At 70.1% G+C, this 57,671-nt stretch carries 51 protein-coding genes, 1 tRNA gene and 2 pseudogenes (1 of these 54 running past the window's edge); 23 read left to right on the top strand and 31 right to left on the bottom strand.

What is annotated here, in order from left to right:
• Positions 1-521: 521 nt before the first annotated feature.
• Positions 522-1,847: pseudogene (locus E1292_RS07455) on the top strand (Zn-binding domain-containing protein); the annotation flags it as partial.
• Between the two features lie 217 nt (positions 1,848-2,064).
• Here E1292_RS07455 and E1292_RS07460 read toward each other — a convergent pair.
• From E1292_RS07460 to E1292_RS07500, 9 genes are all read right to left on the bottom strand, one after another.
• Positions 2,065-3,765 (bottom strand): hypothetical protein, encoded by a 1,701-nt coding sequence (locus E1292_RS07460; RefSeq protein WP_132593395.1) that lies wholly within the window; start codon positions 3,763-3,765, stop codon positions 2,065-2,067.
• A gap of 585 nt (positions 3,766-4,350) precedes the next feature.
• Positions 4,351-4,740 carry an Rv3654c family TadE-like protein gene (locus E1292_RS07465; protein ID WP_342775625.1) on the bottom strand — a complete coding sequence of 130 codons (390 nt, stop codon included), beginning with the start codon at positions 4,738-4,740 and terminating at the stop codon, positions 4,351-4,353.
• Positions 4,741-4,878: 138 nt separating this feature from the next.
• Entirely contained in the window at positions 4,879-5,199 is a 321-nt protein-coding gene (locus tag E1292_RS07470) for a TadE family type IV pilus minor pilin (RefSeq protein ID WP_246089979.1), read from the bottom strand.
• Positions 5,200-5,255: 56 nt separating this feature from the next.
• On the bottom strand, positions 5,256-5,681 hold the full coding sequence (locus tag E1292_RS54815; RefSeq protein ID WP_132593399.1) for a DUF4244 domain-containing protein: 426 nt from the start codon (positions 5,679-5,681) through the stop codon (positions 5,256-5,258).
• A gap of 316 nt (positions 5,682-5,997) precedes the next feature.
• Complete coding sequence (locus E1292_RS07480; RefSeq protein ID WP_246089980.1) at positions 5,998-6,792, bottom strand: type II secretion system F family protein; 795 nt, start codon at positions 6,790-6,792, stop codon at positions 5,998-6,000.
• A gap of 235 nt (positions 6,793-7,027) precedes the next feature.
• Entirely contained in the window at positions 7,028-7,738 is a 711-nt protein-coding gene (locus tag E1292_RS07485; protein WP_132593401.1) for a type II secretion system F family protein, read from the bottom strand.
• Positions 7,735-8,895 (bottom strand): TadA family conjugal transfer-associated ATPase, encoded by a 1,161-nt coding sequence (locus E1292_RS07490; protein ID WP_132593403.1) that lies wholly within the window; start codon positions 8,893-8,895, stop codon positions 7,735-7,737. Before E1292_RS07490 ends, E1292_RS07485 begins: the two co-directional genes overlap by 4 nt.
• Positions 8,892-9,932: a septum site-determining protein Ssd gene (gene ssd / locus E1292_RS07495; RefSeq protein WP_132593405.1), complete on the bottom strand. Its 1,041-nt coding sequence runs from the start codon at positions 9,930-9,932 to the stop codon at positions 8,892-8,894. The genes E1292_RS07490 and ssd overlap by 4 nt, the downstream gene beginning before the upstream one ends.
• A gap of 875 nt (positions 9,933-10,807) precedes the next feature.
• Positions 10,808-11,587, bottom strand: a complete 780-nt coding sequence (locus tag E1292_RS07500; RefSeq protein ID WP_132593407.1) for a Fic family protein — start codon at positions 11,585-11,587, stop codon at positions 10,808-10,810.
• A gap of 355 nt (positions 11,588-11,942) precedes the next feature.
• Here E1292_RS07500 and acs point away from each other — a divergent pair, with 355 nt between their 5' ends.
• The 4 genes from acs to E1292_RS07520 all read left to right on the top strand — a co-directional run bounded on the left by acs (position 11,943) and on the right by E1292_RS07520 (position 15,937).
• Positions 11,943-13,916: an acetate--CoA ligase gene (gene acs, locus E1292_RS07505; RefSeq protein WP_132593409.1), complete on the top strand. Its 1,974-nt coding sequence runs from the start codon at positions 11,943-11,945 to the stop codon at positions 13,914-13,916.
• Positions 13,917-14,146: 230 nt separating this feature from the next.
• Positions 14,147-14,587 carry a phage holin family protein gene (locus tag E1292_RS07510; RefSeq protein WP_132593411.1) on the top strand — a complete coding sequence of 147 codons (441 nt, stop codon included), beginning with the start codon at positions 14,147-14,149 and terminating at the stop codon, positions 14,585-14,587.
• The gene (locus tag E1292_RS07515) at positions 14,577-15,497 is read left to right on the top strand and encodes an alpha/beta fold hydrolase (protein WP_132593413.1); all 921 of its coding nucleotides are present in this window, start codon (positions 14,577-14,579) and stop codon (positions 15,495-15,497) included. The genes E1292_RS07510 and E1292_RS07515 overlap by 11 nt, the downstream gene beginning before the upstream one ends.
• Entirely contained in the window at positions 15,494-15,937 is a 444-nt protein-coding gene (locus tag E1292_RS07520) for a DUF309 domain-containing protein (protein WP_132593415.1), read from the top strand. The genes E1292_RS07515 and E1292_RS07520 overlap by 4 nt, the downstream gene beginning before the upstream one ends.
• 16 nt (positions 15,938-15,953) lie before the next feature.
• Here the strand turns inward: E1292_RS07520 and E1292_RS07525 are convergent, their stop codons facing one another.
• Positions 15,954-17,147 carry a MarP family serine protease gene (locus E1292_RS07525; RefSeq protein ID WP_132593417.1) on the bottom strand — a complete coding sequence of 398 codons (1,194 nt, stop codon included), beginning with the start codon at positions 17,145-17,147 and terminating at the stop codon, positions 15,954-15,956.
• 82 nt (positions 17,148-17,229) lie between these two features.
• On the opposite strand from E1292_RS07525, the gene E1292_RS07530 reads away from it, so the two are divergent.
• The gene (locus tag E1292_RS07530; RefSeq protein WP_132593419.1) at positions 17,230-17,742 is read left to right on the top strand and encodes a HEAT repeat domain-containing protein; all 513 of its coding nucleotides are present in this window, start codon (positions 17,230-17,232) and stop codon (positions 17,740-17,742) included.
• A gap of 7 nt (positions 17,743-17,749) precedes the next feature.
• Here the strand turns inward: E1292_RS07530 and E1292_RS07535 are convergent, their stop codons facing one another.
• Positions 17,750-18,385 (bottom strand): NUDIX hydrolase, encoded by a 636-nt coding sequence (locus tag E1292_RS07535; protein WP_132593421.1) that lies wholly within the window; start codon positions 18,383-18,385, stop codon positions 17,750-17,752.
• Between the two features lie 40 nt (positions 18,386-18,425).
• The gene (nth, locus tag E1292_RS07540) at positions 18,426-19,148 is read right to left on the bottom strand and encodes an endonuclease III (RefSeq protein WP_132593423.1); all 723 of its coding nucleotides are present in this window, start codon (positions 19,146-19,148) and stop codon (positions 18,426-18,428) included.
• Between the two features lie 213 nt (positions 19,149-19,361).
• Here nth and E1292_RS07545 point away from each other — a divergent pair, with 213 nt between their 5' ends.
• Positions 19,362-20,042 (top strand): Crp/Fnr family transcriptional regulator, encoded by a 681-nt coding sequence (locus E1292_RS07545; protein WP_132593425.1) that lies wholly within the window; start codon positions 19,362-19,364, stop codon positions 20,040-20,042.
• Between the two features lie 9 nt (positions 20,043-20,051).
• On the opposite strand, the gene E1292_RS07550 is transcribed toward E1292_RS07545, so the two are convergent.
• Genes E1292_RS07550 through sp36 form a run of 4 tightly spaced genes read right to left on the bottom strand, consistent with a single transcriptional unit; the run spans position 20,052 to position 22,311 of the window.
• Positions 20,052-20,843, bottom strand: a complete 792-nt coding sequence (locus tag E1292_RS07550) for an MBL fold metallo-hydrolase (protein ID WP_132593427.1) — start codon at positions 20,841-20,843, stop codon at positions 20,052-20,054.
• Positions 20,840-21,646 carry an NUDIX hydrolase gene (locus tag E1292_RS07555; protein WP_132593569.1) on the bottom strand — a complete coding sequence of 269 codons (807 nt, stop codon included), beginning with the start codon at positions 21,644-21,646 and terminating at the stop codon, positions 20,840-20,842. Before E1292_RS07555 ends, E1292_RS07550 begins: the two co-directional genes overlap by 4 nt.
• A gap of 54 nt (positions 21,647-21,700) precedes the next feature.
• Positions 21,701-22,159 (bottom strand): RidA family protein, encoded by a 459-nt coding sequence (locus E1292_RS07560; protein ID WP_181958199.1) that lies wholly within the window; start codon positions 22,157-22,159, stop codon positions 21,701-21,703.
• Positions 22,156-22,311 (bottom strand): Sp36 family protein, encoded by a 156-nt coding sequence (gene sp36 / locus E1292_RS52200; RefSeq protein WP_165959776.1) that lies wholly within the window; start codon positions 22,309-22,311, stop codon positions 22,156-22,158. The genes E1292_RS07560 and sp36 overlap by 4 nt, the downstream gene beginning before the upstream one ends.
• Positions 22,312-22,430: 119 nt before the next feature.
• Between sp36 and bagA the strand changes: the two genes are divergently transcribed.
• Entirely contained in the window at positions 22,431-23,432 is a 1,002-nt protein-coding gene (gene bagA, locus E1292_RS07565; protein WP_246089981.1) for an ATPase BagA, read from the top strand.
• Complete coding sequence (bagB, locus tag E1292_RS07570; protein WP_132514715.1) at positions 23,429-24,556, top strand: ATPase BagB; 1,128 nt, start codon at positions 23,429-23,431, stop codon at positions 24,554-24,556. Before bagA ends, bagB begins: the two co-directional genes overlap by 4 nt.
• Positions 24,557-24,611: 55 nt before the next feature.
• On the opposite strand, the gene E1292_RS07575 is transcribed toward bagB, so the two are convergent.
• Positions 24,612-24,908: a WhiB family transcriptional regulator gene (locus tag E1292_RS07575; protein ID WP_090771382.1), complete on the bottom strand. Its 297-nt coding sequence runs from the start codon at positions 24,906-24,908 to the stop codon at positions 24,612-24,614.
• A gap of 242 nt (positions 24,909-25,150) precedes the next feature.
• Between E1292_RS07575 and E1292_RS07580 the strand changes: the two genes are divergently transcribed.
• Positions 25,151-27,403 carry a transglycosylase domain-containing protein gene (locus E1292_RS07580; RefSeq protein WP_132593432.1) on the top strand — a complete coding sequence of 751 codons (2,253 nt, stop codon included), beginning with the start codon at positions 25,151-25,153 and terminating at the stop codon, positions 27,401-27,403.
• A 233-nt stretch (positions 27,404-27,636) separates the two neighbouring features.
• Here the strand turns inward: E1292_RS07580 and E1292_RS07585 are convergent, their stop codons facing one another.
• Positions 27,637-28,095, bottom strand: coding sequence for a GatB/YqeY domain-containing protein (locus tag E1292_RS07585; RefSeq protein ID WP_132593434.1), 459 nt, complete (start codon positions 28,093-28,095; stop codon positions 27,637-27,639).
• 89 nt (positions 28,096-28,184) lie between these two features.
• Between E1292_RS07585 and E1292_RS07590 the strand changes: the two genes are divergently transcribed.
• Together E1292_RS07590 and E1292_RS07595 are read left to right on the top strand one after the other, a co-directional pair.
• Positions 28,185-29,048: a metallophosphoesterase gene (locus E1292_RS07590; RefSeq protein ID WP_132593573.1), complete on the top strand. Its 864-nt coding sequence runs from the start codon at positions 28,185-28,187 to the stop codon at positions 29,046-29,048.
• 65 nt (positions 29,049-29,113) lie between these two features.
• A tRNA-Pro gene (locus E1292_RS07595) sits at positions 29,114-29,187 on the top strand.
• A gap of 203 nt (positions 29,188-29,390) precedes the next feature.
• Here the strand turns inward: E1292_RS07595 and E1292_RS07600 are convergent.
• Complete coding sequence (locus E1292_RS07600) at positions 29,391-29,678, bottom strand: hypothetical protein (RefSeq protein WP_132593436.1); 288 nt, start codon at positions 29,676-29,678, stop codon at positions 29,391-29,393.
• Positions 29,623-30,084, bottom strand: a complete 462-nt coding sequence (locus E1292_RS52580) for a transposase (protein WP_220446716.1) — start codon at positions 30,082-30,084, stop codon at positions 29,623-29,625. Before E1292_RS52580 ends, E1292_RS07600 begins: the two co-directional genes overlap by 56 nt.
• A 297-nt stretch (positions 30,085-30,381) precedes the next feature.
• Between E1292_RS52580 and E1292_RS07610 the strand changes: the two genes are divergently transcribed.
• Positions 30,382-30,726, top strand: coding sequence for a hypothetical protein (locus E1292_RS07610; RefSeq protein ID WP_132593438.1), 345 nt, complete (start codon positions 30,382-30,384; stop codon positions 30,724-30,726).
• Positions 30,727-31,020: 294 nt separating this feature from the next.
• On the opposite strand, the gene E1292_RS07615 is transcribed toward E1292_RS07610, so the two are convergent.
• From E1292_RS07615 to E1292_RS07640, 7 genes are all read right to left on the bottom strand, one after another.
• On the bottom strand, positions 31,021-34,503 hold the full coding sequence (locus E1292_RS07615) for a ThuA domain-containing protein (RefSeq protein WP_132593440.1): 3,483 nt from the start codon (positions 34,501-34,503) through the stop codon (positions 31,021-31,023).
• A gap of 254 nt (positions 34,504-34,757) precedes the next feature.
• Positions 34,758-35,591 (bottom strand): sugar phosphate isomerase/epimerase family protein, encoded by an 834-nt coding sequence (locus E1292_RS07620; protein WP_132593442.1) that lies wholly within the window; start codon positions 35,589-35,591, stop codon positions 34,758-34,760.
• 38 nt (positions 35,592-35,629) lie between these two features.
• On the bottom strand, positions 35,630-36,826 hold the full coding sequence (locus E1292_RS07625) for a substrate-binding domain-containing protein (RefSeq protein ID WP_132593444.1): 1,197 nt from the start codon (positions 36,824-36,826) through the stop codon (positions 35,630-35,632).
• Positions 36,813-37,763, bottom strand: coding sequence for an ABC transporter permease (locus E1292_RS07630; protein ID WP_132593446.1), 951 nt, complete (start codon positions 37,761-37,763; stop codon positions 36,813-36,815). The genes E1292_RS07625 and E1292_RS07630 overlap by 14 nt, the downstream gene beginning before the upstream one ends.
• A complete protein-coding gene (locus tag E1292_RS07635; RefSeq protein ID WP_246089982.1) occupies positions 37,760-38,560 on the bottom strand; it encodes an ABC transporter permease in 801 nt (266 codons plus the stop codon). Before E1292_RS07635 ends, E1292_RS07630 begins: the two co-directional genes overlap by 4 nt.
• Positions 38,497-38,760, bottom strand: a complete 264-nt coding sequence (locus E1292_RS53545) for a hypothetical protein (RefSeq protein WP_246089983.1) — start codon at positions 38,758-38,760, stop codon at positions 38,497-38,499. The genes E1292_RS07635 and E1292_RS53545 overlap by 64 nt, the downstream gene beginning before the upstream one ends.
• On the bottom strand, positions 38,761-40,200 hold the full coding sequence (locus E1292_RS07640; protein WP_132593448.1) for a sugar ABC transporter ATP-binding protein: 1,440 nt from the start codon (positions 40,198-40,200) through the stop codon (positions 38,761-38,763). It abuts the gene before it with no gap.
• A 392-nt stretch (positions 40,201-40,592) separates the two neighbouring features.
• On the opposite strand from E1292_RS07640, the gene E1292_RS07645 reads away from it, so the two are divergent.
• The 7 genes from E1292_RS07645 to E1292_RS07675 are packed head-to-tail and all read left to right on the top strand — an operon-like array spanning position 40,593 to position 47,177.
• Entirely contained in the window at positions 40,593-41,726 is a 1,134-nt protein-coding gene (locus E1292_RS07645) for an inositol-3-phosphate synthase (RefSeq protein WP_132593450.1), read from the top strand.
• Positions 41,723-42,568 (top strand): SCO3242 family prenyltransferase, encoded by an 846-nt coding sequence (locus E1292_RS07650; RefSeq protein ID WP_132593452.1) that lies wholly within the window; start codon positions 41,723-41,725, stop codon positions 42,566-42,568. The genes E1292_RS07645 and E1292_RS07650 overlap by 4 nt, the downstream gene beginning before the upstream one ends.
• Positions 42,565-43,431: a sugar phosphate isomerase/epimerase family protein gene (locus E1292_RS07655; protein ID WP_132593454.1), complete on the top strand. Its 867-nt coding sequence runs from the start codon at positions 42,565-42,567 to the stop codon at positions 43,429-43,431. Before E1292_RS07650 ends, E1292_RS07655 begins: the two co-directional genes overlap by 4 nt.
• Positions 43,376-43,882, top strand: coding sequence for an EboA domain-containing protein (locus E1292_RS07660; protein ID WP_132593456.1), 507 nt, complete (start codon positions 43,376-43,378; stop codon positions 43,880-43,882). Before E1292_RS07655 ends, E1292_RS07660 begins: the two co-directional genes overlap by 56 nt.
• Positions 43,883-44,728 (top strand): TatD family hydrolase, encoded by an 846-nt coding sequence (locus E1292_RS07665; protein WP_132593458.1) that lies wholly within the window; start codon positions 43,883-43,885, stop codon positions 44,726-44,728.
• A gap of 2 nt (positions 44,729-44,730) precedes the next feature.
• Positions 44,731-45,843 carry a metabolite traffic protein EboE gene (eboE, locus tag E1292_RS07670; RefSeq protein WP_132593460.1) on the top strand — a complete coding sequence of 371 codons (1,113 nt, stop codon included), beginning with the start codon at positions 44,731-44,733 and terminating at the stop codon, positions 45,841-45,843.
• A complete protein-coding gene (locus tag E1292_RS07675; protein WP_132593462.1) occupies positions 45,843-47,177 on the top strand; it encodes an alkaline phosphatase family protein in 1,335 nt (444 codons plus the stop codon). The genes eboE and E1292_RS07675 overlap by 1 nt, the downstream gene beginning before the upstream one ends.
• Before the next feature lie 88 nt (positions 47,178-47,265).
• Here the strand turns inward: E1292_RS07675 and E1292_RS55675 are convergent, their stop codons facing one another.
• From E1292_RS55675 to E1292_RS53550, 4 genes and pseudogenes are all read right to left on the bottom strand, one after another.
• Positions 47,266-47,694 carry an RICIN domain-containing protein gene (locus E1292_RS55675; protein ID WP_369334334.1) on the bottom strand — a complete coding sequence of 143 codons (429 nt, stop codon included), beginning with the start codon at positions 47,692-47,694 and terminating at the stop codon, positions 47,266-47,268.
• Positions 47,680-49,013, bottom strand: a pseudogene (locus tag E1292_RS55680) (ThuA domain-containing protein); the annotation flags it as partial. The gene E1292_RS55675 and the pseudogene E1292_RS55680, both read right to left, overlap by 15 nt.
• 11 nt (positions 49,014-49,024) lie before the next feature.
• Entirely contained in the window at positions 49,025-51,844 is a 2,820-nt protein-coding gene (locus tag E1292_RS07685; protein ID WP_132593464.1) for a PQQ-dependent sugar dehydrogenase, read from the bottom strand.
• A gap of 121 nt (positions 51,845-51,965) precedes the next feature.
• Positions 51,966-54,323 carry an RICIN domain-containing protein gene (locus E1292_RS53550; protein ID WP_132593466.1) on the bottom strand — a complete coding sequence of 786 codons (2,358 nt, stop codon included), beginning with the start codon at positions 54,321-54,323 and terminating at the stop codon, positions 51,966-51,968.
• A 379-nt stretch (positions 54,324-54,702) separates the two neighbouring features.
• On the opposite strand from E1292_RS53550, the gene E1292_RS07695 reads away from it, so the two are divergent.
• The 3 genes from E1292_RS07695 to E1292_RS07705 all read left to right on the top strand — a co-directional run.
• Positions 54,703-55,443, top strand: coding sequence for a FadR/GntR family transcriptional regulator (locus E1292_RS07695; RefSeq protein ID WP_132593468.1), 741 nt, complete (start codon positions 54,703-54,705; stop codon positions 55,441-55,443).
• A gap of 543 nt (positions 55,444-55,986) precedes the next feature.
• Entirely contained in the window at positions 55,987-57,318 is a 1,332-nt protein-coding gene (locus E1292_RS07700; RefSeq protein ID WP_132593470.1) for a ricin-type beta-trefoil lectin domain protein, read from the top strand.
• A 125-nt stretch (positions 57,319-57,443) separates the two neighbouring features.
• Positions 57,444-57,671, top strand: partial view of a DJ-1/PfpI family protein gene (locus tag E1292_RS07705; protein WP_220446720.1) — the start only. The gene runs 327 nt beyond the window's last position; 228 of the gene's 555 nt are visible here — the first part of the coding sequence; its start codon is at positions 57,444-57,446; its stop codon lies beyond the right edge, outside the window.

Raw genomic sequence — 57,671 nt, forward strand, 5'->3', positions numbered from 1 at the left:
GGCCCTCGCATCCGGTACGTCCAACGAACCTGACCACCGAACCCCCGCGTCCGGCACGTCCTACGAACCCGACCACCACACCCCCACACCCAGTTCATCCAGCTCATCCAGCCAACAAACTCGACGACCACACCCACGCGCCCCCTACGTCCGGCATAACCGACCGCCACGCTCCCGCGCCCCCTACGTCCAGCAAACCCGACCACCAGGCCCTCGCATCCGGTACGTCCAACGAACCTGACCACCGAACCCCCGCGTCCGGCACGTCCTACGAACCCGACCACCACACCCCCACACCCAGTTCATCCAGCTCATCCAGCTCATCCAGCTCATCCAGCGGAGCCGGCCGCCATACCCCCGTGCCCGCTAGGCCCAGCGAAACCGGCCACCACACCACCAGCCGGCCGGCGAGCCTGGCCACTACCGGAGAGCCTGTGGACGCCGGTGGGGCGGATGAGGGCGATGTGCCCGAAAAGGGTTCGCTCGGCTGGTCGATCCCGGACACCTCCGACTGGGCCAGCCTCCCCGACAGGATCGCCGCCTACCGGGCCGGCTATCTCGCCGAAGACCGCAGGCTCCTCGAGAAGGCGCTCCGCGCGGGCACGATCATGGGCCTGGCCACCACGAACGCCCTCGAACTCGGCGTGGACGTCTCCGGTCTCGACGCCGTGCTGATCGCCGGCTGGCCGGGCACCCGGGCTTCCCTCTGGCAGCAGGCGGGCCGGGCGGGCCGGGACGGCCGGGACGCACTCGCCGTACTGATCGCCCGGGACGACCCCCTCGACACCTACCTGGTGCACCACCCCGATGCCCTGTTCGGCCAGCCCGTGGAGGCGATCGTCCTCGACCCGGACAACCCGTACGTGCTGGGCCCGCACCTGTGCGCCGCGGCGGCCGAGATCCCGCTGGCCGAGGACGACCTGCCCGTTTTCGGCGACACCACCCCGGCCGTCCTCGAAGACCTGGTCGCCCAGGGGCTGCTCAGGAAGCGTCCGGCGGGATGGTTCTGGACCAGGCGCGAGCGCGCCACCGACCTCGCGGACATCCGTGGCGGCGGAGGCGCCCCCATCCAGGTCGTGGAGTCGTCGACCGGCCGTCTCCTGGGCAGCGTGGACGAGCCCTCCGCCCACACCGCGGTGCACACCGGCGCGGTCTACCTCCACCAGGGCGAGACCTTCCTGGTGGAGGTGCTCGATCTGGAGGCCGGCGTCGCTCTGGTCTGCAGCGCAAGCCCCGACTACACCACGTTCGCCCGGGACATCACCGACATCTCCATCCTTGGTACCCAACGCTCCCATGCCCTGGGCCCGGGCACGCTGCACTTCGGCGAGGTGGAGGTGACCCGGCAGGTCGTCTCATACCTCAAGAGACGCCTGCAGTCGGGCGAGATGCTCGGCGACGAGCCCCTGGACCTGCCCCCTCGTACCCTTCGCACCCGTGCGGTCTGGTGGACGCTGCCCGCGTCCGCGGTGGCCCCGCTCGCCGAAGCCGGCATCGACCTCGGCGGAGCCGCCCACGCCGCCGAGCACGCCTCGATCGGCCTGCTCCCCCTGTTCGCCACCTGCGACCGCTGGGACATCGGCGGCGTCTCCACCGAACTCCACGCCGACACGGGCCTGCTCACGGTCTTCGTGTACGACGGCCACGAGGGCGGAGCGGGCTTCGCCGAACGCGGCTACGCCCGAGCGACGGACTGGCTGACGGCGACGCGCGAAGCCATCACCTCATGCGAATGCGACCGTGGCTGCCCCTCCTGCATCCAGTCCCCGAAGTGCGGCAACGGCAACGAACCCTTGGACAAACGAGGCGCGATCCACCTCCTCGACACCCTGCTGACCCAGCAATAAAGCAACACACCGGCCCCACCACCGCCAAACCCGGCAGGGCCATGCGCCGACCCGCAGTACCCGCCGGAACCCGGCGCGGCCATGCGCCGGCTCGTGGTGCGGGCGCTCGACGGGTCCGGCACCCGGCTACGACGGGAGGCGGCGGGCCCCGGCCGGCTATCCGCGGCGCCTTCGCGATGTCCAGGCGGGCCACCCCGACGAGCTTGATCGGGTGAGCTTAACTGTCGCCGCCCCTGTGCCTGCGGCCGGCGAAAGCGCGCTCATTCTCATCGTCGCCGTCGCCTTCGTCGGCGGCCCAGAAATCGGCTGACCCCGGCTGCGGGCGTTCCCAGAACCCGCTGTCCTCCATGGCTCTGGGCGACGGTGGAAGGTAGTCGTCCCAGTGTTCTTCGATACGGACGGCGGGCGGGGTGATGGTGGCCGAGCCCTCGGGCACGTCTGTCACGGCCGAGCTAGGCAAGGCGATCCGCATGGGCCCCTGCCGGGTGCTTTCCGCGTCCCGAACTCCCCGGACGTCGTCCACCTCGATCTGGACGGATATCTCCTTACGCGCCGGATCGGATTTGGGGAACGCGGCGGCCCTTTCCCGGGACGCGTCCCGAGACCGTTCCGACTTCGCCGCCTGCTGGTGCTCTGCGGGCTGCTCGGTCCGGGCATGATCGGGTACGCGCGTCTTCGCCACGGCCAGGATCACCGTGGGCCGCCGCCGGAGCGGTGTGGCGGCAGGCTGGATGGTGTCATCGCTCTCCGCGGCCTGCGTACCGCCTCCGGCGAAAGCAGGGCCGACGCGCGTGGCCGCGGTCACCGGCGCGGGCGTGGCACCGGCCGCGTCACCGGCGAGCGCCCGCCGCCGCGCCCACGCGCCCGCGTGCGCGCCGAGCAGCAGCAGAAGGAGGCCCGCCGCCACGTAGAGGCCGTACTGTCCGATGTTCCCCAGAGGCGACTCGCTCGACTGCGCCCTCACGTCACCGGTCGTTACGGGCGCTGTGTCCGTGCCGTCCCTGGCGCCGGACGGGACGAGCCCGCCCGAATCGTCGGCTGTCGGGATGGGCAGGTTGCCGTCAGCGTCGGTATCGGGAATGTCGGGCAGCTTGGAGGTCGTCGGGTTACGGGTCGTCGGCTCGTCCGTGGGCAGTGGCTGTCTCTTGGCGGGCAGGGTCGGCAACGCGTCGACGTTCTTGCCATCTCGGTTCTTCGGTGTCTGCTTAGTGGTCTTTTTCGGCTTGGCTGTGGGCTTGGCGGGGAAAGCGAGGTAGGCGGAGGCTGACGGTTCCGATCCGATCGAGCCTCCTTCGCCGTCGCCCCTGAAGGCCTTGACGGTGAACCCCACCCGCTGCCCTTCCGTCTTGGCGGGCACCGCGAGCACCGCTCTGCAGGAGGTGCCCGCGCACGCGCTGTCGGCGGGCAGCCTTCCGACGATTCCCGTCAGCGTGTTGGAGACCTCGTAGGACTGCAGATCGGGCTCGGGGCCCTTGGACCAGGTGACAAGAACCTTGTCGGCGCCCTGCCGTGCCACGTTCACGTTGCCCGGAGTCCCGGCCGGCCGTCGCAGCCTGAACGTGCTGGTGGCGTACTCCCTTCCGGTGAGCTCTCCTTTGAGAGTCACGGTGAAGGGGCCGTTGGGGGCGTCTCCGGCGTCGAACGTCCCGGAGAGCGTCTGGTTGGCGCCGCCTCCGGCGACCTTCTGACGTGGAGTGGCCGGACCTTCGACGTACAGGCCCATGTTGAGCTGGATCATCCCCGTAAGGGCGGAAACAGTGACGGACGAGCTGGAGACCACCTGACCGTCGGTGGGCGACGTGATCTGTCCGGACGTGTCGGCCTGCCAGGTCACGGAGGTGGCCCGCGCGGAACCGCCCAGCGCGACGGACACCGCCACGATCGCTCCTGCGGCCACCACTTTGCCGACTACCGTCACGACGCTTCCCTCCACCGAGAGCCTCGCGTCGCCCGACCGCCCCTGGGGGCGTTCGCGCGACGACCGGAAGTGCAGTCCGCCCGGCCGATACGGTCACCGACCGCCCCCGGACCGCACCCTAGCGACTTCGCCAGAGCCGTCACAGCTCTCTGTCGCATATGGCATGAACCGAGGGTAAGCGGGACCTTACGGGAAATACCCAGCTCTTGGACACCGCGTCTAAGGAGTCGTAACGGGATTGCGACATAGCCCCGCAAGCACCACTCGCCACATTGCGCGACGTCATCCCTTTTCGTTCACCCCATTTGTTTGCCAATAGCAAAAATCACGACTCACCACCCGAGTCAGGGCATGTCAGTCATTTCAGTCACATCAGAGGTCACACGGCGGGGGGTGGGCGCCGCGTCATGGGCGGCGCGTCATGGGCGGCGCGTCATGGGCGGCGCGTCATGGACGGCGCGTCATGGACGGCGCGTCATGGACGGCGCGTCATGGACGGCGCGTCATGGACGGCGCGTCATGGGCGGCGGGTCATGGGCGGTAAGTCATGGGCGGTGGGTGGTGGGCTGGAGCGTCGGCGGCGGGCTAGTGATCGTTCTCGGCCGGGGTCACTGTTGCGGGGCCGGCACGGGATCTGCCGGTCAGGGTGCGGGTGCCGGCGATCGGCAGGGAGATCGACAACGAGGTCCAGACGTCGGCGATCTCGTTACGGATCTCGCAGCGGGTGAGTGTGACGCCGTTCCGGGCAGCGAGGTTCGAGGCCCGCAGGCAGGCACCCTCCGGGTCGACCAACGCCGTTTCGGCCGCCGCCAGCGCGCTGAGGTCGGCGGCGCTGCTGACGCGGTGGCGGGCCACGCGTACGGAGCCCACAGTGGCGAACGCCGCGGCGACGGCCATCAGCAGACCCATGAGGGCGACTCCCCATAGCGTGGCCGAGCCGCGTTCCTTGTGATTGATCTCTTCCTCCTTGGCGATCGCAGATCTCGAGCCGCACGGCTCCGCTCAGCAGGCCCACGATGAGGCCCTGGGAGCCGGGTGGCATATCCGAGCCGGCGCGGCCTCCTCCGAGGAGGCCGCGCTGGCGCCGGGCGGGTGCCGACCGCCTGGGCGTTGTCATGGTTCGGTGTCTGCCGTGGCCGTGGCGGACACCTGGACGGCGGGCAGCGACCCGCCCCACGATGGGCGCACCTCAACGGTGATCTGCACCCTGGTCAGGTCGACGTCACGGGACACGGCTATCCGCGCGTTGGGACGGGTGGCCGACCGGGCGTGGTCGCGGACCTGGCTCAGTGGTTCGCCTCTGGCGGCGGCCCGGGCGGCCGCGCGGGCCGCGTCCACACATTCGAGCTGGGCGCCGACCGCTTGGATGGCCCACAGCGCGGCAGCCAGCACGACCATGAGCGCGGGCAGCATCGCGGCGGTCTCGGCCGTCACCGAGCCCCGCGATGCCGACCGTCTTCCGCCCACGGAGATCCGCCCGGGGCGACGGATCATTTGCCGGTCGTCTTGAGCGCTCGGTCGATGAGCGAGGTCAGCATTTCCTGCACTTCCGGGCTGCTCACGACTTTGAACAGGAGCGCGGCGAAGGCGCAGGCCGCGATGGTGCCCACCGCGTATTCGGCGGTGGACATGCCGCGCTCACGATTGGCCGTGGCGTAGTGGAGCCACCTGCTGGATCGCCACCGCGAGCCTCCTCCGACGGCCCTCTCCCCGGTGGACGTCGATGAGGGCGTCGATGAGGGCGTGGCGTGAGCGCGCGTCGACGGGGTGGCTGGCGTGATGTCGCTGATGTGCTCGGTAGAAGGGAAGCTGCCGCGGGGGAAGCTGCCGCGGGCCGAGTGGGCTCCCGGCGGGGTGTGCGGGCGTGGTGTGGCGGTGGCTTCGACGGCGTCTGGTGTGAGGGCGGAACTGTGCATGGGGCCTCCAGGTGGTTGGGGCGCCGGGGTCTTGTCCGGCGGGAGTCCAAGGGTCGCCGGGAAGGCTCTGCGCGGAGTGGACCGAGCGCGGTTCTGTGGATGGTGGCAGCCGAAAGCCGGACCTGTGGATAACCGGCCTGCCCGGTCCCGCGGGCGTGTGATGTCCCACGGACGCCTGCGGGAGGCCGCGATGGCGGCCTTGGAGGACGACGTTCCTGGCCCCGTACCGGGAGCAGGCCATGATGAAGGAAGCCGTCGGCCATGTGAACCCTCGCTTCCGGCCCGACGAGGGGTGACGCGGGCAAGAGGGTCGAGGCTAGGGAAGGATGATCGTCGAAGCCAGGCCGGCTACCACCGGGATGATGCCGACCAGGACGAACGCCGGCAGGAAGCAGAGACCCAGCGGTGCCACGGCCTTGACGCCGACCTGTCTGGCCGAGGCGACGGATCCGGCTCTGGCGGCCGCTCGGGCGTCGTCGGCCAGGCGGGTCAGGACATCGGCCACCGGCGCGCCGCTTTGAGCCGCCCGGCCCATCGCCCGGCAGAGCCCGCCCATCGCGGGGTCTCCAGCGAGGGCCGCCCAGGTGGTTTCCGGGTCGGCGCCCAGGCGGAGCCGGCTGCTCACCCAGCCCAACCGCCGGCCGAGTGGGCCGCCGATCGTGCGGCCGGCGATCTCGGTGGCCGCGCTCACCGGGCGGCCGGCGAGCAGGCATGCGGTCATCAGGTCGGCAGCGAAAGGCAGGTCGGCGGCGATTCGCTCGCGGTCCTGCCGCGCCTGCTGCGGCTCTTTCCTGTGCAGGAACATCGCGACCGCCGGAATGGTCAGCAAGCCGACGATGATTCCCGTGGCTCCGACTCCGAACAGGAGGGTGGCCATCAACCCCGCGCCGGTGGCGGTGACGGCGGTCTTGCGGGTCATCCGTTTCGGGGGGTCGTGGGACGGGTCGAGCCAGGCCGGCGGGTCCTCGGTCTGGCCGCCGGGAAGTCTTTCGGGAGGGCGTAGCCGGGCCAGACGTCCGGCGGGGGTCATCGGGGAGAGCCACAACCACGCGGCCACGCCGGCGGACAGGGCGGACAGCAGCACGAACATCGGTGAGATCCGTTCGATCATGTACGAACCGGGAGGCCGCCAGGGCCCAGCCCAGGCCTGCCCGAAAGCACACCCGGACCCCAGCCATGGTTTGCCCGAGAGGACACCCTGTCCCGCCCAGGCCTGCCCGAGAGGACACAGGGCTCAGCGCAGGCCTGCCCGAGAGGACAGCCCTGCAAGGACAGCCGGATCCAGCCCAGCCTGCCCGAAAGGACACAAAACTCAGCCCAGGCCTGCCCGGAAAGAACACCAGGGATCAGCCCTGTGCTCGGGCGGCCATGCGGTTGGTCCACCACAGGCCGCACGCGTCGAGGGCGACCCCCGCCACCAGGCACATCAGGCCCGGCAGGCTGCCGAGCAGGAACGCGAGGGGGCGCATGCCGAGGGCCGCCGCCATGAGGAGGCCCAGGGCCGGGAGCGCGGCCAGCATCCTGGCCGTCGTGCGAGGCCCGGCCAGCTGCGCGGCGACGTCCTGGCGGTGGGCCTGTGCCGCGCGTAACGTGCTCGCCACCCGGTCGACCAGGGCGGACAGGCCGGCGCCCACCGTGACGCCGACCTCCCAGCAGGCGGCAAGCCGGCGCAGGCCCTCGCCTCCTTGCGGCGGGGCGGCGGCGATCAGTGCCGCGGGGACGTCGCCACCGTCCCGCGCCGCGGCCACGACCGGGCGCAGGATCTCCGGATCGGGGAAGTCGACCGATGCCAGGGCCCTGGTCAGGGCCTCTCCGGGGGTGCGGCCGGCGGACAGCTCGGCCGACAGGACCTGGCACAGCTCGATGGACGCGCTGCGCCAGGCGTCGGCGCGGCGGGCCGGGTGAGTACGGGTCAGCAGCCGGCCGAGCGAGCGCCACCGCGGCCTGGCCCGGCCCCCGGTAAGCCTGCCCAGGCGGGTCGTGGCGAGGTCTGGCCCCGTCCACATCCACACGGCGCACGCCGTGCACACAGCGGCGACGATCAGCGCGCCGCTCATATCAGCGCCCTCCGGGCCAGGGCGTCATGGCCGGGGCCGACGTGGGTGTGACCGTCGGCGTCGAAGGTCAGGGCGGGGATCGACTCGACGAGGCCGGTCGGGGTCCTGGTGAGCAGGCAGATCTCGGCGATGCGCCGGCGTCCGTCGGGGCGGTCGCGGGTCAGGTGGACGACCGCGTCGAGCGCGGCCGCCAGCTGGCTGTGCACGGCCTCCCTGCTCAGGCCCGCCGCGCAGCCCAGCGCCTCGAGCCGGGGTGGGACGTCGGCCGCGGTGTTGGCGTGCAGCGTGCCGCAGCCGCCCTCGTGCCCGGTGTTCAAGGCCGCCAGCAGATCCACCACCTCCGATCCGCGCACTTCACCGACCACCAGGCGGTCAGGACGCATCCGCAGCGCCTGGCGTACCAGGTCGCGCAGGCCCACGCCGCCCGCGCCCTCCAGGTTGGCCGGTCGGGTCTCCAGGCGAACCACGTGCGGGTGGAGCGGGCGCAGCTCGGCAGAGTCCTCCACCAGCAGGAGGCGCTCGCCCGGGTCGGCCAAGGAGAGCAGGGCCGACAGGAGCGTGGTCTTGCCGGTGCCCGTGCCGCCGGTCACGAGGAAGGCGAGCCGGGCGGTCACCATGGCGGACAGCACGGGGATCGCGGGTGGGGTGATGGTGCCGGCTGCGACGAGGTCGGGGAGGGTGAACGTGCGCCGGGGCGGCAGGCGTAGCGAGATGCAGGTGCCGCCGGACGCCACGGGCGGGAGCACCGCGTGGAGGCGGACGCCGCCTGTGAGTCGGGCGTCGACATGGGGGCAGGCGTCGTCGAGGCGTCTCCCGGCGGCGGCCGCCAGGCGCTGGGCCAGCCTGCGTACGGCGCCGTCGTCGGAGAAGGTGACCGACGTGCGGCGCAGGCCGCCGCCCTCGTCGATCCACACCTCGCGCGGGCCGTTGACCAGGACATCGGTCACCTCGGGGCGGGCCAGGAGCGGCTCCAGCGGGCCCGCGCCCATCAGGTCGGCGCAGAGGGCTCTGGCCACGGCGAGGATCTCCGCGTCGCCGTAGACGGATTTCTCCGCTCTGAGCGCCACCGCCACCTGGGCCGCGCTGGGCTCGGCCCCCGTGCGGGCCAGGCGTACGCGAACCGCCTCCACCAGCTCGGGCGAGACCGGAGGCGTCATGCCGGGAGGAGGTCGCGGAGCAGCGAGGAGCACAGGGCGCCGAGCACGGTGCGGGGGCCCAGCCTTGGCAGCTCGCCCCGGTTGAGTGTGGCGGTGAGGCGCGGCTGGTCGGGCAGGCTGCCGGCGGCGGGGATGCCGAGGGATCCGGTGGCCATGTCGTCGTCCACGACTCCCGGGCGGAGGACGGCCCGCAGATCTGAGGTGTGCTTGCGGGCCTCGCCCAGCACCTGGGCCGCCGACAGGACGCCGCGCACGTCGGCCGTGGCCACGAGCAGTGTGGTCTTGGCCCTGGTGAGGGCCTCGATCGCGGCAGGATCGAGGTGGCGGGGAAGGTCGGCGACGATCAGGTCGAAGCCGCGCCTGCCCGCCTCCAGGACCGAGCGCATGGCCTGGGCCGGGATCGCCGCCACCTCGCCTCTCTGGAAGGAGAGGACCGCCAGGTCGCCGAACGACGGCAGCGCGGCCTGCAGCGCGCTGGAACTGATGCGGCCTTCCCTGGCCACGAGGTCTCCCCAGCGCGCGCCCGGCGCCTCCTCGTGGCCGAGCAGTGCGTCGATGCCGCCGCCCAGCGGGTCGGCGTCGACCAGCAGCGTACGGAGCTGATCGCCCGAGGCGCGCAGGGCCAGGCAGGCTGAAAGCACGCTCGCGCCCGCTCCCCCGCGCCCGCCGATCACGCAGATCAAGGCCCCGGAACGGGGGTCGGGCTCCATGGCGTCGGCCAGCCGCTCCACCAGGTGGCGCTCGTCGTTCGGGAGGACCACGACGGACTGGGCGCCCACGGCGACGCATTTTCGCCAGGTGTCGGGGTCGTCCGGATCTCGTGTCACGAGCAGGATCTGGTCTCGAGCCGGAGGTGAGGCCGCGGCCACCGCGTCCGCCTGGTCGGCGCCCACCGCGATCAGCGGCGCGAGGTTCCAGTAGGGGCGGGCGTGCGCGGGGACGTGGGCCACGTCGAGCTGGGCGCCGGCCGCGGCCGCGATGCGGACCAGGTCGTCGAGCAGAGCGTGGTCTTCGGTGATGACCAGGGGACGGTGCATCGGGGGCCTCCTGCGTGGGTGGGAGGCCCACCTTGCTGGAGGCGGCGCGGGCGCCGGCCGGGCGAACGCGATTCTGTGGATGGAGGCGCCGCGGGCCCCTGAGGCTGTGGACGGAGGCACGAAGGGCCACAGGCCTGTGGACGAGGGCTGGAAGGGAGGCACGGCGGGCCATAAGGCCTGGGAAGCGCGGACGACCCGGAAGGCTGCCGCGGAGGGTGAACGCCACGGCCCGGGAGGCTGTGGACGGTGGACGTCGCGGCCTGGGAGGTGCGGGGCGAGGCGGGAAAAGGGGCGACCCCCGCCGGGGGGGAGAGCGGGGGTCGCCTGATCGGTCCGGCTCCGGGGGGGTAGAGCCGGTCCCGTTTCAGAAGAAAGCTTTCATCACTTCACCAGCATCTGGCAAGGCACTTGCAAACGCATCGCGTGCACGCTCTCCCCAGTTTCTGGTGATACCCCCGTATGCTGCCCGATCGACTCGAGTTTCGTCGAGGAGCAATCCTGCATTTTCGCCAAGTTTTTTCGCTGCGACATAACGATCACATAAAGGCAATCACTCTCCGTGATCATCACGACCCGGTAACCGGATCGGCGCGCGACGCCCGCGACGCCCCCATCGCCAGGTAAAGGTCTTGGTCCGAGGGGTTCCCATCAGGCCACATCCGTCGTAGAAAGGGGTTACGGACCACTTGTCCGGGTGCATCAGCCGGGTACCCACGCGCGACCAGCCGCGGGAGGCGCGTCGTGACGGGCTTGACCCGCTCCGACGGATACAGGTGCACGCTTGGTAACCCGGTGTGATGCACCGGCTGCGGCGTCTCTTGACGGAGACGCCGTCAGCTATGTCGGGTTCGCCCGAAGCGTCTCCCCTGATCTTGTCAGCCTCTCTGCATGGCCTCGCAGATGGCCGTGGTCTCGCGCGCTCCGAGGGTTACCGCGGAGGCACACTGTTGTACCCACCGGCTCACGCCCTCCGGCGTGCCGCTCAAGTACGCCCGCAGCCCCTCCGCGTACGGCAGCTCCAGCCGCCCCACCTCGACGGCCACCAAAGACTTGGGGTCGAGCCCGAACTCGACCAGCGTCAGCCGTTCGGCCGCACGTGCCACGACCCCGTCGGCCGTGCCGAAGGGCCGCAGCACGGCCAGCTCAGCGTGGATCACGGCGGCCAGCACGATCGCGGGCGCGCTCGTGGGCCGTTCGAGCAGGCCGAGCAGGGCCTCCATGCGGGTCGCCGTCTCGCCGGCGTCCGGCGCCGCGCCCAGGGCCAGAGGGTCGGGGACCGTGTCGAACGTGCGCGGCCGGCCGAGAGCGGCTTCCGGCGCGAGACCCGCGGCCGCCACGGTGTGCAGCCGCGCCAGCACCTGCCGGGGCGCCTTCCGCCAGGTCGGGCCCATGCGGCCCAGCTCCGCGGACGCGCGCAGCGCCCCCTGGACCAGGGGGTCGTGCACCTCGTCACGGCGCAGGGCGTCGAGGGACACGTCCACGCCTTCGAGCGCGGCCGACGCGCGCGCCCCGCGCAGCGACGACTCCGCGGACACGGCGGGGCTCGCCCGGCGCAGGACGCGGTGGCGGTAGAGCCGGTCGACGGCCTGTCGAGCCTCGTCGACCGCCTCGGAAACGCCGGGGAACCGCGCGATGACGGTCAAGGGGTCACTCACGGAACCCGACCCTACCTGCGGGTAACGCGCGCCCCGCCACCGCGGCACGGTGACCGAGCGTGCTCGCGACCGGACGGCGTGACGACCGCAAGGAGAGAAAGCCCCGGCAGCTTCCCGACTCCAGGGGGCCCATAAACCCCCAAACCACCCCCACCGCACCTGAGCAATCGCGCCGGCGCGTATTCTTCGGATTTCAGGATGACAACGTTTCAATTGCGTTTGTCATGCAAGTTGATAAGCACGAGCGCCCATGGAGCCGGACGGTACAGACCTGTCTAGACCTCTTGTGTACGGAGGTCGTGAGCTGGTGAAGTGGGACACGACCTATCCAATCTGGCCATAGAAGGAGCACGAGGTGGCCCCGGAGACCCCTGGCAACGAAACCCAGGCGCTGTCCAACCTGCTGCAGGAGAACCGCCGGTTCGCACCTCCGGCCGACCTGGCGGCGGCCGCGAACGTGACCGCCGCCGCATATGACGAGGCCGCCGCCGACCGCCTCGCCTTCTGGGAGGGCACCGCCGAACGGCTGACCTGGGCCAAGAGGTGGGACCAGACACTCGAGTGGAACGCGCCGTTCGCCAAGTGGTTCGTCGGCGGCGAGCTCAATGTGGCCTACAACTGCGTCGACCGGCACGTCGAAGAGGGACGCGGCGACAGGGTCGCCTACTACTGGGAGGGCGAGCCCGAGGGCGACACCCGCACCCTCACCTACAACGATCTGAAGGCCGAGGTCAGCAAGGCCGCCAACGCCCTTCACGAGCTCGGGGTGCGCAAGGGCGACCGGGTCGCCATCTACATGCCGATGATCCCCGAGCTGCCGATCGCGATGCTGGCCTGCGCCCGCATCGGGGCCGTGCACTCGGTCGTGTTCGGCGGGTTCTCGGCCAACGCCCTCAAGAGCCGCATCGACGACGCCGACGCCAAGCTCGTGATCACCGCCGACGGCGGCTACCGCCGCGGCAAGCCGAGCGCGCTCAAGCCGATCGTGGACGAGGCCGTCGCCGAGTGCCCGCAGGTCGAGAACGTCCTCGTCGTACGCCGCACGGGCCAGGACGTCGCCGTCTCCGACAAGGACCTGTGGTGGCACGACGTGGTCGACCGCCAGAGCGACCAGCACACCGCCAAGCCCCACGGCGCGGAAGACCCGCTGTACATCCTCTACACCAGCGGCACCACGGGCAGGCCCAAGGGCATCCTGCACACCTCGGGCGGCTACCTCGCGCAGACCGCTTGGACGCACCACGCGGTCTTCGACCTCAAGCCCGAGACCGACATCTACTGGTGCACGGCCGACATCGGCTGGGTGACCGGCCACTCCTACATCGTGTACGGCCCCCTCGCCAACGGCGCCACCAGCGTCATCTACGAGGGCACCCCCGACACCCCGCACCGCGGCCGGTTCTGGGAGATCGTGCAGAAGTACAAGATCACGCTCCTCTACACGGCGCCCACGGCGATCCGGACGTTCATGAAGTGGGGCGACGACATCCCCGCCAAGTACGACATGTCCAGCCTGCGCGTCCTGGGCTCCGTCGGCGAGCCGATCAACCCCGAGGCGTACGTCTGGTACCGCGAGAACATCGGCCACAACCGCTGCCCCGTCGTGGACACCTGGTGGCAGACGGAGACCGGCGCCATCATGATCAGCCCGCTGCCGGGCGTGACCTCGGCCAAGCCGGGCGCCGCGATGCGCCCGCTGCCGGGCGTGGTCGCCGACGTGGTCGACGACCAGGGCAACAGCGTCCCCCACGGAGGCGGCGGTTTCCTCGTGCTGCGCGAGCCCTGGCCGGCGATGCTCCGTACGATCTGGGGCGACGACCAGCGCTACATCGACACCTACTGGAGCCGGTTCGAGGGAATGTACTTCCCCGGCGACGGCGCCAAGAAGGACGAGGACGGCGACCTGTGGCTGCTCGGCCGCGTGGACGACGTCATGCTGGTCTCCGGCCACAACATCTCCACCACCGAGGTGGAGAGCGCGCTGGTCAGCCACCCGAAGGTGGCCGAGGCGGCCGTGGTCGGCGCGACCGACCCGGTGACCGGCCAGGCCATCGTGTCGTTCGTGATCCTGCGCGGCGCCGCGGAGGAGAACGAGAACATCGCCACCGACCTGCGCGACCACGTGGCCAGGACGCTCGGCCCGATCGCCAAGCCGCGCCAGATCCTGGTCGTCCCCGAGCTGCCCAAGACGCGGTCCGGCAAGATCATGCGGCGTCTCCTGCGCGACGTTGCCGAGAACCGCAGCATCGGCGACGTCACCACGCTGGCCGACAGCACGGTGATGGACCTGATCTCGCAGAAGCTCCCGTCCGCGAAGTCCGAGGACTGACACCGGGACTGACACCGGGACTGACACCGGGGCTACGTACGGGCCGTGACCCACGCGGTGAAGCAGGGGCGCATGTTTCCGTAGGGAAGCATGCGCCCTCTGCGTACGCCCAGGCGGCGCAAGCGTTATCTTGGCTGATCGGGTAGTTCTGGGAGTGATGGCGAGGCCCGCCCCCAGCGCGTCGCTGGATGATGTTTGACACGGCCACCAGGCCTCGATAGGAGACGTTCATGCCGCAGACTCCCGAGGAAGAATCCCTGGGCTCGCTGATCGCCCGGGCGAGCGATCACATCTCCGAACTCGTGCGTTCAGAGATCAAGCTGGCCAAGGCCGAGTTCAGGTTCGACGCCAAGCGGGTCGGCATGGCGGGCGGCATGTTCGCCGCCGCCGCCTTCATGGCTCACCTGTGCCTGATCCTCGCCTCGTTCACGATCGCCTACGTGCTGGCGCAGTGGTTGCCCCACTGGGCGGCCTTCCTCATCGTGACCGTGTTCTACCTGCTGGTCGCGGGTCTGCTGGTGTTCATCGGGATCCGCCGGCTCAAGGGCCTGGCCGGGATGAAGCGCACCACCAGGTCGATCAAGGGCCTGAGGGAGATCGCCAACCCGGAGGACCAGACGCTGCCCGCGCTCAAGCCTGATCGCGAGCCGGTGACGCGTGATGGCGCCTGACGAGTCGGTCGTTCAGATCGAGGGGCCCTGGACGCACCGCTCGGTGCACGCGGGCGGCACCCGCTTCCACGTCGTGGAGGCGGGGCAGGGGCCTCTGGTGATGCTGCTGCACGGGTTCCCGCAGTTCTGGTGGACGTGGCGCAACCAGCTCGAAGCGCTGCCCGCCGCCGGCTATCGGGCGGTCGCGGTCGACCTGCGGGGCTACGGCGGCAGCGACAAACCGCCGCGCGGCTACGACCTGCCGACGCTGGCGGGCGACGCGACGGGGCTGATCCGGGCGCTCGGCGAGACCGGGGCGATCGTGGTGGGGCACGACTGGGGCGGGCTGCTGGCCTGGACGATGGCCGTGCTGGAGCCGAAGTGCGTACGCCGGCTCGTCACCGTGTCGGCCCCGCATCCGCTGCGGCTGCGCGGAGCCCTGGTGACCGACCCGTTCGGCCAGCTCAAGGCGAGCGTCCAGGCCCTCGGCTTCCAGCTGCCGCTGCTGCCGGAGCACCTGCTCACCCGCCGCGACGGGAGGCGCGTCGGCCGCTTCCTCGACGAGTGGTCGCGCCCCGGCTGGCCGGAGCCCGAGACCGCGCGCACCTATCGGGAGGCGTTCCGCATCCCCACCGTGGCGCACTGCGCGCTGGAATACCACCGCTGGTTCGGCCGCTCCCAGCTCCGCCCCGACGGCCGGCGGTACGCCAGGGTCATGCGCACCGAGATCGAGGCGCCCACGCTGCAGGTGCACGGGGCGCTCGACCCGCGGGTGCTCCCGCGCACGGCGCAGGGTTCGAGCCGTCACGTGGCGGCCCCCTATCGGTGGCGGCTGCTCGAAGGGGCGGGGCACTTCCCCCACGAGGAGATTCCCGACGTGTTCAACCAGGAGCTGCTCGGCTGGCTGGCCGACCCGGAGCCCGACCGATGAGAGACCGTGACCCCGAGGGCCGGCCGCGCAGCGCCAGGCCGCGCGACGCGTACGGCAGGCCGCTCCCCTATGGTTCGCCCGGGATGCCCCGGGTGCCCGACGACTACGCGCCCACCACAGAGCAGGCGCTGGCGGACGGCCGCCGTTTCCTGCGCGACGGCCTGCCGTTCAACGCCCACGAGGTGTTCGAGGGCCGCTGGAAGTGCGCGCCGGAGGACGAGCGCGACCTGTGGCAGGGGCTCGCGCAGATCTGCGTCGGGCTCACGCATCTGCAGCGCGGCAACGGGCGCGGCGCGGTGACCCTGCTCAGCCGCGGCGCCGCCAAGGCGCAGTCGTACGGCGGCGCGTACGACGCGGTCGGCAAGGCCGCCTCCAGCCTGAGCCAGGACAGCGACCCCGGCGAGGCCGTCGCGCTGATCCTGGCCAAGCTCCCCGGCTGAGGCGGGAGGCGCAGGTTCAGTCGCACTCCCGCGTGCTGGCCGGGGTGGTGTCGTTGCGGCCCCTGGCGGCGTCGGGAGCGACCTCTTCGGCCGTCAGGACGTAGCCCGTCTCCTCCTCGTTGATCGCGGCGGCGAAGATCACGCCGTAGACGCGGCCCTCGGGCGTGAGCAGCGGCCCGCCGGAGTTGCCGGGCAGGACCTGGCCGCGGATCGCGTAGACCTTGCGCGTGACCGTGTCCTCGCGGTAGATGTCGGGGCCCTCGGCGTCGAGCTGGCCGCCGATCCTGGCCGACACGGCGGTGAAGCCCTGGCCCTTGGGGAAGCCGGCCACGATCGCGTCGTCGCCGCGCCCGCCGTCGCCGTCGAAGGCGAGCTGCGGCAGGTTGAGCCCGGGGACGTAGAGGATGGCGATGTCGCGCCGCGGGTTGTAGCGCACCACCGTGGCCTTGTGCCGCGTGTTGGTCGAGTCGATGATCTGGAGGTCGCGCGTCACGCCGGCCACGACGTGGGCGTTGGTCATGATCCGGCCGGGCGCGTAGACGAAGCCGGTGCCCTCGATGTGCTTGTTGCAGCTCTGCGCGTTGCCCTGCACCTTGACGATCGACCGGCGCGCCCTTTCGAGGCCGTCGCCGCCCTTCAGCACGCTCTGGTCGGGCGGCGGCACGTCGATGATCGTGCCGGCGCCGATGGCGTCGAAGACGGGCGGGAACTCCGAGCGGTCGATGAACTTCTTGAACGGCGCCTGCCAGTTGCGCGCGGCCTGGGGGATCGCGTCGTCGACCGTGGTCAGCAGCGCGGAGTTCTTCACCTGGTCGACCAGCGGGGTGAACGCGGTGGAGACGATCAGCGAGCCGATCAGCCAGGCGATGACCAGCACGGACAGGGCGCTGGCGAACGTGCCGCCGACGGCGTCGGCCACCCTGGCGGGCTCCCACGTGACGTGGCTGCGCACGACGGCGCCGAGCGTCGAGGAGGCGAACTGGCCGATGGTGGCGGCGAGGAAGACGATCACTATGGCGAGCAGCGCCTGCGGGGTGTCACCGTCGACGACGGCCTTGGAGATGGGAGGCGCGATGAAGACGCCGAGCACGGCCCCGCCCACGAACCCCACGAAGCTCATCGCTCCGATGATGAACCCCTGCCGGTATCCCGAGATGCCGAAGGCGATCACAAGGCCGATCAGTATGAGGTCAAGCAGATCACCGCGCACGCTTCAAAGGTAGCCAGCGAGACGGTCAAGTGTGAACGTGTTCCGCCAGGACGGTGTCACCCTGCTGACTATCTTGGGCGCTATGCCGCCGGCCGAGGTAACAGTGCGCGATCTCATCGAGGCAGCTCTGCACGACACCGATCCGGACGGCCCGCTGCGCTGGCATGTGATCTCCATTCTGCGCCAGCGGAGCGACCTGGAGTCGTTCATCGAGGCACGCCGGTTGTGCGCCGGGGACACGGTCGCCGAGCGGCTGCTGGGCGTGGACATCATGGGCATGTTGCAGCCGTTCGTGGACCGGACGCTGCCGGTGCTGCGCTATCTGGCCGCCAGCGAGGACGACGCCATGGTGCTCTATTCGGTGCTGATCGCCTTCGGTCACCTGGCCGATCCGCGCTCGCTGCCGTCCGTGATCGATCTGGCCGGCCACGGCGACGCCAGAGTGAGGTACGGGGCCGCGTACGCGCTGCAGCACGTGCTCGGCGAACCGCCTGACCGCGCCGGGCTGGAGACGCTGCGCGCGCTGGCCGCCGACAGCGACGCCGACGTGGCCGGCTGGGCCTCGCTCGGCGTGGCCCTGCGTACGGCTCCCTGAAACGGCGCTAGTCGCGGGCCGCCAGTGGCGGCAGGTCCTCCACCTGTGCGGGGTCCCACGGGCGGTCGAGCCCCGCCTCGCGCAGCACGGAGTCGAGCACCATCGCGGTGAACCCCCACACCAGCATCCCGCGCACCCGGAACGCCGGCCCGACCATGCCCCGGGGGTGGCGCAGCGAGACGCGGTTGCCGGGATCGACCAGCTCGGCGATCGGCACCCGCTCGACGGAGTCGACCTCGTCGGGTGAGGCGGCGTGCACCGCGGACGGCTCGCGCCACCATGCGATCACGGGTGTGACCCGGTTGTCGCTGAAGCTCAGGTAGAGCTCGGGCATCGTGCCCAGCACGTGGATGCCGGCGGGATCGACCCCGGTCTCCTCCTCGGCCTCGCGCAGCGCCGCCGCGACGGGGCCGGCGTCGTCAGGGTCGACGCCGCCGCCGGGGAACGCGGGCTGGCCCGGGTGCCTGCGCCCGCGGGTGCTGCGCTGGATGAGCAGCACGTCGGGCCCGAGCGGCCCGTCGCCGAACAACATGAGGACCGCCGCCTCCCTCCCGCCCGTCACGGGTGGCCGCAGAGCTCGGGGCACTCGGGCCCGCTGTGCCTGCGCTGCCAGTGTGTCGAGCCAGTCGGGCACTTGTGTCACGCATCCTCCAACACGCCGTGGCGTCGATCACTTCCCCTGATCAGGAGAAGGGGCCGTTCCTGACAAGCTTCGCCGCCTCCGCGCTCGCCGTGGGGCCGGTGCCGTACGAGGGGCAGAGCGCGGCCAGCGGGCAGACGCCGCACGCGGGGCGCCGGGCGTGGCAGATGCGACGGCCGTGCCAGATCACCCGGTGGGAGAAGATCGTCCACTCGCGCTTGGGCAGCAGCCCGCCCACGATGTGCTCGATCTTGACCGGGTCGGTCTCGTCGGTCCAGCCGAAGCGGCGCACCAGCCGCTGGAAGTGGGTGTCGACGGTGAGCCCCGGCACGTCGAACGCGTTGCCCAGCACCACGTTGGCCGTCTTTCGGCCCACGCCGGGCAGCTTGACCAGGTCCGGCAACCGGTTGGGAACCTCTCCGCCGTGGCGCTCGCAGATCGCCTGCGCCATGCCGATGATGCTGTTGGTCTTGGCGCGGAAGAAGCCGGTCGAGCGGATGATCTCTTCCATCTCGGACCGGTCGGCGGCGGCGTAGTCGGCCACCGACGGATATTTCGCGAACAGAATGGGAGTCACCATGTTGACCCGCTTGTCCGTGCACTGCGCGGACAGGATGGTCGCCACCAGCAGCTCGAGCGGGTTGGTGAAGTCGAGCTCGCAATGGGCGTCAGGGTAGGTCTCCGCGAGGATGCGGTTCATCTTGCGCGCCCGCCGCACCCGTGCGAGCTGGGTCTCCGGCTTGCGCCCCGCCGCGTTCGTGGCCATGTCGCAAGAGTAGAAGCTCTGGCAGACGTTTGAGCCCGCGATGGCCGTAGCGGGCGGCCTCCTGTCGGGTGCCCAGGGGCGCGTCGGGTAACTTTCCTCCCGGAATCCGGTAATCCCGATCAACGCGGGCAAGACCGGAACACCCCGGCATTCCCATAACCTGTGTGTGCCGCCCGAAGTGGGGTGAGTCACAATGGCAGCAGAGGAGGCAGTGTGAACACCGAAGATGTGCTGGGCAAGGCCCCCCTGTTCGCCGCGCTGGACCGCGAGAGTGCCGCGGCGCTGCGCACCAGCATCACCGAGGTCCAGTTGTCCAAGGGACAGACGCTCTTCCACGAGAACGAGACGGGCGACCGGCTCTACGTCGTGCTGGACGGCAAGATCAAACTGTCCCGCACGTCGCCGGACGGGCGGGAGAACCTGCTCAGCGTGCTGGGGCCGAGCGAGATGTTCGGCGAGCTGTCGCTGTTCGACCCGAGGCCGCGCACGGCCACGGCGACCGCGCTGACCGAGGTGCGCCTGGCCGGGCTCGGCCACGACGACCTGCGGCCCTGGCTGACCGGCCGGCCCGAGGTGGCCCTGCACCTGCTGCGCGCGCTCGCCCAGCGGCTGCGCCGCACCAACGACGTGCTGGCCGACCTGGTGTTCACCGACGTGCCGGGGCGGGTGGCCAAGCAACTGCTCGACCTGGCCGAGCGGTTCGGCATCAAGACCGACGACGGCATCCGGGTGCACCACGACCTGACCCAGGAAGAGCTGGCCCAGCTCGTCGGCGCCTCCCGCGAGACGGTCAACAAGGCGCTGGCCGACTTCGCCCAGCGCGGCTGGCTGCGCATCGAGGCCAAGGCCGTGGTCATCCTCGACATCGACCGGCTCTACAACCGGTCCAGATAGGCTCGCCGGTCAGGAGGCGTCGAGATAGTCCAGCTGGGCCAGCACCGACATCTCCGCCGCCGGCCAGAGCGACCGGTCGACGTCGGCGTACACGATCTTGACGATCTGGCGTGCTGTGCGCGCGCCCTGCTCGCGCGCCGCCCTGATCTGTTCGAGCCGCTCGCGCCGGTGCGCGATATAGCCGTCGAGCGCGCCGATCGGGTCGGGCAGCACGGGCCCGTGGCCCGGCAGCAGCGCCCGCGCCTCCAGGCTCTCCGCCGCCGCCCTCAGCCGGTCGAGGCTGCGGAGATAGTCGGCCAGGCCGCCGTCGCGGGCGATGATCGTGGTGCCCCTGCCCAGCACCGTGTCGCCGGTCAGCATCGCCCTGTCGGCGGGCAGCCAGAAGCACAGCGAGTCGAACGAGTGGCCGGGCGTTCCGTACACGTGGATCTCCAGCCCCGCCACGGTCACCACGTCGCCGTCGGCGAGGCCCTCGTCGCCCAGCCGGTGGCGCGGGTCGAGGGCCCGCACGGGCGCGTTCACCATCCGGGCGAAGCGCCCGGCGCCCCCGCTGTGGTCGAAATGGCCGTGGGTGAGCAGGATCTCGGTGACGCGGCGCTCGCCTAGATGGTCGCGTACGCGCTGAAGGTGTGCCTCGTCCTCCGGCCCCGGGTCGACGACCAGCACCTCCTCGCCCGCGCCGATCACCCACGTGTTGGTGCCGTCGAGCGTCATGACAGAGGGGTTGGGGGCGAGCAGGTTCTCGGCGTGCTCCGTACGGGATCCGTCGGGCGTGCCGATCGGGATGTGCAGACCGCTCACGGAGCCACCACCAGCCGCATCTCGCCCTCGACCTCGACCGCCCTGGGCATGATGCGCACGATCTCCCTGGGCGCCGCCAGGACGTCGCCCACGCTGCCGCAGGCGGCCAGCTCGGTGAGCGTACGGTGCGTGGGCGGCATGAGGAAGATCTCCCCTTGACGCGCCAGCTCGACCGCCTCGGCCGGGCGCTGCCACACGACCTGGTCGGCCTCCCCGCCCACGTCACGGGTGCGCTGGCCGTCGGGCAGCACGGCGGCGAAGAAGCGCGTGTCGAAACGTTTGCGCTCGATCTCCGGCGTGATCCAGTGCGCCCACGGCTTGAGCAGGTCGGAGCGGAGCACCAGGCCGCGCCGGGCGAGGAAGTCCGCGAAGGCCAGGCTCCTGTCGATGAGCGCGAGCCGGTCGGCCTCCCAGTCGTCGCCGGTCGTGTCGGCGACGACGGAGCCGGGCCCCGGCCCGGCCAGCAGCACGCCCGACTCCTCGAACGTCTCGCGTACGGCCGCGCACACCAGCGCCCGCGCCAGCCGCTCGCTCGCCTTGAACACCGCGCCCCACTCCGCGGGAGACGGCCCGGCCCAGGCGATTGCCTGGTCGGCGTCGCGCTCGTCCACCGAGCCGCCGGGAAAGACGTACGCGCCCGCCGCGAAGGCCATCGTGGACTTGCGCCGGAGCAGGTAGACCTCGGGACCTCCGGCTCCGTCACGCAGGATCACGACCGTGGCGGCGTCCCGCGCGGGCACGGGCTCGACCCGTCCGGCGAGAACGTCCCGTGCCCGCGCGGCGAGCTCGGCTGGAAGCGGAATACCGGTCACCTGACCTCCTTAGAACATCACTCGGTCATGGTGACATATCCCGATTCAGGCCACTTCGGCGATCAGCTCCACTTCCACGGGCGCGTCCAGCGGGAGCACGGCCATGCCCACCGCGCTGCGGGCGTGCTTGCCCTGCTCCCCGAAGACCTCGGCGAGCAGGTCGCTGGCGCCGTTGGCCACCTGCGCCTGCTCGGTGAAGTCGGGTGCGCTGGCCACGAACGCCACGACCTTGACGATCCGCCGCACCCTGGACAGCTCGCCCAGCTCGGCCTTGAGCGCCGCGACGGCGTTGAGCGCGCAGATGCGGGCCTGCGCCCGGCCCTCGTCGACGCCCAGGTCGACCCCGAGCTTGCCGGTCTGGTGCAGCTTGCCCTCCAGCATCGGCACCTGCCCCGAGGTGTAGACCAGGTCGCCGGTGCGCACGGCGGCCACGTAGGACCCCACGGGCGCGACGGGCGGCGGCAACGTCAGGCCCAGCTCTTCGATCCTCTGCTCAGGCGTCACTGCTTCTCCCGCTTGAAGTAGGCGACGAGCTGCTCGGGCGTGGCGCCCTGCAGGATCTGCACCAGCTCCCAGCCGTCGGCGCCGAAGTTGTCGAGGATCATCTTGGTGTTGTGGATCAACACCGGGGCTGTGAGATATTCCCATTTCTTCATGGCTGTCAGCGTCTCACAAGAACCGTCGTCACCACCTTCCACCGCCGCGGCGCCAGTGTGAGCAATCTCAAAGGGTGGTCGTCGGCTTTCGACAAGTGACCGTTCGGTAGCCTCGAATCGTGGACTCTCCGGACACGGACTGGGCCGGCGTGCGACTGCACGTGGTCACCGGCAAGGGCGGCACCGGCAAGACGACCGTGGCCGCCGCTCTCGCTCTCGCTCTCGCCTCCGGCGGCCGAAAGGTGCTGCTCGTGGAGGTGGAGGGCCGGCAGGGCATCGCGCAGATCTTCGACCTGCCGCCGCTGCCGTACGAAGAGCGCAAGATCGCGGTGGCGCCCTCGGGCGGCGACGTCTTCGCGCTGTCCATCGACCCGGAAGCGGCCATGCTCGAGTACATGGAGATGTTCTACGGGATGCGCAGCGCGGGCCGGGCGCTGACCAAGATGGGCATCGTCGACTTCGCCACCACCGTGGCGCCGGGTTTCCGCGACGTCCTCGTCACCGGCAAGACGACCGAGGCCGTACGCCGGCGGGGCAGGAACGGCCGCCGGATCTACGACGCCGTCGTCCTGGACGCTCCGCCGACCGGCCGCATCGCGCGGTTCCTCAACGTCACCCAGGAGGTGGCGGGCCTGGCCAAGGTCGGGCCCATCAAGAACCACTCCGAGCTGGTCAACAACGTGGTGAAATCCCCCGAGACCGCCGTGCACTTCGTCACGCTGCTGGAGGAGATGCCGGTCCAGGAGACGCTCGACGGCATCGCCGAGCTCCGAGCCGCCGGCCTGCCCGCCGGCGGCATCTTCGTCAACATGGTCCGCGAGTCACTGCTGCCCCAGGCCGCCCTTGACACGGCTGTCAAGGGCCGCTTCGACGCCGGTGAGCTCGTACTCGGGCTCAAGGCCGCGGGCGTGGCCGACGGCGCCGAGGCCACGGCGATGGCCGAGGCGCTCGCGGAGGAGGTCGTCGAACACGCCCACCGCACCGAACTGGAGAAGGCCGAGCGCGCGTCGCTGGCCGAGGCGGGCCTGAAGAGCTACGAGCTGCCGCTGCTGGCCGACGGCGTCGACCTCGCAGGCCTGTACGAGCTCGCGGAGAGCATGCGCACCCAGGGAGCAGCGTGAAGAAGCCCGCCACCCTCGACATCGACGCCATCCTCGACGACCAGGGCACCAGGATCATCGTCTGCTGCGGCGCCGGCGGCGTGGGCAAGACCACGACCGCGGCGGCGCTCGGGCTCCGCGCCGCGGAGCGCGGCAGGTGCGTGGTCGTGCTGACCGTCGACCCCGCCAGGCGCCTCGCCCAGTCGATGGGGCTGACGGAGCTGGACAACACGCCGCGGCTGGTCAGCTCGCCCGAGGGCGGCGGCCAGCTGTTCGCCATGATGCTCGACATGAAGCGCACGTTCGACGAGATCATCGAGGCGCACGCCGACCCCGAGCGGGCCCGGCAGATCCTGTCGAACCCCTTCTACCAGTCCCTTTCGTCCAGCTTCTCCGGCACACAGGAATACATGGCCATGGAGAAGCTGGGCCAGCTCCGCCGCTCCGACGAGTGGGACCTGATCATCGTGGACACCCCGCCCTCGCGGAACGCGCTCGACTTCCTCGACGCTCCCGAGCGGCTCGGGCGGTTCCTCGACGGCAGGTTCATCAGGCTGCTCACGGCTCCGGCCAAAGCTGGAGGGCGCAGCGCGTTCCGGCTGCTCAACGCCGGGTTCGGATTGATGGCGGGCGCGATGACCAAGCTGCTCGGCGCTCAGGTGATCAAGGATCTGCAGACGTTCGTGTCCGCGCTCGACGCCGTGTTCGGCGGGTTCAGGCAGCGGGCGGAGATGACGTACCAGCTGCTGCAGGCCCCGGGCACGGCCTTCCTCGTGGTGGCCGCGCCCGAGCGCGACGCGATGCGCGAGGCCTCCTATTTCGTGGAGCGCCTCGCCGAGGAGCGTATGCCGCTGGCCGGCCTCGTGGTCAACCGCGTGCACGTGTCGCCCGCCCCAGCGCTCTCAGCCGCCCGCAGCGCCGCCGCCGCGGAAGACCTGGAGTCGAGGGGCGAGCACGAGCTGACCGCCGCCGTGCTGCGGCTGCACGCCGGCCGGATGCAGCTCACCGCCCGCGAGAGCCGCGAGCAGGAGCACTTCGCCTCGGCCCACCCCACGGTGCCCGTGGTGCAGGTCCGCGCCATGTCCGAGGACGTTCACGATCTCACAGGTCTGCGGCAGATCGGTGACCTGCTGGCGACCGCCTGACAAAGAGAAAGTACGGCCGGCGGACGGCGCCGGCCGTACTCGCTCGTGGGCCTGATCAGCCCGCGATCAGCTCGTTGGTTCGTTCGTACTCTTCCTTGGCCGACTCGAGCAAGTCTCGCCACGAGTCGACGTCTGGACGCCGTCGAAGCAGTGCACGCCGTTCCCGTTCTGTCATGCCGCCCCACACCCCGAACTCGATGCGATTGTCCAGCGCATCGGCGAGGCACTCCGTGCGGACCGGGCAACCCCGGCAGATGAGCTTCGCCCTGTTCTGCGCGGCGCCCTGCACGAACAGGGCATCCGGATCCGCACCCTTACAGGCGGCACGGGAGGTCCAATCCGTGATCCACATTTTTCGACCCCACTCCCCTTAGGTGGTCAGTCGTCATTTGGGGCCGACGGGCGCGGGCGCCGAGCCTCCGTATTCAGTTGCCGCAGGGAGAACGTACGCAACGACCCGTTCGGGCCGACAGACCCCAGAGGACCAATTTCTCGGCGCAGTCTTGACCGGGAATGACTAGTCACCCCCGTCAGTCAAGGCGAAATGGTGTCGCGCTACCGGTTCGGTCACTGTTTCGACGTACGCTAGGTAGCGTGCAAGCTCGCGGCAAAGATCGCTCCAACCCCGTTCTCAACATCCTGCGACTGATCATCGCCGGGTCGGCGGCCGGGGTGCTCGCGGCCGCTGTGGCCCTGCCGGCGGTCGGCGGAGCCGGGATGTCCACGAAGAGCGCCGTCGAAGGGCTCAACCTCAAGCCGGAAAACCTCGATGAGCCTCCTCTGCCCGAGCGGACCGAGCTGCTCGACGCCAACGGCAAGAAGATCGCCTGGTTCTACTTCGAAAACCGCCAGTCCGTGCCCCTCGACAAGGTCGCGCCGATCATGCGGACGGCGCTCATCTCGATCGAGGACTTCCGTTTCTACCAGCACGGACCGATCGATGTGGAAGGAACGGCCAGAGCGCTGATGAAGAATTTCACCAGCGGCGGCGTGACACAGGGCGGCTCGTCCATCACCCAGCAGTACGTCAAGCAGGTGCTGGTCAACAAGGCGGAGACGCCGGAGGAATACCAGGCGGCCATCGCGCCCACCATCTCCCGCAAGCTGACCGAGCTGCGCTACGCGATGGCGATCGAGAAGAAGTACACCAAGGACCAGATTCTCGAGAAATATCTGAACATCGCCTACTTCGGTGCAGGCGCCCACGGCATCCAGGCCGCGGCCAAACGCTTCTTCGACAAGCCGGCATCCGAGCTCGACCTCGCCGAGGCCGCCACGCTGGCCGGCGCCGTGCAGAACCCCGCGCGCACCGACCCCAACGTCGACTCCGAGTCCCGCAAGCGGCTGCTGGAGCGGCGCAACGTCGTGCTCGACCGGATGGCCCAGATCGGCAAGATCACGCCGAAGGAGGCCGCCGAGGCCAAGGAAGAGAAGCTGGGCTATAAGGACGTCAAGATGTCCGGCGGCTGCGAGTCCAGCAAATTCCCGTACTTCTGCCTCTACGTCCAGTACGAGATCCTCAGCAACGAAGACTTCGGCAAGAACCAGGACGAGCGCCGCAAGCTGCTCCAGCGCGGCGGCATGCGGATCAAGACCACGATCGATCCCAAGATGCAGGCCGCCGCCGAGAAGGCGATCAAGAAATACGTCAGCTCCAAGGACAAGCCGGTGGCCTCGCAGGCCATGATCGTGCCCGGCACCGGCGAGATCAAGGCCATGGCCGCCTCCCGCAAGTTCGGCGGCAGCAAGAAGAAGAACGAGATGAGCTACAACATCGTGGCCGACTCGGCGCACGGTGGCGGGCGCGGCTTCCAGCAGGGCTCGACGGCCAAGGTCTACACGCTGGCCGCCGCCCTGGAAGAGGGCATGAAGTACAGCGACGGCTTCCCCTCCCCGTCCGGCTACAAGGCCGGCAGCTACAGCTCGTTCAAGAACTGCGACGGCAAGAACGTCGGCGACCCGAGCCACACCGTGCGCAACTCCAGCGAGGGCGGCGGCGGCTTCAAGACCCTGCAGACCGGCACGTGGGGCTCGGTCAACACCTTCTTCGTCAAGCTCTCGCAGGAGGTCGGCCTCTGCAAGGTCGTCAAGATGGCCAAGCGCCTCGGGGTCAAGCGGGCCGACGGCCAGAAACTGTCCGAGGTGGAGACGTTCACGCTGGGGGTCAACGAGGTCGACCCCGTCACGATCGCCAACTCGTACGCGGTGTTCGCGGCGCGCGGGGAATACTGCAAGCCGCTGGCCATCACCGAGATCACGGACCGTAACGGCACGACGAAGCAGTACAAACCGAAGTGCTCTCAGGTGCTGGACGAAGAGGTCGCCGACGCGGTCAACGGCATCCTGGAGGGTGTCTTCACCAAGGGCACGATGAGCGGTGTGGGCGGCATCGGCAGGGACGCGGCCGGCAAGACCGGCACGACCGACAACTACATGTCGGCGTGGTTTGCCGGTTACACGCCCAACCTGGCCTCCGCGGTCAGCCTCGGCGACCCGCGCGGCACCTCGGCGCACAAGCTGATCGGCATCACGATCGGCGGCACCTACTACCCGTACGTGTACGGGTCCTCCATTTCCGGAAGGATCTGGAAAGACTCGATGCTCTCCGCCCTGAAGGGGGTCGAGCCCCGGCACTTCACGGCGGTCGACAAGTCGCGGTTCGGCGGGTGCACCGACAACTGCGCGCCCAAGCCCAAGAAGAAGCGCGACGACCGGCGAGGTGACAGAGGCCCGTTCGACATCTTCGACACGGGCGACCGCGACTGGCCCGGCGACGACGACAGGGCCGCATGGGAGGGGCGCGGCGACGACGGACGGCCCGGCGAGGGCTGGCGCGGCCGCGGCTGAACGGACGGCGGTCCGCACGCGGACGGCGGTCCGCACGCGGGCGCTGGTTTGCACGGGCGCATGCCCTCGCGTGCCGGCTGGTTTGGGCGTGCGCGGCTCTCAGGTCGTCAGAGCGCCGGGCTGGGGCCTCCACCCATCCGAGAGGGAGGCCCCGGCCATGACAGCCGCGCCAGGCGGCCACAGAGGGCGGCTGAAGACGCTGTACGGCGATGACGTCCCGATATGCCCCGGGACTATTTGCCCGCCAGCCTCGCGCGCACCGTGGCCGCCACCCGGCCGCCCTCGGCCCGCCCGGCGACCTTCGGGTTGACGGCCTTCATGACCTGCCCCATCGCCTGCGGCCCCGACGCGCCCGTCTCGGCGATGGCGGCATCGACCAGCGCCGCCAGCTCGTCGTCCGACAACTGAGCGGGCAGGTACTCCTCCAGCACCGCCTGCTCGTCGAGCTCCGCCTGCGCCTGCTCGGCCCGCCCCGCGTTGCCGAACGCCTCCGCCGCCTCGCGCCGCTTCTTGGCCTCCTTGGTCAGCACCTTGATGATCTCGTCATCGGTCAGCTCCCTGGCCTCCTTGCCGGAGACCTCCTCGACGTTCACCGCCGCCAGGGCCATGCGAATGGTCCGGAGACGCACCTCGTCCCGGCCCTTCAGCGAAGCCGTCAGATCGGCCTTCAGCTTGTCTTTCAATGCGCTCATGCGCACCATCTTGCCGCCTGCGCGAACGCCCCGCGCCGGATGTCGGGCATCATGAATGGGTGAGGAAAGCCGTCGCAGTGCCACTGTCCATGCTCGGTCTCGGCCTGGCCGGACTGGGTTACGCCTCCGTGGTGGAGCGCAACTGGTTCCGCCTGCGCCGTTTCGACGTACCCGTGCTGGAGCGCGGCCACCGTCCCGTGCGCATCCTCCACCTGTCCGACCTGCACCTGACGCCTGGGCGTTCGATGCTCATCAAATGGGTGCGCTCCCTGGGCGCCCTGGAGCCCGACCTGGTCGTCAACACCGGCGACTCGATCGCGCACCCGGAGGCCGTCCCCGCCCTCCTGCATGCCCTTGAGCCCCTGCTGTCCCGCCCGGGCCTGTTCGTCTACGGCTCCAACGACCTCTACGCCCCCCAGCCGAAAAACCCGGCCCGTTACCTGTGGCGCACCTCCAGGAACGAACGCCGCCAGCACGTCCCCAACCTGCCGTGGGAAGAGCTGGGCGCGGGCATGGCGTCGGAGGGCTGGCTCGACATGAACAACACCACGGCCCGCATCAAGGTGGCCGACCTCGACGTGGCCGTGGCGGGCATCCACGACTCCCACATCTCCCGCGACCGCTACGACCTCGTGGCCGGGCCCGCTCCCGCCGACGCGGACCTGCGGCTGGGCGTCATGCACTCCCCCGAGCCGCGCAACATGACCCGCTTTGCCGACGACGGCTACCAACTCCTGCTGGCCGGCCACACACACGGGGGCCAGCTCTGCATCCCGTTCTACGGCGCCCTGGTCACCAACTGCGGCATCGACCGCGCCAGGGTGAAAGGGCTGAACCGCCACGATTCAGCCTGGCTGCACGTGTCCGCCGGCCTCGGCACCTCGCCGTACGCACCGGCCCGGTTCGCCTGCTTCCCGGAAGCGACGCTCCTGACACTGGTCCCCCGACGATAAAGGCGGTCACAACCACCTTGGGAGTCCGCTAGACTTTTCCAAGCACGTGCACGACGGCGTGCGACCGGGGTGTAGCGCAGCTTGGCAGCGCGCTTCGTTCGGGACGAAGAGGTCGTGGGTTCAAATCCCGCCACCCCGACAGAGTTGCCGCAGGTAGAAGGCCGCTTCCGAAGATCGGAAGCGGCCTCACTTGTCTGCTGAGTGACTGTCTGCGTGACTACGCGCCTTCGTCCTCAACCTGCGAGCAGCCGCCTTACGGGGAGCTCAGATGATCCCGCTAAGAGAATCGGGACCAGCGCCGTCCGAACGTCGCCCTCAGGCATGTCTAGGGACAGGCACAGGTCACGCGCGCGTGAGGGCCGACCGGTAGTGGTCATGAGGGTGAGGATCTGCTGGTAGGGCGGGCACTGCGGGAGCCGGTGGCGGCAGGGGTGCCGGATCGGGCTCGGCAGCCAGGACGAGCAGGGTCTTACGGGTGATCCGGAGGTGATCGAGGTCCTGGTCGAGTTCCCGTAGGCGGCCGGCCAACTCCTCGATCTGGTCTCGTGTCTGTTCGATCTGGCTGGTCAGGGCCTTATCGCGGGTGTCGATCCGGTCCAGCAGCCACGCGCCGGGGTCCGAGGCGTTCACGCCGAGCGCCAGGTGGGGTGAAGGTGCCGGTCAGCCTGCGGGTCATCGCGTCGGTCATCGCCCAGTACACGCGCGATTCGGAGCTGCCCGGATCGTGTTCGTAGTCGCGCACCAGGCGACGGTGCAGCGACATCGTGCCGTAGGTCTGCTCCACCACCCATCGCTTGGGCTGGGGGACGAACCCGGCCTCGGCGGGGTCGCGCTCGACGATCTGCACGTCGATGCCGGCGCCGGTCACCGGACGGCCGCGCCGGGACCGCGCGCCGCGCCCCGCTCGCCGGCCCCGCCCCAACCGCCCACCGCAGGGTCGCGCCGCCGCCCTGACGAGCCAACGCCGGAGCATCCAAGCCCGTTCGGCGACGAGCACCAGGGCGTGACTGTGGTCGACCGCGAATCTGTCCGTCACGGGGTACGCGCCGTTCTCGCGGGAGCGCCCTCCGGACAGGTCCACTCGTCTGTTGCGGTCCAGCGTCAGGGCAGGTGAGACGAGAAATGAAAGACAGCAGTCACTGTTTCGTAGCGTCCGGTGTACTGAACGCAGTTATGGAGCGCGAGCCGCGGGTGGCAGCGCTGACACGTGGACAGGGTAAGCGGCGCAGGCGGCCGGAGCATGGTTCGGCGTCGTGGCGGGGTGAGCCTGCGGCGTAGTGATCGGCAACCCCGTCTGGTCTAGTGGAACTTGACCTTTGCTACTCTGTGCCAAGTGAAGATCATCAAGCGAATCGGGGTCATCGCGGCGGTCGGGGCGCTCGCCTGGGCTGCCACGGTGTCCACGGCCAGCGCGGACACGTGGGCCTGGCACGGGTCAGACTATGCTGTCACGTCGTACTATGACCACAATCTCGCGGCGTGCGACAAGGAGACGGACGGTCACGGTGTGACCGCGTATGGCACCTTCTGGCACCCGCAGAACGGCAGTATGACGCTGACGGTCACCGACGGCGGCGACGAGGGCTGCGGCGGCGCCACCACCGGCGGCTATAAGATTGACAAGATCAAGATATGCGAGAACACCGTCGGCTGCAGCAGCTGGCAAGACGTAACCTGATCAGTGTGCAGGACTCCGGTGTGGCGGATGCATCTGCGGACCTGTGAACGGCGACATGCGCCGACCATGTGACATGCGACGGGTCATCGGACGGGTCCGCGCAGCGAACCACATTCGCCCGGCCCATCCGGCCTGGTGACAGGTCGCGCGACACACCGTCACACACGACGTTCCCGCAGCTCTAACCTGCAAGTAGCCCGTCACATATGGTGTGACGGGCTACTTGCCTTGTGACGGCCTGTCGGCATGCGCGCGAAGGCGGGCCAGCTCCAGGGGGCGGGCGTCACATGGGGATCAGACGCGGGTCCACTTCTGGTTGTTCTCGCCGTTACACGACCAGATGTGCGCTTTGGTGCCGTTGGCGGTGCCGGCGCCGCTGACGTCGAGGCACTTGTTCGCCCCGACGGCGGTGATGCTGCCGTCGGCGTTCAGGCGCCACTTCTGGTTGTCCTGGCCGTTGCAGTCCCAGATGATCACCGCGGTGCCGTCCGCCGTGCCCGCCCCGTTCACGTCCAGGCACCTGGTGCCGTAGACACGCAGCTCACCCGCGCTGGTCGAGGTCCACTGCTGGTTCGCCTGCCCGTTGCAGTCCCAGATCTGCGCCAGCGCGCCGTTGGCCTGCGAGGCGCCGTTGACGTCCAGGCACCGGCCCGACCCCGCGCCCCGCAGCGCGCTCGTGCTGCCGGGAGACGAGCCGTCACCGTGCCCGACGCCCCTGCCGTTGAAGGTGATGGAGTCCAGGTCGAACGAGTTCGCTGACGGCGCCTTGAACACCACGTGGACGTCGTGGGTCCCACCGGGGTCGGTGACCTGCACCGCGGGCAGCGACACGTAGGTGTTCCATCCCCCGGTCGCCGGTACGGGGCTGGAGGCGAGGAGGGGCCCGGCCGGCGAGTCGGCGTGCAGTTCGATGGACGCCCCGGTGCTGGACGGTGCCGAGACGCGGAAGGACACCGTGTCGATGCCGGACAGGTTGACCGGGCTGAAGGAGATCCAGTCATTGTTGGAGATGTCGCCGATGCGCCTGCCGCCTTCGGCTCCGGACTCGTCGATGACGCGGATTCCGGACGAGCCGGTGAAGTGCTCGGCCTGCTTGTGTTTCGGTTGCAGGGTGAGGCCGGTGGAGCCCTTCAGGCCGCCGCTGTCGGTGTAGTCGGCGGACATGACGTAGTAGACGTTGGAGGCCTCGTCATGGCCGGAGGCGGTGGTCGTGACCGTCCCGGAGCAACCGGTGTACTGGCCGGTGTCGTGGGCGTGCTGGTCATGGCCCAGTGCTGTGGTCACGTTGACCTTGGCGCAGTCGGCGGCGCCGTCCTCGGGGTCGGTGGCGTTCACCGCGTAGTCCACCTCGTCGCCGAAGTCGATGAAGCCGCCGTCGGGTGGGGCCGCGAAGGTCACCTCGGGGCGGGTGTTGCCGACGACGACGGGCACCGTGACGCTGCCGGTCTTCCCGCCGGAGTCCCGTACCGTCAACTTGGCCGTGTAGGTGCCGTTGGTGGTGTAGGTGTGGGAGGGGTTGGCGCCGGCCGAGGTCGCGCCGTCGCCGAACTCCCACGCGTAGGTGATCGCGTCGCCGTCGGGGTCGGCCGAGCCGGCCGAGGAGAACGCCACCGTCAGCGGCGCCGTGCCCGAGTCGGGGCTGGCGCCCGCCTTGGCCAGGGGCGCGCGGTTCCCGGCCACGTAGTCGATCCGGTAGACGCTGTCGTCGGTGTTCGCGTGGCCGAAGCCGTTGCCCCAGTCGGCCATGTAGAGGGCGCCGTCCGGACCGAACTTCATGTCGATCGGCGCATGCGGGGCGAGCTGTGCCGCCAGGGGATTGATCTTCAGGAGGTTGCCCGAGGAGTCCAGCGGGAGTTCCTTGACGAAGTTGCGGCTCCATTCATAGAGGAACGGCGTGCCGTCGAAATACTCGGGGAACTTGCGGTCGGAGTCGCTGGCGTCGTCGTAGCGATAGAAGGGGCCGCCCATCGGGGCGGCACCGCCGCAGCAGTCGATCTCGGGGAACTCGGCCGAGGCGTGGTAGTCGTACCACACGGTCGCGGGCTTGGCCGCGGGCAGATTGGTCAGGCCGGTGTTGTTGGGCGAGTCGTTGACCGGCGCCGAGCAGTTGAACTTCGCGCCGGAGGTGTTGGTGGCGAAGTTGTAGTCGTTGAACGGGATGTTGTCGCCGACGCAGTACGGCCAGCCGTAGAAGCCAGGCTCCTTGATCAGGTTCCACTCGACGGTGCCCTCGGGACCGCGGTTGGGGTTCGCCGCGCCGGCGTCGGGGCCGTAGTCACCCAGCGAGATCCACCCCGTCACCTGGTCGACCGAGAAGCGGAACGGGTTGCGGAAGCCCATCGCGTAGATTTCCGGCCGCGTCTTGGCTGTGCCGGGCGCGAACAGGTTGCCGGACGGAATCGTGTAGGTGCCATCGGATTCGGGGTGGATACGCAGGATCTTGCCGCGCAGGTCGTTGGTGTTGGCCGCGGACCGCTGGGCGTCGTAATGTTCCCGGCCCTGCCGCTCGTCGATCGGGGCGTAGCCGCTGGACCCGTTGGGGTTGGTGTCGTCACCCGGGCCGATGTACAGGTTGCCGCCCGGCCCGAACGCGAGGTAGCCGCCGGTGTGGCCGGGCTCGTCGACGTAGCGGTACGCCGGAACCTCGATCAACTTCTTCTCACTCGACAGGTCGAGGCCGGTGCCGTTGAAGGTGAACCTCGACACCCGGTTGACCTCGTCGCCGTTGGACGGCGAGTAGTTGACGTAGATCCAGCCGTTGGTGGTGAAATCCGGATCCAGCGCCAGCCCGATGCCGCCGTCCTCGCCGCCGTCGTACACCGAAAGGGTGCCGATGACGCGCGTGCCCCCGCCGTCGGTGGGGATCAGGTTGACCTTGCCCGAGCGCGAGATGTAGAAGACCCTGCCGTCGGCGGCCACGTCGAGTTCCATCGGCTGGTCCGGCGCGCCGTCGAGGGTCACCTTCTGGTACCGGGCCGCGACCGTGGCGCCGCAGTCGCCCGGCGCCGCGCCCGCCGCCCACTGCACCGCACCCAGCAGGTGCTGCTGGAAGAGCGGCTCCGAATAGGAGGACGTCTGGTGGCCCATCGCGGTGGCCCACACCCGCCCGCCCTCCGGGTTGTGGCACCAGGAGATCGGGTGGTCGGCGCCCATCGCGTTCGACCCCGCGTCATAGGTGGTCTCGTCCGCGGTCACCAGGACGTGCACCGAGCCGCGCATGTTCTTGTCGAAGTTGTACCACTCCTCCGGGCGCACCCACCGGTCCGGCAGCCCCTCCGTGGAGGGGTGGGCCTTGTCGGCCACCTTGGCGGTGCCCTGCAGGATCGCCGAATGAGCGGTCATGTGGGCGCCGGCCAGGACGACCTGGTCCCACCAGGGAAACTGCGACTCGATGTTCATGTCGGTGGCGTTGTGGATCGCGACGACGCCGTGGCCACTGCGCACGTAGGCCTGGAAGGCCTGACGCTGGGCGTCGTCGTCCCACACCATGCCGCTGGTCTGGAACATGATCACCGCGTCGTAGGTGTCCAGCGTCGCGGTCGTGAAGACGGCGGAGTCCTCGCTGTGATCGAGCTGGAAGTCGTGGTCGATCGCCAGTTGCTCGAACATCGCGACGCCCGCGGGGATGGAGTCATGCCGGAAGGCGCCGCTCGCCGTCTCGGTGAACAGCAGCACCCTGAACTGCGGTTCGGCCGCGTGCGCCACGTGCGGCGACAAGGACATCAAGAGCCCCGATAAGGCTGCGACCAGGGCGGTGAACAGGCGTGATCTTCGCATGAAGGATCTCCTGAGGGGGTGTCGGCAGCGGTCCGAGTCGGAGGGCGACGAAGGAGGACATGCGTCGTCTCGGCTCGCAAACGTACCCTTAGGCATGCTTATTTAGGGCATTGATCCTCATCTTTTCGCACCTACCGAGTAAGCGCTCGGGCGGCGCTCGCGGAAATCGACAGGTGAAAGGCGGTGACGACGATCCCGAAGCCGTGCCGGGGCCCTCATCTCGGCGAGATCAGTATGAAACTTTCAGATCGGTGTCAGAGGGCGCGCAGGTAGGCGAGGCCGTCCACGGCCAGCGCGTCCTGGCTCTCCGCGAGGGGCCGCCAGATGGAGGCCGCGGTGGCGATGGTCTGGTTGTGCGCGGTGAACGACTCGATGACGAGCGGGCCTTCGTAGCCGGTGTCGCGCAGGGCCCGGGTGAAGCCCGGCCAGTCGAAGCGGTCGGCCCCCGGCGTGCCGCGATCGGTGCCGCACACCTGCACGTGCGCGGTGCGATCCGCCGCGGCCCGCACCGCCTGGGCGGGGTCCTTCTCCTCGATGTTCATGTGGTAGACGTCGAGTGCCAGGTGGCAGTCCTCGGGCAACGCGTCGAGCGCCTGCTCGACGGTGTTGAGGAGGCTGGTCTCGTACCGGTTGAGCGGCTCGACCGCGAGTTTCACCCCGCGCTCGGCCGCATGGTCAAGGACGGGGCGCAGCCGCTCACGCAGCTCGGCGTAGACCGCCCGGCGTTCGTCCGGCGAGAGCCGCCACGTGCGGCCGACCGAGGCGTACGCCGGCCCTGCGATCACCGGGGAGCCGACGGTCACCGCCACGTCGACGCAGTGCCGCAGATAGTCCTGGGTGTCGCGGACGGTCTGCGGGGAGGCGGCCACGAGCTCGCGCCCCGGCGGCATGACCAGCACCACGGACGCGGTCAGCCCGTGCTCGGCCAGCACCGCCGCGGCCTTGTCCGGGCTCCAGTCGCCGGGCCGCTCGACGGGCAGCTCGATGACGTCGAAGCCCCACCGGGCGATGCGGGGGGCGAGCCGCGCCAGGTCGTCGTCGGTCAGCGGGGAGACCCAGACCCAGGTGTTCACTCCGATGGAGAACATGGCGCACCTCTTCGTCGTCGTTCGCGGGAAGGAGCCGGTCAGCTCTTCTTCCCGCCCCAGGCCTCCGGGAAGCCGGGCAGGTCCTCACACCCGCACAGCGCGTAGTGCAGGGGCGGCATGTTGGGCTTGAGGTAGGCTGGCAGGTTGTCGCTGGTGACCTTCGGCTGCGGCAGGTTCCACGTCTCGGGCACCTCCTCGCCCTTGAGGATCTTCAGCGCGGCGATGATCGGGGTCCGCCACTGGTAGGTCGGGTACGTGGGCGCGACGGCGGTGAGGCCGGTGTCCTTCCATTTCTGCAGGAAGTCCTGCTGGTCCTCGCCGTTGATCGGCGGCACCGGCAGGCCGGCGTCCTCGAACGCCTCGACCGCGGCCACCGCCGTGGCGCCGGCGTCCATCCAGACGCCGTCGATCGTGCCGTGCCGCTGGATGTAGTCGCTGACGATGCTCTTGGTCTTGGCGGCGTCGCCGTCGGTGAACTCCACCCCCACCACCTGGAGGCTGCTCTTGTCGAAGATCACCTTCGCCGCCGACCAGCGGGTCTCCAGGACGTCGACGCCGGGCAGGATGCGCAGCGCCAGCACCTTCCCGCCCGCCGGGACCTTCTCGGCCAGGAACTCGGCGGCGTCGGCGCCGAAGGCGTAGCCGCCGATGGGCTTGATGAACGTCACCGGGCAGTCCGTCTCCACGCCCCGGTCGAACACGATGACGGGCACCTTCCCGCAGGCGGCCGTCACGGCGGGGGTGAGCGTCGCCGTGGTGTTCGGTGAGACGATCAGCGCGTCGCAGCCCTTGGCCTGCAGCTCGGCGATGTCGGAGATCTGCTTGTCGTCCTTGCCCTCGGCGTCCAGGGCGGTGAACTTCTCGATCTCCTCGTGCAGGCCCACCTCGGCCTGCATCGTCTTCCAGCCGACCTGGCGCCAGGGGTTGTTGACCGCCGCGTTGGAGAAGCACAGGTGGTACGGCCCGTCCTTCTTGTACTGTGCCGTGTCGATCATCTTCGGGTCGATGGCCTGCTCCCAGGGCTTGGCCGCGGGGCCCTGAGGCGTCTGGGAACGCATGGCCAGCTGGGCGTCGAAGTCCGCCTGCACGAAGAACTTCGACTGCGCTCCTGTGCCCGAGCTCTCGGCGCTCGTGGCGGGCGGCGCGGGTTGGGTGGTGTCCGTCGGCTTGTCGGTGGTACAGCCGGCAAGGACGAGCGCGGCTGACACGGCGATCGCGGCCTCAAGGCGCGGCATGAGCGTCTCCTCTTCGGGGGGTGGACTTCCGGGGAAGTCGGATGGCTCCCGCCGCGACCGCGGCGATGATGATGACGCCCTGCACGGTGGACTCCAGCGCCCCCGAGATCCCGTACAGGTTGAGCAGGGTGAACAGCGCCTCCAGCGTGACCGCCCCGGCCATGGCGGCGAGCACGGAGCCGCGGCCGCCGCCGAGCACCACGCCTCCGAGGACGACCGCGGTGATGGCGGAGAACTCCAGCCCTTGGCCCGCCTGCGCCGAGACCCCGGCGAAACCGCCGAGCAGGATCGCCGCGACGGCCGCGGACAGGCCGGAGAGCATGAAGGCGAAGATCTTGACCCGGTCGACCCGCACCCCGGACAGTGCCGCGGCGCGCTCGTTGTCACCGGTGGCCATCAGCGTCTTGCCGAAGTCGGCGCGCATGAGCCAGATCGCCGCCGCGCCCACGGCCAGCAGGATCAGCACCGACCACGGCAGCGGCCCGAGGCCGCCGCGGCCGAACGCCCGGAAGCCCTCCGACAGCGCGCCGCGCGGCGCGCCACCGGTCCAGAGGAAGACCGCCCCGCTGAGGACGAGCAGCATGCCGAGCGTCACGATGAACGACGGCACCCGCAGCTTGGTGGTGAGCACGCCGTTGACGAGGCCGACGAGCAGCCCGGCGACGATCAGCAGGGCGAGGACCGGCCAGGTGACGGACTCGTCGCCGTCGATCAGCCGGGCGGCGATCACCACCTCGGCCGTCACCAGCGAGCCGACCGACAGGTCGAACTCGCCGGAGACGACGACGAAATATTGTCCCGCGGCGAGGATCACCAGCGGCGCGGCCCGCTTGAGGAACGCCAGGAACCCGGCGGGTTCCAGAAAGTAGGGATTGGCGACTGCGATCGCGGCCAGCAGCACCACGAGGACCGCGAGGATGGGTAGTGCCCGTTTCATGCCGACCGCCTCGCTCGGCGCCGGGCGTAGACGGCCACCGCGATGACGATGACCGCGCCGCGGACCACGTCCTTGACGAAGGAGTTGACCTCGAGCTGGTTGAAGAGGGTGTCCAGGACGGCCAGCAGCAGGACCCCGCCCACGGTTCCGGCGACCCCGCCCCTGCCTCCGGCCAGCGCGGTCCCGCCGAGCACGACCGCGGCGATGGACTCCAGGTCATAGCCGCCATCAGTGCCCACCGTGGGCGCCCCCGCCCCGAGCCTGGCGGCCAGCAGCAGGCCCGCGATGCCGGCGCAGACCGAGCAGAGCACGTGAGTGATCACGATGACGCGGGCCGTGCGGATCCCGGACAGCCGGGCGACCTCCTCGTTGCCGCCCACCGCGTAGATCCGGTAGCCCAGCCGGGTCCTGCTCAGCAGGAACCAGGCCACGACGGCCACGCCCGCCCAGAGCATGGCGGAGACGGGTACCGGCCCGACGCGGGAGTAGCCGAGGAGCTGGAACGACTCGGGCACCCTGCCCGCCGGACCGTCGTACAGGTGGTCGACGACGCCCTTGATGATCAGAGCGACGCCGAGCGTGGCGATGAAGGCGTGGACCTGGAGCCTGGTGATGACCAGCCCGTTGACCAGTCCCACCAGCGAGCTGATGATCAGCACCGCGGCGACCGCAGGCCCGACGTTGCCGTCCTGGCCCGCCATGATCTCCGCGGCGACGAGCGAGGACAGGCTGATCAGGTACGCCACGGACAGGTCGAGCGACCCGGCCAGGATCGCCAGCGTCTGACCGATCGCCACGATGCCGAGGGCGGCGGAGCCTGCTGGATCCCGACGACGCTTTCCAGGGTGAGGAACTGGCCGCCGTCGAGCGCGACGAGGACCCAGCCGGCCGCGACCAGGCCGAGCAGCGCGAGGAACACCACCCGCGCGGGTTCGCGCAGGTGCGCAGCCAGGCCGCCGTGCGCCTGGCTGCGGCGGGCGCGCGTGAGCAGGTGCATTCATGCCACCTCTCCCGCGGCCAGGCGCATGATGGCTTCCTCGGAGGCCCCGGCCGGCAGCGCGCCCGCGACGCGGCCGTCGCGCAGGACGACGACACGGTCGCTCATGCCGATGAGCTCGGGCAGTTCGGAAGAGATCATCATGATGGCCATGCCGTCGTTCGCCAGTTCGCGCATCAGGTCGTGGATCGCGGCCTTGGCCCCGACGTCGACTCCCCGGGTCGGTTCGTCGAACAGCAGCACCCGCGGCGCCATCGTCATCCATTTGACGAGCACGACCTTCTGCTGGTTGCCGCCGGACAGGTAGCGGACCTCCTGTTCCCGGCGCGCGGGCGACAGGCGTACCCGTTCGAGCAGGTCGCGGACGCCGTCGCGGTTCCCTGGGCCCACCGCGCGGGCGACGAGCAGGACGTTGTCGCGCACGGACTGGCGCAGCGCGAGCCCTTCGGCCTTGCGGTCCTCGGTCACGAGCCCGATGCCCATGGCCACGGCTTCCCGGACCGAGCGCGGGCGCGAGGGGGTCATCTCGCCCGTGGTGAACGGCTCCGCCCCGAAGATCGCCTTGGCGAGCTCCGACCTGCCGGACCCCTGCAGGCCGGCGATGCCGACGATCTCCCCGGCACGCAGTTCCAGGTCTATGTCATGGAGCTTGTGGTTGCCGGCCGCGCGCAGGCTGAGCCGCACCTCGCCGGCACCCGCCGAGCGGGGCGGGAAGTAGGTGCCGAGGTCACGGCCCACCATCAGGCGGATCAACGCGTCGGGGGTCACCTCGCCGATCGGGAGCGTGGTGACGCGCGAGCCGTCCTTGAGCACGGTGACCCGGTCGGCGAGATCGAACACCTCGCGTAATCGGTGGGAGATGTACACCACGGCGACGCCGCGTTCCCTCAGCCGCCCGATCAGCCGGTAGAGCAACTCGACCTCGTGCTCGGCGAGCGCCGCGCTGGGCTCGTCCATGACGACGAGCCGGGCGTTCACCGACAGCGCCTTGACGATCTCGACGATCTGCTGCTGGGCCACCGGCAGGCGCTTGACGGCGTCGCGGGGGCCGAAGGGATCCTCGCCCAGCTCGCCGAGGAGCCGCGCGGTCGCCTCCTCCATGGCGGCGCGATCGACCAGGCCGCGTCTGACGGGCTCGCGCCCGAGGAACACGTTCTCGGCGACGGTGCGCTCGGGCAGCAGGTTGAACTCCTGGTGGATGATCGCGATGCCGGAGCGCTGCGCCTCAAGCGGATGGCCGAAGGAGACGGGCCGGCCGTCGATCTCGATCGTGCCCTGGTCCGGCGCGTGAACCCCGCAGATGATTTTCATCAGGGTGGATTTGCCCGCGCCGTTCTCGCCGACGACGGCGTGGACCTCGCCGGCCGTCACATCGAGGTCCACCCCGGACAGCACCCGCACGCCCAGGAAGCTCTTGCCGATGCCGCGCATGCTCAGCATCCGGTCAGCCTCTCCGTCCCCGGTGACCCCCGGGCGTGCTCGGCAGGCAGCGAGGAGTAGGCGCCGTCCCTGCTCGGGGGCCATCGGCAGGGTTCAGGCCTATATCCGTCATGTTGCGGGATGCTAAGCGGGCTTATGTCGATGGTCAAGCAAAAGTCCGCCACCAGCACGACATAATCAAGGGGTCGCGACAGGTGGCGTCCCCTTGAAAAGAGCGGGTGTCGCGTACACCCGACGCGTGGACCGGGCGGTGATGGCCGTAGGCGGCGGATATTAGGACAGCGATAAGCCCACTTATGCTTGACCATCGACAAAAATAGCTTTTACCATCGCGGAGACTTACCTACTGGATGCCTTCGCATGCGGGGTAGTCCCGACACGATGGAGCTTTCATGGACAAGCTCGGTGTGTGGCTTATCGGGGCACGAGGATCCGTGGCGACCACTGCCATCGTGGGCGCCGCGGCCATCAAGGCGGGAGCGGCGTCCCCCCATGGATGCGTGAGCGAGTCCGCCGGCTTCCCCGGGCAGCTGGTTCCGCTGACCGACCTGATCTTCGGCGGCCATGACGTCGCCGAGACCTCCTTACGCAAGCGCGCCGAACAGCTGGGCAGAGCAGAGGTCATATCCCCGGACTTACCGGGGTTGCTCGCGTCCGACCTGGACGCCGCCGACGCCGAGATCCGGCCGGGCTACGTCCCCGGTGACGGCGGCCGGGCCGCGACCCGGCTGATCGACGACATCGCCGGCTTCCGCGCCCGGCACGGGCTGGCCCGGGTGGTCGTCGTCAACGTGTCGTCGACCGAGCCCCCGGTGGATCCGCGCCCGGAGTTCGAAAGGCTGGCCGACCTCGAGGAGCGGCTCGCCGCAGGGGACGACGTCCTGCCGCCGAGTTCGCTGTACGCCTATGCGGCGTTCCACGCGGGGTGCGGCTATGTCGAGTTCACCCCCTCCACCGGGCCGACCCTGCCCGCCCTGGCGGAACTCGCCGCCCGGCGGCGCGTGCCGTACGCGGGACGCGACGGCAAGACCGGCGAGACCCTGGTCAAGAGCGCCCTGGCGCCCATGTTCGCTGACCGGGCACTGCGCGTCCGCTCCTGGTCCGGGCTCAACCTGCTCGGCGGCGGCGACGGGGCGACACTCGCCGATCCGGCCGCCAGGTCCAGCAAGCGGCTCTCCAAGGACCAGGTCGTCGCGCAGGTCCTGGGAGGGCCCGTGGAGGGTGAGACGCACATCGACTACGTCCCGGACCTCGGAGAGTGGAAGACCGCCTGGGACCACGTGAGCTTCGAGGGCTTTCTCGGCGTCCGGATGACGCTGCAGTTCACCTGGCAGGGCTGCGATTCGGCGCTGGCCGCTCCGCTCGTCCTGGACCTGGCCCGGCTGGTCGCCCGCGCGCACGAGAAAGGGCGGCACGGCGTCCAGTCCGAGCTCGGGTACTTCTTCAAGAGCCCGCTGGGGACGGGCGAGCACGCCCTGGCCGCCCAGTACGCCCGGCTGCGCGCCTTCGCCGAGGAGCTGTCATGAGGGCGCTGCTCGAACTGGTCCGCGCACCTGCCGCGCTGTCGGTGCCGGGGGACACCATGGCGGGAGCCGCCGCCGCGGGGCGGCGTCCGGCGCCCGGCCTGGCCCTGGCGTCGGTGCTCGTGTACTGGTCGGGAATGGCGCTCAACGACTGGGCGGACCGTGAGGCGGACGCCGTCGAGCGTCCTGAGCGCCCGATCCCGTCAGGCCGGGTCCGCCCGGGCGTCGCGCTCGGGCTCGCAGCCGCCCTGACCGGCGCGGGCCTGTCCACCGCCGCCCTCGCCGGCGGCCGTCGCGGTCTCGCCGTCGCCGGCCTGCTGGCCGGCGCGGTGTGGGCCTACGATCTGCGCCTCAAACGGACGGTGGCGGGACCGGCGGCGATGGCGGCCTGCCGCGTGCTCGACGTGCTTCTGGGCGCGGGCCAGCAGGCAAGGTCCGCGGTGCCGGCGGCACTGGCGATAGGCGCGCACACCTACGGAATCAGCGTCCTCGGCCGCGCCGAGGTGACGGGGGCGACCCGCGGGACCGCCGAGCGCGCGCTCGTGGCCAGCACCGTGGCGGCCGGGCTCGCGGCCGCCTCCTGCGCGCGGGGTGGAGCCACCGCCCGGACCGTAGCGGGCGTCCTCATCGCCGGCTATCTCGTCTCCACCCTTCCGGTCCAGGCCGGGTTACGGACCCTTCCCGACCCCGAGAACGTGCGGCAGGCCGTCCGCCTGAGCATCCTCGGCCTGATCCCGCTCCAGGCGGCGGCGGTCGCCGGTGGCGGACGGTTCGCGATGGCGGGCGCGCTGCTGTGTTCGCTCCCCGTGGGAAGGTGGCTCTCATCCCGGCTGGCGACATCGTGAGGTGGGCCTACTGCACCAACGGCTTCGCCGGCCACCGGCTTCCCGAGGCGCTCGCGGTCCTGGCCGATCTGGGGTACACGGGTGCGGCCATCACGCTCGACCACGGTCATCTCGACCCCCACTCCCCCGGGCTGGCCGCGGAGGTGTCCAGGATCGCCGGGGTCCTCGATCGCCTCGGCCTCGATGCCGTCGTCGAGACGGGCGGGCGCTACACCCTCGATCCCTTGCGCAAACACCATCCGACCCTCATCAGCGACGACGCAGGCCGCAGAGCGGAGTTCCTCATCACGGCGATGCGCGTCGCCGCCGACCTGGGCGCTCCCGTGGTGCATCTGTGGAGCGGCGTCCGGCCCGACGGCGTGCCGGAGGAGGAGGCGTACACGCGGCTGGCCCGCCAGTGCGCACGGCTGCTCGACGAGGCCGATCAGGTGGGCGTCACGCTGGGATTCGAACCCGAACCCGGGATGCTCGTCGCCGACCTGGACGGCTTCGAGCGGCTGCGCGCGATGCTCGGCGCCCATACCCGGTTCGGTCTCACCCTCGACATCGGGCACTGTCACTGCATCGAGCGGGAGGACCTGGACACCTGTGTCCGGCGGGCGCTGCCGTACACCGTGCACGTGCAGATGGAGGACATGCGCCGGGGAGTCCACGAGCACCTGGAATTCGGCGAGGGTGAGATCGACTTCGTGCCGGTGCTCGCCGCTCTGCGCGGCTACCCGGGTTTGGTGGCCGTGGAACTGGCCCGGCACAGCCATGCGGCCCCGCAGGTCGCCCGCCGGTCGATCGACTTCTTGAGGAGGGCACATGAAGGAGCCGGCACAGGAGTGGCTGGCCCAGGCCGTCCGGCAGGTCGAAGCTGACCCGCAGGCGATCCACCGGCTCTTCCCGCAGGCCGAACGGCGGGGCGGCCCGGGCGCCCGGGCCGCGCTGCTCGGCGCGCTGCGCGGCCACCACACGGTGATCCGGAGCCTGTACGAGGCCGGCGACAGCGGTGAGCGGCTGGCGATTCTGACCGTCCTGCACGAGCTCGACCTGGAAGGCACGGCGGTCGCGCTGGTGGAGGACGCGCTTCGCAGCAATGACGCGCGGCTGGTCGCCGCCGCCCTCGGCCCGTACGGCTCGGCGTGGCTGGGCGACCACTCCTTCCGGCAAGGGGTGCTCAAGTGCGTCTTCATGTCGATCCCCCTGGAGGCGGTGGCCGAGCTGGACCGCCGTTTCGACGCCGAGCTGGCCCGGATGTTGTCGGACTACGCGGCGGAGTTGCGGGCGGCCGGCCGGCCCGTCCCGCGCGACGTCCTGGAGAGGATCTGAATGCGCATCTTCGACCCCCACGTCCACATGACCTCCCGGACCACCGACGACTACCAGCGCATGCACGCCGCGGGGGTCCGGGCCGTCGTCGAACCCGCCTTCTGGCTGGGACAGCCCCGTACCCATGTGGGCAGCTTCCTCGACTACTTCGACGCGCTGCTCGGCTGGGAGCCCTATCGCGCGGCGCAATACGGCATCCGCCACCACTGCGCTCTCGCGCTCAACCCGAAGGAGGCGAACGATCCGCGATGCGCGGGGGTGCTGGTCGAGTTGCCGCGATACCTGCTGAAGGACTCCGTCGTCGCGGTCGGCGAGGTCGGCTACGACTCGATGACGGCAGAGGAGGAGCGGGCGTTCGAGGCCCAGCTCGCCCTGGCACAGGAGAATGATCTTCCGGTACTCGTGCACACCCCGCATCGGGACAAGGCCGGGGGCACCCGCCGGACGCTCGACGTGGTGCGGGCGGCCGGGATGCCCCCCGCACGGGTGCTCATCGACCACCTCAACGAGGTGACCGTCGGCATGGTCGCGGACTCGGGCTGCTGGATGGGGTTCTCCATCTACCCGGACACCAAGATGGACCCCGACCGGATGGTGACCCTGCTCAAGCAGTACGGCACGGACAGGATGCTGGTGAACTCGGCGGCCGACTGGGGACGCAGCGATCCGCTGAAGACGCGCGAGGTAGCCGACGTCATGCTCGCGGCCGGCTTCGGCGAGGACGACGTGGATCGGGTGCTGTGGCGCAATCCGGTCACCTTCTACGGGCAGAGCGGCCGGCTTGACCTCGAGAGCGGCTCGGAAGCCTGCCCTGACTACGCCGGCAACACGATCAAGCGGGGCTGACCATGCGGCTGCGCCATGCGGACGGCTCGACGGTGCATCTGTCCTACTGCACCAATGTCCACGCCGCCGAGGATCTCCCCGGCATTCACGGTCAGCTGTCCGGCGTCGCGGCGCGGGTCAGGCACCTGCTCGGCGTCGAACGGCTCGGGCTCGGGCTGTGGCTGTCCCAGCACGCCGCCGCCGACCTCACCGCCCGGCCCGAGGAACTCGCGGCGCTGCGCGAGCGGCTGACCGCGCTCGGGCTGGAGGTCGTGACCCTCAACGGCTTCCCCTACCGCGGCTTCCACGACGAGATCGTGAAGTACCGCGTCTACACCCCTGACTGGGCCGACGCGGAGCGGCTGCGCTACACGCTCGGGCTCGCCGAGATCCTCGCCTCGCTGCTGCCGGACGACGTCACCGAGGGCACGATCTCGACCCTTCCGCTCGCCTGGCGGACCGGGTGGACGAGAGAGAAGGCGGCGGCGGTGACGGCCAATCTCGACGCGGTCGCCGAGGGCCTGCGCGCGCTGGCCGGCCGTACCGGCAAGGTGATCCGGCTGGGCTTCGAGCCCGAGCCCGGCTGCATCGTCGAGACGACGCCCCAGGCGAGCGCCCTGCTGAGTGGCGTGGACCACGACCACCTCGGTCTCTGTCTCGACGCCTGCCACATGGCCGTGGGTTTCGAGGACCCTGACGCGGGCGCCGCCAGCGGGTTGCCGATCGTGAAGCTCCAGGCGTCGTGCGCCTTGGTGGCGCCGCCGCGGGCGCAGCGGGCCCTGGCCGCGTTCGACGAGCCCCGTTTCCTCCACCAGACGCGCTCCGCCACCGGATACACCGACGACCTGGGCGAGGCCCTGGCCGGTGGCCTGCCCGCGGACGAGAGCTGGCGTGTGCACTTCCACGTCCCGCTGCACGACGCGCCGCCCCCTCCGCTCGCCACCAGCGCCCCCTACCTGCGGCACCTGCTGGAGGTGCTTCTCGGCAGGGAGCGCCCGCTGACCAGGCACGTCGAGGTGGAGACCTACACGTGGAACGTGCTTCCCGGCGCGCCGTCCGACATCGCGCACGGCATCGCCGCCGAGCTCCACTGGATGCGGGCGCAGCTGGCCGCCCTCGGGCTGAAGGAGATGTGATGGCGCCGCTGATCGTGATCAATGTGGTCGGGCTCACCCCGCGCCTGCTCGCGCACATGCCGAACGTGGCGAAGGTGGGGTCGGCGGCCGCGCTGCGGCCCGTGCTGCCCGCCGTCACCTGCTCGATGCAGGCCACCCTGCTGACCGGTTCGATGCCCCGCGACCACGGCATCGTGGGAAACGGGTGGTACTTCCGGGATCTCGGCGAGGTGCTGCTGTGGCGCCAGCACAACGCGCTCATCCAGGGCGACCAGCTGTGGACCGCCGCGACCGGCCTGCGCACCGCCAACGTCTGCTGGTGGTACGCGATGGGCGCGCCGACCGACCTGCTCGTCACCCCGCGTCCCGTCTACCACGCCGACGGCCGCAAGTCTCCCGACTGCTACACCCGCCCGCCCTCACTCCACGACGACCTCGAGGCTGCGCTGGGGCCGTTCCCCCTGTTCACCTACTGGGGACCCAACGCGGGGATCGCCTCCTCCGAATGGATCATCGCCGCGGCCCGCCGCATCCTGGCCCGCGAACGGCCGGATCTGCTGCTGGTCTACGTGCCTCACCTCGACTACGACCTCCAGCGGTACGGCCCTGCGGGTCCCGAGGCGATCGCGGCCGCCCGCGCCGTCGACGCCGCGCTGGCTCCGCTCCTGGCCGAGGACGCCGAGGTGGTCGTGCTCTCCGAATACGGCATCACCCCGGTGTCCCGCCCGGTGGACATCAACCGGGCGCTGCGCGCCGCGGGTCTCCTGGAGGTCTACGTCCAGGCCGGGATGGAGTACCTCGACCCGTGGACGTCGCGGGCCTTCGCCGTCGCCGACCACCAGGTGGCCCACGTGTACGTGCGCGACCCTGGCGACCTCGACCGCACCCGCGCCGTCATCGGCGAACTGGCCGGCGTGGACGAGGTGCTCGACCAGGCGGGGAAGGCGAAGTACGGGCTCGACCACGAACGTGCCGGCGAGCTCGTCGCGGTGGCGGAGCCCGACGCCTGGTTCACCTATTACTACTGGCTCTCCGACGACCGCGCCCCGGATTTCGCCAGGCTCGTGGACATCCACCGCAAACCCGGCTACGACCCCGCCGAGTTGTTCATGGACCCACGCGATCCGTTCGTCAAGCTGCGCGCGGGGGCGGCGCTCGCCAGGAAGAAACTGGGCTTCCGGTACACGATCCGGGTGGTGCCGCTCGACCCGGCGCCGGTGCGGGGCAGTCATGGCCGGCTGCCGGATCTCCCTGACGACGGACCGCTGATCATCGCTCCCTCCGACCGTGACTCGTACGAGGCGACCGAGGTCAAGGGACTCCTGGCCTCCCTGGCCGCCCGGGCGGGGCGCTGACGGGCACCGGCACCGCGACCGGAGGTCGCTGCGCCCCGTGGCTCGCGCGGCCCCGGTCGAGGGGCCGCGCGAGGTGTGACCGAGAGCCTCAGACGCGGGTCCAGCGCTGGTTGGCTCCTCCGGTGCAGGTCCAGATGCGCGCCTTGGTGCCGTTGGCGGTGCCGCTGACGTCGAGGCACTTGTTCGCCCCGACGGCGGTGACGGTGCCGTCGGCGTTCAGGCGCCACTTCTGGTTGTCCTGGCCGTTGCAGTCCCAGATGATCACCGCGGTGCCGTCCGCCGTGCCCGCCCCGTTCACGTCCAGGCACCTGGTGCCGTAGACGCGCAGCTCACCGGCGCTGGTCGAGGTCCACTGCTGGTTCGCCTGGCCATGGCAGTCCCAGATCTGCGCCAGCGCGCCGTTGGCCTGCGAGGCGCCGTTGACGTCCAGGCACCGGCTCGAGCCCACACCGCGCAGCGCGCTCGTGCCGCCCGGTGTGCCGGCCAGTTCCTTGATGCGGATGTTGCGGAAGTCCACGACGTCGCCGGCCCCGTGGTTCTGGATGCCGATGTGGCCCTGCTGGAGCGAGCGGACCGGATCGGTGTTGGTGAAGTCGTTGATTCTGCTGCCGTTCAGGAACACCTGCAGCCGCTCACCCTCCACCAGCAGCTCGTAGGTGTTCCACTGGCCCGGCGGGTTCAGCGCCGCGTCGCGGGCGGCGAGGTCGGCGGCTTGGAACCCGTAGATGGCCCCGGTCGTCTTGTCCGCGGTGTCGGTCGCGTCGATCTGCACCTCGTATCCGGTGTCGAGCGCCGTGTCGGGGTCGCCGGTGGCCGGGAACCCGACGATCACGCCGGAGTTGGAGTCGCCGGTCAGCTTCCAGTCGAGCTTGAGGGAGTAGGAGCGGAACTCTCTGGCGTTGTGCCACAACATGCCCATGCCGCCCTGGGAGGTCAGCGTGGCGTCGCTGTTGGCGAACGACCCCGGGCCGGCTTGCGACCAGCCCGTCGTCGAGCCGTTGTACAACGGCGTGTACCCGGTCTCCGGACGGCAGTCGGCGTTGGTGGCCCTGGCCGCGTACCGGATCCCGCCGAGCAGCAGCGTGCGGAAGTTCGGGTCGGCGTACGACTCCTGGGTGTGCCCCAGGCCGGTGTAGAACGCGCGGCCCGAGGACTGCGGGCGGCACCAGGTGATCGGGTGATCGCCCATGCCGCCGCCGCTGTAGCTGCCCTCGTCCAGGCTCTGCAGCACCCGGACGTTCGGGCGCGGGTTGGAGCGGTAGTTGTACCACTCGTCGGTACGTACCAGGTCCCTCCGAGGTGAGCGGTCGCGGCGTGCGCCCGGTCCTCGTTCCGTACGGTGGCCTGCTGGATCGCCGGGTGGTTGCTGAACCAGGCACCCATCAGCTGCCCGTAGTAGGGCCAGTCGTACTCCGTGTCCGCGGCCGCATGCACCCCGACGTAGCCGCCTCCGCCGTCCACATACGTCTGGAAGGCGGCCTGCTGGGTGTCGTTCAGCACGTCACCGGTCGTGTTGAGGAAGACGACCGCCTGGTACTGGGCCAGGTTGGCCGCGCTGAAGGCGCCCGAGTCCTCCGTCGTGTCGACGGCGAAGTCGTTGGCGGTCCCCAGGTCGCGGATGGCCTGGATGCCGGTGGGGATCGAGTCGTGCCGGAACCCGGCCGTCTTGGAGAACACCAGCACCTTGAAGGCGGCGGCCTGGGCGGGGATGGCGGGGACCATCGTCGCGGCGGCGATGATCGCCACCACCGCCACGGACAGCCGTCGCAGCACGGAGGGCTTTCGGTCGCTCCCCGCGGTGCGCCCGGGCGCGGCGGGGGTCGGATGTCGCAGCATGCTTGTCCCTTTCAGAGGCGGGTCCAGCGCTGGTTGGTTCCTCCTGTGCAGGTCCAGATGCGCGCCTTGGTGCCGTTGGCGGTGCCGCTGACGTCGAGGCACTTGTTCGCCCCGACGGCGGTGATGCTGCCGTCGGGGTTGAGGCGCCACTTCTGGTTGTCCTGGCCGTTGCAGTCCCAGATGATCACCGCGGTGCCGTCCGCCGTACCCGCCCCGTTCACATCCAGGCACCTGGTGCCGTAGACCCGCAGCTCGCCCGCACTGGTCGAGGTCCACTGCTGGTTCGCCTGGCCATGGCAGTCCCAGATCTGCGCCTGCGCGCCGTTGGCCTGCGAGGCGCCGTTGACGTCCAGGCACCGGCCCGACCCCACATCCTCCAACGCACTCGTGCTCCCCGAGGGCGGGGTGCCGGTGTCGAGGGTGAAGGCATCCACGTCGAACAGGTAACCCTGTCCGGTCGGGCCGCGGAAGACCAGATACAACGTCGTCGTGCCGGCCGGCGCGCCACTGAGGTTCGCCGAGACGTCGGTGAAGGTGTCCCAGCCGCCGGTGCTCGCCACGTCCGCCGTTCCCAGCAGCGTGCCTGTCACCGAGCCCGCCCGCACCTCGATCCTGCCGCCCGCGCCGGCCGAGGACACCCGGGCCGTGAAGCTCGTCGCGTTCGCCAGGTGGTACGGCTGGAAGGAGATCCAGTCGCCGTCGTCGGTGAAGCCGACCGTTTTGCCGCCTTCCGCGGTGGCGTGCTCGGCCGTCTGGACGCCCTGCTGGGCGCCGAAGTGCTCCGCCTGCCGGTGCCGCGGCTGGAGCGTGCGGGCGCTGGTCGAGGTCAGGCCGCCCCTGTCGGTGTAGGAGGCCTCGAAGACGCCGTAGATGTTGGCCGCGGCGTCGTGCTCACCGTCGACCGGCACCGCGATGGAGCCCGAGCAGCCGGTAGTGGAGGTGATCTGGTGGCGGTGGCTGTCGTGGCCGAGGAAGTAGGCGACGGTGACCCCGTCGCAGTCGATCGTGCCGTCCTCCGGGTCGCTGACGGTGACCTGGAAGGGCACGGTGTCTCCGAAGGAGAACAGTTGCCCTCCGGCAGGGGTGGTGAGGGTGACCGTCGGCGCGGTGTTGCCGACGGTCACGATCACGCTCGCCGTGCCGGTGAGACCCTGCGGATCCCGGACCGTGAGCGTCGCCGTGTAGGTGCCGTTCGTGGTGTAGGTCTTGCTCGGGTTCGCCGCCGTGGAGGTGGTGCCGTCGCCGAAGTCCCACGAGAAGGTCAGCGCGCCGCCCTCCGGATCCGAACTGCCCGCCGAGGAGAAGTTCACCGCCAGCGGAGCCGGTCCGGACGTCTTGTCGGCGGACGCCTTGGCGATCGGGTTGCGGTCGGCGCTGCCGATGTACTCGATGCGGTAGAGCGCCTGGTTGTTGCTCCCGGTGCCGTAGTCGAGCACGTACAGGGCTCCGTCGGGGCCGAAGGCCATGTCCATCACCTGCGTCCCCGACCAGGGGAACGCCGCGATCTCCCCGTACCCGCCGTCCGACCTGACCTCGATCGCCTTGATCCAGCGCCGGCCGTACTCACCGGCGAAGTACCGCCCGTCGAGCGACTGGGGGAACTTGACGGCCGAGTTCAGGTTGGGGTCGTAGCGGTAGACCGGGCCACCCATCGGTGACTCCGACCCGGAGCCGAACTCCGGCGGGCTTCCGGCGTCCCCCGCGTACCGGATCCAGGCCGGCTTCGCCGCGGGCAGCGTGGTCAGGCCGGTGTTGCGGAAGGAGTTGTTGGCGGGGCCGCCCGCGCAGTCGTACTTCGGACCGGTGCTGTTGGTGGCGAAGTTCCACTCGTTGTAGGTCTCGGTGGTGGTGTTCGTGCCCGTGCAGTACGGCCATCCGTAGTTGCCGGTGCCGGTGATGCGGTCGAACTCCACCTGCCCGCTGGGCCCGCGGCTGGAGCTGGTCACGCCCGCGTCGGGCCCGTAGTCGCCGAGGTAGACGACGCCGGTCGCCTTGTCCACGCTCATCCGGAACGGGTTGCGGAAGCCCATCGCGTAGATCTCCGGCCGGGTCTTCGCCGTTCCCGGCGGGAACAGGTTGCCGCTGGGGATCGTGTAGCTGCCGTCGGGCTGCGGTTTGATGCGCAGGAGCTTGCCGCGCAGGTCGTTGGTGTTGGCGGACGAGCGCTGGGCGTCGTACTGGGGGTTGCGGTTGGTCCGCTCGTCCAGCGGGGAGTAGCCGCTCGACTCGAACGGGTTGGTGTCGTCGCCGGTGGTCAGGTACAGGTTGCCGGCGGCGTCGAAGTCGATGTCCCCGCCCACGTGACAGCACTGGCCACGGTCGTTCTGCACCCGCAGGACCACCTTCTCGCTGGTCAGGTCGAGGGTGTCGTCCGCCTTGAGGGTGAAGCGGGACAGGTACAGCTCGCCCTTCCACTGGTCGAACTGGGACTGCGTGCCGGTGCTCGGCGCGTCGCCGGTCGGCGTGCTCAGCCGCGGGGAGTAGTAGAGCCAGAGGTGCCGGTTGGAGGCGAAGCCGGGGTCGACCGCCACGCCCTGCAGGCCCTCCTCATCGTGGGTGTAGACGGTGAGCCTGCCGGCCACCGTCGTGTTGCCGTCGACATCGGTGACCCGGACCGTGCCGTCGCGCGCCGTGTGCACCACCGACCGGTTCGGCAGCACGGCCAGCGACATCGCCTCACCCAGTTCCGCGCCACCCGACGCGAGGGACACCTGCTGGTAGTCGGACGCCGGGATGTCGAGGGCGTTCGCAGGGGAGGCGTTGAGCGCGAGTGCTCCGGGAACGATGAGCGCCAGCGTAATCAGCAAGGTGAGCCACGGACGTCGGGACATGAGTGTTCCCTCCTGCAGCAGGAAGACCGGTCAGGGCGAGGCGCCCGGGATTCTGCTCCGTGGCTGGAGGAGTGCTCCCTCCGGCCACGTCGGGAGACGAGGATCGTCGTCAGGCGAACGGTCAGGCGCGGGTCCACTTCTGGTTGTTATCGCCGTTACACGACCAGATGTGCACTTTGGTGCCGTTGGCGGTGCCGGCGCCGCTGACGTCGAGGCACTTGTTCGCCCCGACGGCGGTGATGCTGCCGTCGGCGTTCAGGCGCCACTTCTGGTTGTCCTGGCCGTTGCAGTCCCAGATGATCACCGCGGTGCCGTCCGCCGTACCCGCCCCGTTCACGTCCAGGCACCTGGTGCCGTAGACGCGCAGCTCGCCCGCGCTGGTCGAGGTCCACTGCTGGTTCGCCTGCCCGTTGCAGTCCCAGATCTGCGCCAGCGCGCCGTTGGCCTGCGAGGCGCCGTTGACGTCCAGGCACCGGCCCGACCCCACCCCCTTGAACGCGCTCGTGCTCCCCGGTGGCCGGTCCTGGGGTCCGGCGGACGCGATCACGGCCTGGGCGCCGGCCGGCCAGGCGCCGTTGGTGACGGTGACGTTGTTGTTCACCACGTTGCCGCGGTCGCCGTTGGTGACGTTGGTGCTGCCGTTGGTCGACCAGTTGCCGGTGACGGTGAAGTCGCCCATGTTCTCGCCGTACCAGTAGTTGGCGGTGGCCCAGGTGCCGGTGCTCGACAGCACGTTGTTCCTGACGGTGTAGTACCTGGAGCCCTCGTCGAAGTAGATGCCGAACCAGCCGTTGGTGCGCAGGCAGTGGTTGTCGCTGATCACCGCGCCCGGGTTCCACGACAGCGTGTAGATGCAGCCGCCGTCGGTCATCTGCTGCATGACGTCGTGCACGTAGTTGCCGACGAGCCGGTTGCCGGAGGCGGTGGTGGCCGTGGTGTAGCGCGGCTGGAAGTCGTACAGGCCGCGGTCGGCGTAGTGGGTGCTGCCGCCCGGCTCGTTGGCGCCCCAGCCGTACCCGATCGACATGCCGGTGTAGGGCAGGTTGTAGACCTCGTTGTGGGACACGTCGGTGCCGGTGACGTAGGTGGTCAGGACCGAGACGACGCCCCGGTGGTCCAGGCCGAGGTCGTGGATGCGGTTGTGGCTGACGGTGATGTTCCGGTTGACCATCCGCTGGTCGCTCGGGTGGTGCGCGTCGGCGCGCACGCCGCCGACCACGACGCCGCCGGCCGAGCTGTGGGCGATCTCCGACCGGGTGATGGTGATGTCGGCGGCGCCCAGGCCGACCCCGCCGGCGTGCGCGTTGGCGTCGTTGCCGATGCCGATGGCCGTCTGTCCCAGGTTGAGGAAGCGCGAGTCGGTGAAGGTGATGGTGTTCGCTGCGGAGACCTGCACGGCGGCGGGCATCTGGTACCAGTTCGGCCGGGTCGCCTCGAACTGGCGGCAGCCCTGGTGGCAGGAGGTGAAGGCGGGCCAGTTCCAGTTGCCGGCGATGTAGGCGCCGGTCTGCTGGTCCACGTAGCCCTGGTCGCCGCTGGGGCCGAGCCAGCTCGTGCCGGTGAAGGTGATCCCGCTGAACGTGATGTGGTGCGCGGGCGCGTCGTAGGTTCCCCCGACGTGCACCAGCGACTGGAGCACGGGCAGTTCCACGCTGACGTTGCCCATGTTCTGCCCGGCGAGCGGGATGTAGGACAGGGCGCCGGTCGTGGGGTCGAGGTACCACTCCCCCGGCGAGTCGAGGAACTCGTAGGCGTTGACCAGGTGGAGCGGGCCGGCCCGGTGCGGGCTGGTGAAGGTGTCGTACCCGAAGTTGTTGTTGTTCCAGGCGGGCTGCCGCATCGTGATGAGGTTTCCGCTGATGCTCCGCACCGGCGCGTACCGGTCGGTGAACGAACCGACGCTCTCCATCTCCACCCGGCCCTGATGGGCGAGGTTGTTCAGATAGCTCAGCGCGCCGCTGGTGAACCTCATCCCGGTGCTGCTCGCGGTGAAGTCTGACCGGTTGACGGCGGTGCGCGCCCGGGTGGCGAGCGCACCGTCGACGTACAGCTGCCGGGTATCGATCCCGGTGCCGACGTCGGCGCGCCAGATGTTCTTTCCCGAGTCCGCCACGGTCCATCCGGTGACCGCCCTGGCTCCGCTGATGACCGGGACGGCCCCCGCCGCGGCCTGCCACTTGACGGAGTAGCCGTTGTTCCCGGAGTCGGCGGCGGTCAGCCGGAGCGGCGCGGGCAGCCGATACACCCCGCCGGCCAGCTCCACGACGATGTCACCGGACATCCCCGCGTTCAGCGAGCGGATCGCCGTCTGCGCCGCGGCCAGCGGGCACGGCTGGGCGGAGGTGCAGGCGGTGCCGGTGCCGTCGGGTGACGCGTACAGGGTCGTGGTGGCCGCGAGGGCCGGAGAGGCGGGGGCGACGAGGGCGGACGCCACGGCCAACACGGCGGTGACGACGCCGATCAAGATGGGTCTCGGCATCGTGACGGATGGAGGTAAGGGCACAGTTGTTCCTTCGGGGGGTAGGCGTATGGCCAGGTCACACCCTGATCCTCAGACAGGTGACGCCTTTGCGGGGTGGAGCGGACGGGGACCGCCGGCCTCGCTCCTAATTACCTTCGGATCAGGGATACCCGTCAAGCCCTTAAGCCTGCTCATTTCTCGGTTCGCGCACCGAGCGCATGGCCATGGTGAGCTGATTCATGCCTTCATCAGCAGCAACACCTGCGACCACGCACATCAGCCACCGCAAATCTCGAATGAACCGTTCATATGTGTCGTACTCATCGGACAACACTCGTGGCGGAGAGGGTCGGCTCATCAGTCATACTTTTGCAGGGAACGGCAAGGAGGAAGCACGGTGACCGACACCCCGCGCGAGAGCGGATACCGGCCGGGTTACGAGGTAGCCGCCGAGCAGGTGCTGGAATTGATCGTCGAACTCGGCCTGCGTCCGGGCGACCGCATGCCGACCGAGAACGAGCTGGCCCGGCAACTGGGCACCAGCCGCACCGTGGTGCGCGAGGCGGTGAAGATACTCTCCGCGCTCGGCCGGGTACGCGCCCAGAAGGGCCGCGGCCTGTACGTGGCCGACGACGAGGGGATGCTGGGCACCGGGCGCTGGGGGTCCTTCTTCCTCCCGACCGACCTCGACCACGTTTACATGCTGTTCGAGTTTCGCCGGGCGCAGGAGACGGAGACCAGCCGGCTGGCCGCCCGCCGCGCCACCCCTGCCGAGCTGCGGGCCATCGAAGATGGCGCCGGCGTGTGCCGCCACGGCTTCGAGACCGGACGCGAGGAGCTGTTCAACGAGGGCGACGACGCCTTCCACACCGCCATCGCCACGGCCTCGCACAACATGTTCCTTCAGGTCGCCGTGCGGGAGGCCCGCAGGCTGCAGGCGCAGTCGAGCCTCATCGGCCTGCGCGGCTCGGTGGGCGGGCACGCCGCCAAGGCCGTCGAAGAGCACGACGCCATCTACCAGGCCATCCGCGCCGGCGATCCCGAAGCGGCCGCCCAGGCCGCGGCCACGCACATCGACAACACCCTCGACGACTACCGCAGGGAGATCCAGCAGCGCCTCTTCTTCTCGTCCCACTGAGGCGGCCGGCCCGGACTGGTCCGGGCCGCGCGCGACCGGCGAGACATGGCCAGGCAAGCCGAGGCGACCGGGCAGGCGCGGCCGCTGTCGAATGCGTACCAGCCGGCTCTCCCGCCCCCGAACACTCGGAACGATGTGAAAGTTTCATCGCGACAGATCGGCGGTGGGCGCGGCCGCCTGTCCTGGTCAGGCGGAAGGGCGAACGAGGGCTCCCGGGCGAGAGCCCTCAACGTCGAGCGGGCCGGCCCTTGACAGGTCCTGTCACGTCCATATTTGCTCCTCTACACCATCCCCGTCAGCCGCCCGAAAGAAGGAGAAGCAATTACGGCGGCGCTTAGTTAGCGCTAACACCATGAAATCCAGGCCCATCGGCGAATGCGCGCCGGTGTCGGCGGTTCCCGATCGGCCGAAAATGGCGCGCGCCCGGTCGGTCCGGTATCACCGAATAAAAGAGCAGAAACTCCGGCCGCCCACGCCCTCAAGGTGACAGCAGCGGCTTCCTTTCACGTGTGTCACCACGAGAAGAGCAAAGGAATGTGCGTGATGTCGAGGATCAGGTTACTCTTCACAGCTGTCGCGTCGGCCGCACTGCTCATCGTTCCGGCCACGGGACAGGCCGCACTGGGCGACAGCGCGGCCCCATCGCCCGCGGACCAGAGCGCCCTCGCGCCCACCGCGGGATGCGGCGGAACCCCGACGCTGACCAGCGGAACTCATTCGATCACCACGAGCGGCAAGAATCGCAACTACATCCTGAGAATTCCGGACAACTACAACAACACGACCCCCTACCGGTTGATCTTTGGATTTCACTGGAACGGCGGCACCGCAGGCGATGTCGACTCGGGCGGAACCAGTGGCTATCCGTGGTCCTACTACGGGCTCAGAGCGTTGTCGGACAACACCGCGATCTTCGTCGCGCCCCAGGGCTTGAACAACGGCTGGGCCAACTCGGGCGGCGAGGACGTCACCTTCGTCGACGACATGATCCGGGAGATCGAGGCGGACCTCTGTGTGGACACCGCACAACGCTTCGCCCTGGGCTTCAGCTACGGCGGCGGCATGAGCTACGCGCTCGCGTGCGCCCGGGCGACGGTCTTCCGCGCGGTGGCGGTTTACGCCGGCGCGCAGCTCAGCGGGTGCAGCGGCGGCACGGAGCCCGTCGCGTACATCGGCCTGCACGGCCTGAGGGATCCGGTGCTCAACATCTCCGCGGGCCGGTCGCTCCGTGACAGGTTCGTCAGGAACAACGGTTGCACGCCCCAGAGCCCGCCGGAGCCCGCGCAGGGCAGCCTGACGCACATCGTCACCTACTACTCGGGATGCCGGACCGGGTATCCGGTCGCGTGGGCGGCGTTCGACGCGGGCCACACCCCCGGTCCCGTGGATGGGAGGCCTGGCGACTTCGAACCCGGCGAGAACTCCTGGACCAGACCAGTGGTCTGGGAGTTCTTCACGCAGTTGGGAGGCGGCGACCCGAATCCGCCGGACACGGGCGCGCTGCGGGGTGCGGGGTCGGGCCGGTGCCTGGACGTCAACGGCGCCTCGCAGGCCAACGGCGCGCTGGCGCAGATCTGGGACTGCAACGGGCAGGCGAACCAGCAGTGGACCTCGACCAGCGCCGGTGAGCTGCGCGTCTACGGCACCAAGTGCCTGGACGTGAACGGGGCGGGCACGGCGGACGGCACCGCGGTGATCATCTGGGACTGCAACGGCCAGGACAACCAGAAGTGGCGCCTGAACGCCGACGGCAGCATCACCGCCGTCGGGGCGAACAAGTGCCTCGACGTCAGCGGCGCCGGCACCGCCAACGGCACCAGGCTGCAGATCTGGAGCTGCCACGGCGGCGCCAACCAGCAGTGGACCCGCGCCTGACAACCTGCGACGGCCGGCCGCGCGCCATGGCCGCACGCGGGCGAGGCTTCCGGCGGCGGTCTGCCCTTTCCGCCCCATGATGATGAAGATCGACCGTGGGAGAACAGGAGTGAGTCATGGCCCGAGTGCTTGTTCTGACCGGCGATGCGGCGGAAGAGCTGGACTCCATGTACCCCGTCTTCCGCCTCCGGGAAGGGGGCCATGAGGCGATCGTGGCCGCCCCCACCACGCGTGCGGTGAAGCTGGTGGTCCACGACTTCGAGCCGGGCTGGGACGCCTACACCGAGAGGCCCGGCCATCAGTTGCCGGTGGATCTCGCATTCGCCGACGTGCGCCCCGAGGACTACCAGGCG

Source organism: Nonomuraea deserti (assembly GCF_004348685.1).
GTDB classification, from domain to species: domain Bacteria; phylum Actinomycetota; class Actinomycetes; order Streptosporangiales; family Streptosporangiaceae; genus Nonomuraea; species Nonomuraea deserti.

Excerpts from the sequence above, each read along its gene's own strand:
- E1292_RS07665 (WP_132593458.1), top strand. The coding sequence starts at position 43,883 with ATGCGCATCTTCGACCCCCACGTCCACATGACCTCCCGGACCACCGAC.
- E1292_RS07480 (WP_246089980.1), bottom strand. The coding sequence starts at position 6,792 with ATGATCGAACGGATCTCACCGATGTTCGTGCTGCTGTCCGCCCTGTCC.
- E1292_RS07660 (WP_132593456.1), top strand. The coding sequence starts at position 43,376 with ATGAAGGAGCCGGCACAGGAGTGGCTGGCCCAGGCCGTCCGGCAGGTC.
- E1292_RS53545 (WP_246089983.1), bottom strand. The coding sequence starts at position 38,760 with ATGCACCTGCTCACGCGCGCCCGCCGCAGCCAGGCGCACGGCGGCCTG.
- E1292_RS07510 (WP_132593411.1), top strand. The coding sequence starts at position 14,147 with ATGCCGCAGACTCCCGAGGAAGAATCCCTGGGCTCGCTGATCGCCCGG.
- E1292_RS07685 (WP_132593464.1), bottom strand. The coding sequence starts at position 51,844 with ATGTCCCGACGTCCGTGGCTCACCTTGCTGATTACGCTGGCGCTCATC.
- E1292_RS07645 (WP_132593450.1), top strand. The coding sequence starts at position 40,593 with ATGGACAAGCTCGGTGTGTGGCTTATCGGGGCACGAGGATCCGTGGCG.
- E1292_RS07530 (WP_132593419.1), top strand. The coding sequence starts at position 17,230 with ATGCCGCCGGCCGAGGTAACAGTGCGCGATCTCATCGAGGCAGCTCTG.
- ssd (WP_132593405.1), bottom strand. The coding sequence starts at position 9,932 with ATGCACCGTCCCCTGGTCATCACCGAAGACCACGCTCTGCTCGACGAC.
- E1292_RS07640 (WP_132593448.1), bottom strand. The coding sequence starts at position 40,200 with ATGCTGAGCATGCGCGGCATCGGCAAGAGCTTCCTGGGCGTGCGGGTG.
- E1292_RS53550 (WP_132593466.1), bottom strand. The coding sequence starts at position 54,323 with ATGCCGAGACCCATCTTGATCGGCGTCGTCACCGCCGTGTTGGCCGTG.
- sp36 (WP_165959776.1), bottom strand. The coding sequence starts at position 22,311 with ATGAAGAAATGGGAATATCTCACAGCCCCGGTGTTGATCCACAACACC.
- E1292_RS07520 (WP_132593415.1), top strand. The coding sequence starts at position 15,494 with ATGAGAGACCGTGACCCCGAGGGCCGGCCGCGCAGCGCCAGGCCGCGC.
- E1292_RS54815 (WP_132593399.1), bottom strand. The coding sequence starts at position 5,681 with ATGCACAGTTCCGCCCTCACACCAGACGCCGTCGAAGCCACCGCCACA.
- E1292_RS07575 (WP_090771382.1), bottom strand. The coding sequence starts at position 24,908 with ATGTGGATCACGGATTGGACCTCCCGTGCCGCCTGTAAGGGTGCGGAT.
- eboE (WP_132593460.1), top strand. The coding sequence starts at position 44,731 with ATGCGGCTGCGCCATGCGGACGGCTCGACGGTGCATCTGTCCTACTGC.
- E1292_RS07485 (WP_132593401.1), bottom strand. The coding sequence starts at position 7,738 with ATGAGCGGCGCGCTGATCGTCGCCGCTGTGTGCACGGCGTGCGCCGTG.
- E1292_RS07590 (WP_132593573.1), top strand. The coding sequence starts at position 28,185 with ATGCTCGGTCTCGGCCTGGCCGGACTGGGTTACGCCTCCGTGGTGGAG.
- E1292_RS07675 (WP_132593462.1), top strand. The coding sequence starts at position 45,843 with ATGGCGCCGCTGATCGTGATCAATGTGGTCGGGCTCACCCCGCGCCTG.
- nth (WP_132593423.1), bottom strand. The coding sequence starts at position 19,148 with ATGGCCACGAACGCGGCGGGGCGCAAGCCGGAGACCCAGCTCGCACGG.
- E1292_RS07615 (WP_132593440.1), bottom strand. The coding sequence starts at position 34,503 with ATGCGAAGATCACGCCTGTTCACCGCCCTGGTCGCAGCCTTATCGGGG.
- E1292_RS07650 (WP_132593452.1), top strand. The coding sequence starts at position 41,723 with ATGAGGGCGCTGCTCGAACTGGTCCGCGCACCTGCCGCGCTGTCGGTG.
- E1292_RS07620 (WP_132593442.1), bottom strand. The coding sequence starts at position 35,591 with ATGTTCTCCATCGGAGTGAACACCTGGGTCTGGGTCTCCCCGCTGACC.
- E1292_RS07625 (WP_132593444.1), bottom strand. The coding sequence starts at position 36,826 with ATGCCGCGCCTTGAGGCCGCGATCGCCGTGTCAGCCGCGCTCGTCCTT.
- E1292_RS07630 (WP_132593446.1), bottom strand. The coding sequence starts at position 37,763 with ATGAAACGGGCACTACCCATCCTCGCGGTCCTCGTGGTGCTGCTGGCC.
- E1292_RS07585 (WP_132593434.1), bottom strand. The coding sequence starts at position 28,095 with ATGAGCGCATTGAAAGACAAGCTGAAGGCCGATCTGACGGCTTCGCTG.
- E1292_RS07515 (WP_132593413.1), top strand. The coding sequence starts at position 14,577 with ATGGCGCCTGACGAGTCGGTCGTTCAGATCGAGGGGCCCTGGACGCAC.
- E1292_RS07490 (WP_132593403.1), bottom strand. The coding sequence starts at position 8,895 with ATGACGCCTCCGGTCTCGCCCGAGCTGGTGGAGGCGGTTCGCGTACGC.
- E1292_RS07700 (WP_132593470.1), top strand. The coding sequence starts at position 55,987 with ATGTCGAGGATCAGGTTACTCTTCACAGCTGTCGCGTCGGCCGCACTG.